The organism is Acidobacteriota bacterium (assembly GCA_034211275.1).
GTDB lineage: Bacteria > Acidobacteriota > Thermoanaerobaculia > Multivoradales > JAHZIX01 > JAGQSE01.
Map to the genome: position 1 here is coordinate 1 of JAXHTF010000032.1, position 47,692 is coordinate 47,692.

Consider the following 47,692-nt stretch of genomic DNA (forward strand, 5'->3'; position numbering starts at 1 on the left):
GTGAGCCTGGAAGGGGAGGTGACCCGCCGGTGGAGCGTGTTGGAGGACGAGGAGCCCTTCCAGCGCTTCGACGAGAGCGTCGACTATCGGCGGGTGGCCACCCCTTCCAGGCTCACCTCCACCACCAGGTCGAGACCGGTGACGGCGATGAGCAGGTGCCCGCGGCGCCCCGGGCGCACGTGGTGCAGATCGTTGAAGCAGGGCAAGGAAAGATAGCCCACCTGCTCCAGGTCAGGAAGCTGGTAGATCAGGACCTCGGTCTGGGTGCAGGCATAGAGCCGGCCGCCGGCGACGGTGGCGCTCTTGAACACGTAGGACGGCTGCTCCGCCGGCCGGGCCTCCTCCGGGCTGGTGTGGTGCACCACCACCTCCGCCTCGCCACTACGCGGATCGAGGCGCAGGATCCGGGCCTCCCGATATTGGTGCCACTCGTCGCGGAAGTGTGCGTCGGCGCGCTGCCGGCCGCCGGTGATGAGCAGCGGGCCGAGGCTCTCCAGGAGCTCCACCGCTGCGGTCGAAACGTTGTCGGTCATCGCGGCCTCCAATCCTTCGGCCTCCAGACCGTAGCGTCGATTCCGGTGAGCTCTTCGAAGGCATCGATCTCCGGCGCGAAGAGCTCCTCCAACCGCCGGCGGGTGTCCTCCGCCATCGGTGGGTAGGAACGCCGCTGGAGGTTGAGCCGGTCCACCAGGTACCCGAAGCGCGGGAAGACTTCCCGCACCGGCCGCGCCCAGCGCTGGAGCCTCGGCCACCGGGGCAGGCGGGCGGCGTTGCGGTGAGCCACGCGCCCTCCCGGCGCCGGAAAACCCTCCGCCGGCAGGTCGAGAAACTCGGCACAGCGGCCGATGAAGCGTTCGGGATCGGCCCGCAGCTCCTCTTGCAGCAGCACCAGAATCTGCCGGCGGGGAAAGAGATCGTGGTAGCGCTGGAGCTGCTCCGCATAGCGTCCCCGGGCGACATAGGAGTAGTTGCGCCGGGCGTCGAAGCCGCCCGCGAGGCGCTCCTCTTCGAGCTCCAGGGCGCGCTCGAAGCTCTCCGTCTCCCAGCCGTAGCGCACCTCCAACCAATAGTGGGAGTAGGCCCGGGCCACCGGCTGACGCAGGATGAAGATCATCCGCGCCTGGGGCAGGTGGCGGTGAATGCGCTCCGGCACCGAGGGCTCGAAGAGATAGAGGGGCGAGGTCTGCCCCACCCACGGTTCCTCCTGCCAGCCGCGGAAGAGGCGGCGGTAGTGCTCCAGCCCCCGGTCGTAGGCCCCGTCGACGTCGAAGAAGTGGATCTCCTGGGGCTTGTCCGGAAAGTAGATCTGGGGGTGCCCCGCCAGCAGATAGTGCAGACTGGTGGTGCCCGCCCGCTGAGCACCGCCGACGATGAGATTGGGCAGCGGTGGCTGAGCTCGAGAAGCTCGACGGCTCATGATCCCGAGCCTCCGGTGCCCCGTACCGGCAGCGGCAGAATCGAGGAATTGATCCCCAACACCTCCCGCACCACCACCCAGGTCCACAGATTCTTCGCCGCCACCAGGGTGCTGGTCACCACCGCCGCCCCGACGCTGCCCAGGAGCAGGATGGCGGGATAGCTGAAGAGCAGATTGGCGGCGGTGATCCAGGCCAGGATGCGGGCGTTGGCGTCCTGGTGCCCGGTCATGTTGAGGAGCTGGCCCACGGGACCGGTGGCAGCGTTCACCACCTGGCCGGCGGCGAGGATGCCGAGCACCGCGCCACCGGCGACGAAGGCCCCGCCGAAGAGCCCCAGCACCGGTCCCCGGAGCACGAAGAGAGCCACCGCCAAGCCGCCGGCGGCAACGGTGGCGCCCCAAGAGCTGAGGGTCACCAGCCGCTGCAGCCGCTGCTCTTCCCCGCGGGTGTGGCTCTCGGCGATGAGCGGTGAGGCGACGGCGTTCCCCGCCACCAGGCCAAAGGAGATGAGGTGGGTCATGCGGGCGGCGACGAAATACACCCCGGCCTCCGTCGGGCCCAGCAGCATACCCACCAGCAGCACGTCGGTTTGGTTCAGTAGCTGGCGCATGCCGGAGACCAGCAGCAGCGGCAGGGAGACCCGCAGCCAGGCGCGGGTGCGGTAGGCGGGTTCGGCTCCGGCTCCACCCTCTTCCCCGAGGGCTCGGCGTTGCCACAGCCAAGCCAGCAGCAAAGCCCCGGTCCAGGCGGCGACGGTAAGCCCCATGGCCATCACCGCCGAGCGAGCCCCGCCGAGCCACCAGGCCACCGCCACCGCGGCGCTCAGCAGCAGGGGCCGCAGAAGGGCGTCCGGCACCTGCCCCCGCACCACCCGCGAGAGCCCCTGGAGAGCGCCCTTGCGCAGCCCCAGAAGCGCCAGTACCGGAACCACCAGGGCGGCGGTCCAGCCCGCCACCAGCATTTCCCGCTCCAGCCGCGGTGCCAACACCATCAGCGCCCCTGCACCCAGGCCGCCGGCCACCACCGCCGCCAGCAAGCAGAGCTGATCCGCCCGCCGCAGCAGACCGCGGCTCAGAGACCACTCTCGCTGGGCCCGATATCCGGCCAGAAAGCGCACCAGCGCGGTCTCCAGCCCCAGACGGGAGAGCAGGGCGAGGATGCCCACCCAGGTGAGCCAGTAGGCGTAGACTCCGTAGCTCTTTTCCCCCAGCCAGCGGGCCAGGAGCACGTGACAGCCGAGATTCACCGCGGTGCCGGCGAGGGTTACCAGCAGAGCGCCGCCGCCGCCGCGCAGGAGCACCGCCCCCAAGCCCTGGCTTCGCAGCAGGGTTTCCAGAGCCTCCGAGAGACGGCGCCCCAGCCCACCGGAGCTCTCCGGGGCGGGGATCGGCGGAGAATCCTGGGGTCGGCGGTCCACGGCCGTCAGCTCACGGGGAGGAGGCCGGGCTCAGCTGCCGGTAGTAGGCGCGGGTGCGCTGGAGCCCTTCCTCCAGCACCACCTGCGGGTCGTAGCCCAGCAGTCGGCGAGAGGCGCTGAGATCCGCCAGCGAGGCGCGGACGTCGCCGGGGCGCGGCTGCTGATACTCGGGCTCCGGCCCGCCGGCGAGGTCCCGCACCAGCTCCACCAGCCGATTTACCGTCACCTCCCGGCCGCCGGAGACGTTGTAGGCCCGTCCCCAGGCTTCCTCCGGAGCGCCGGCGGCGCACAGATTGGCGGCCACGGCGTCGTCGATGAAGGTGAAGTCGCGGCTCTGCTCCCCATCGCCGTAGATCACCGGCGCCTCGCCGGCGTAGCACGCGCTGAAGAAGCGCGGGATCACCGCCGCATAGGCGCCGTGGGGATTCTGCCGCGGCCCGTAGACGTTGAAATAGCGCAGGCCGATGAAACGCAGCTCGAAGCAGCGGCCGAAGGTCTCCGCCAGCTCCTCGTTCATCACCTTGGAAAGGGCGTAGGGGGAGAGGGGCTTGCCCTCCACCCCTTCCACCTTCGGCAGCCCCGGGTGGTCGCCGTAGACGCTGGAGGAGGAGGCGTAGACGATGCGCTCGACGCCGGCATCCCGGGCCTCGGCGAAGAGGCGAGCGGTACCGGCGACGTTGACCTCCAGGGAGGTGGCGGGGTCCGCCATGGAGCGCGGCACCGAGCCCAGCGCCGCCTGGTGAAAGACCACTTGCCGGCCCGCCACCGCAGCACGGCAGTCCTCCGCCCGCCGCAAATCCCCTTCGACGAGCTCGAAGCCATCGGCCCGCAGGTTCTCCCGGCGGCCGGTGGCGAAATTGTCCAGCACCCGGACGTCGGCGCCGGCGTTGACCAGAGCATCCACCAGGTGCGAGCCGATGAAGCCGGCGCCGCCGGTGACCAGCACCGGTACCCCTTGCCAGTCCCCAGCCGCAGCGCGCCCCGAAGCTGCTTCCGTCCGTGCCGACTCCATAGGATCCTCCCCCATCGCCACCCCCTCAGGCCCGGACCAGGTTGTCCAAATGCCGGCGGTAGATGCCGCGGGTGTCCACCACCAGCGGCGCATGCTCGACCACCAGATCGTAGTCCACGTCCGAGTGGTCGGTGATCAACAGCACCGCGTCGGTGGCCGCCAGGGTCTCGGCGGTTAGGGGGCGGGATTCCATCGCCGGCAGATCCGGCCAGCTGCGCATGGACGGCGCCTTGGGGATCCTTGGATCGTGGTAGGAGACCTCCGCCCCCAGCTCCAGAAGCCGGTGGATGATCTCGAAGGCCGGGCTCTCCCGGGGATCGTCGATATCCTTCTTGTAGGCCAGCCCGAGCACCAGGACCTGACTGCCGGCGAGGGCCTTGCGGCGCTGGTTGAGGGCCTGTTGGAGCTTGTCCACCACCCAACGGGGCATCTCCACATTGACCTGCCCGGCAAGCTCGATGAAGCGCGGCGTCAGGCCGTACTCCCGAGCCTTCCAGCTCAGATAGAACGGATCCACCGGAATGCAATGGCCACCCCAGCCGGGGCCGGGGTTGAAGCGCATGAAGCCGAAGGGCTTGGTGTTGGCGGCGTCCAGCACCTCCCAGATGTCGATGTCCATGCTGTCGTAGACCACCTTGAGCTCATTCACCAGGGCGATATTCACCGCCCGGAAAATATTCTCCATCAGCTTGGTGGCCTCGGCGGCACGGGCCGAAGAAACCCGATGCACCTGCGGGAAGGCCCGGCGGTAGAAGGACTCCGCCAGGTCGCCGGACGCCTCGTCCGTTCCTCCCACCACCTTGGGAATGTCGGTGGTGCTGAAGTCCGGGTTCCCCGGGTCCTCGCGCTCCGGCGAGTAGGCGAGGAAGAAGTCCTCCCCCAGCGCCAGCCCGCTCTTTCCCAGCACCTCCGCCACCACCTCATCGGTGGTTCCGGGATAGGTGGTGGATTCGAGGATCACCAGCTGCCCCCGCCGCAGCCGCCGGGCAATGGCCTCGGTGGTGTGCACCACGTGGCTCAGATCCGGCTGGCGGTAGGCGTCCAGCGGTGTGGGAACGCAGGCCACGATGACCTCCGCTTCCGCCAGGCGGTCGAAATCCACCGTCGCCTCGAAGCGCTTCGCCTCCAAGGCGCTGGTGAGACGGCCGGCGTCGAGGTGCCGGATGTAGCACTGGCCCTGGTTCAGACTCTCCACCTTGGCGGCATCAATGTCGAAGCCGAGAACCGTCAAACCGGTCTCGGCGAAGCTCAACGCTACCGGCAGGCCGACATAGCCGAGACCGATGACCGCCACCCGGGCGCTGCCGTCTTCAATGCTGCGCTGCAACTCTTGCGCGCTGGACATGCCCTAGCTCCTTCTCATAGTTCCGGGTTCTTCACCGCGGTCCGACCTTCCCCGGAGGAAATGACTCCCCCGGGGACCGTTCCCCTCAGGGATTCCGCTGGGGACCGATGAAGCCTTCCTTCTCCAAGTGCAGAAGCACCGCCTGGGCCGCCTCCTCCGGATAGAGGTCACTGGTATCGAGTGCCAGGTCGGCGTCCTTGGGTTCCTCGTAGGGATCCGAAATTCCGGTGAACTCCTGGATGATGCCGGCCCGAGCCTTGGCGTAGAGCCCCTTGCGGTCCCGCTCCTCGCACACCTTCAGCGGCGTCGCCACGTGCACGAGGACGAAGCCGCCGCCGTTCTCTACCTCCTGGCGGACTTCCCGCCGGACCCCTTCGTAGGGCGCGATGGGAGCGCAGATGGCGATGCCGCCGTTCTTGGTGATCTCCGAGGCGACGAAGCCGATGCGCCGGATGTTGAGATCCCGATGCTCCTTGGAAAAGCCTAGCTCAGAGCTCAGATTCTTGCGCACGATATCGCCGTCCAAGAGGGTCACCGGCCGGCCGCCGGCCTCCAGCAGCTTGGTCAGCAGGACGTTGGCGATGGTCGACTTGCCGGCGCCGCTGAGGCCGGTGAAGAAGACGGTGAAGCCCTGCTGATGGCGCGGGGGATAGGTACGCCGCAGCTCCTCCGCCACCGCCGGGTAGGTGAACCACTCCGGAAGCTCGTGTCCCGCGGACAGCCGCCGCCGCAGCTCGGTGCCGGAGATATTGAGCACCCGCTGTCCTTCCTGGACCTCGTCCAGAGGCATGTAGGTATCGCGTTCCTCGACGTAGACCATCATGCGGAAAGGCACCATCTGGATACCCAGCTCTTCCTGGTGCTCCGAGAGCAGCTCTTGGGCCTCGTAGGGACCGTAGTAGGGATTGCCGTCGCGGTCATTGCCGGGACCGGCGTGGTCGCGACCGACGATGAAGTGGGTGCAGCCGTAGTTCTTGCGAATGATGGCGTGCCACAGCGCCTCCCGGGGGCCGCCCATGCGCATGGCCAGGGGCAGCAGCGAGAGCATCACCGTGTGCTGGGGATAGAACGGCAGCACCGCCTGATAGCAGCGCACCCGGGTGAAATGGTCCACGTCTCCCGGCTTGGTGGGCCCCACCACCGGGTGGATGAGCAGATTGGCCTCGACCTCCTTGGCGGCCCGCAGAGTGAGCTCCAGGTGGGCGCGGTGCATGGGGTTGCGGGTCTGGAAGGCCACCACCTTGCGCCAGCCGCGCTTGGCGAAGGCCGCCCGCAGCTCCGCCGGCGTGTGCCGCAGGATGCGGAAATCGTAGTGGGTCGGGCCGTCCATGCCCACCAGCCGGCCGGCGACGTACCAACGCCCCTTCCGGGACATGAGCTGAGCCACTCCGGGATGGTGATCGTCGGTGGTGCCGAAGACCGCCTGGGCCTCCCGCTCCAGATCCGGCTGCCAGCGCTCCTGGACCTGCAACGCCGCCACCATGGCACCCTCGACGTCGCGCAAGGCCAGCCAGCTCCCCTCTTCCAGCTGCTCCGTCAGCTCGGCGTCGAGGTCGAGCATGATAGGCATGGGCCAGAGGGTGCCGTCGGCGAGGCGCAGGGAGTCCAGGACGCTCTCGTAGTCTTGCTGACCGAGAAAGCCCTCCAGGGGCGAAAAGCCGCCCACCAGCAGCAGCTCCAGGTCCCGCAACTGGCGGTCCGTTAGGTTGTGAGACGGCCAGTCGCGGGAGAGCTGGCGCAGTTCCTGCCGCTCTCCGTCCTCCGCCATGAGCTGTACGAGACGCCCCCCATGGGGATCGATGAGATGGTTATGGGCCACGTGTTTCCTCCAAATCTACGGCGCGCGCCGATCCCGTCGACCGGGGACGCTGCCGGTTCCTTCATGCGATGAGAATCCGAGAGTTTTCGTCGAAGAGGCTCCGTTCAGGCGGTGCTCCCGGCAGCCCGGCCGGCATGGCGGGCAAGGCCCAGCACCAGCCCCAGGGCGGCGCCCAGGAGCACGCCGATCAAAGCCTTGATCAGGGTCCGACGGGGCTCCTGCCGCGCCGGTTTGACCGCCGCTGCTGCGATCTCCACGTCGCAGCCGCCGCGCTTGAGGTCGAGATTGCTGCGCCGGCGAATGAGACTGTTGACCACCGTCTCGGTGTCCCGCAGATCCCGTTCCACCGCCAGCAGCTGATCCGCTTGTTGATCGGCGGCGGCGTAGAGGGCGAGCTCGCGCTCCCGCAGCAGACCCTGGCGTTGAGTCTCCTGCCGCTCCTCGAGGGTCTGGCGCTCGATGGACCGGCGGCGTTTGAGGGTCTCCAGGAGAATCTCGTCCCGGCGCACCTTGTCGCCCTTGGTCATCAGCTTGCGGCGAATCTCCAGCAGATCGTCGCCGGAACGAACATAGGATTCCGGGAAGCTCGGCTCCTCCGCCGCTTCACTGGTGTCGTCGCCGGTTCCGTCGTCGTCGCCGGTTTCGGGGCTGCGCCAAGGATCGAAGCGGCTCTCGGCTTCCGAGGACTCCGGATCCCGGGACTCCGCCGGCTCGTCGTCCTCTTCCAGCAGCACCCGGCCCGATTCCTCGAGCATCAGCGCGCGATAGGTCTCCGCCAGGGCATCGACCTTCAGGCGGCGCATCACCAGCTCGTGACGGCCATAGAAGGCGGCCACCAGCTCCGCGGTCTCCTCGTCGAAGGTCGCCAGCTCCCGCCGTGCCGCCGCCCGCTGCTCCGCCAACCGGCGATCCCAGGCCAGCACCGCGTCCTGATAGGAGCCGTCGATAAGGCTGCTCAAGCGCTGGCGCTCGGTGGTCAACAGCGCCTCCTCCGCCTCCGCCTCCTCGAGCTTCTCGTCCAGCTCCGCGGTGCGCTCGTCGAAGCCCCGATCCGCCAGATCCGCACATTTGTCCAAAAAGACCGTCACCCAGGTCTCCGCCAGGGCGGCGGTGACGTCCGGTTCCTGCCCCCGGGCTTCCACCCGCAGCAGGCGGGCCGCCTCGGGACCGCCGCGACCGTCGCCGATACGGCGGGTCAGCAGCTCGCGGCCTATCTCCGGTTCGACGGAGCGGTCAGGAAAGGTCTCCGAGACCCGCTGGGCGGTGCGCTGGACGATCTCGTCGCTCTCCAGTAGCTGCTGATAGCCCTGGAGGCCCAGGAAGTTGGCGCCGCTGCGATTGCCCGTTCCCGGCACCAAGAGCACCGCCGCTGCCAGATACCGCGGCGGCATCAAGAATTGCACCCAAAGCCCCACCGCCAACCCCGCCACCAACGCCAACACCACCGCCGGCACCAGCACCGAACGCAAGGTCGCCCACAATCCTGCCCAGGAAAGACTGGGCATGGGCGAAGGCGAAGGGCTAGGGGAGGTCGGCTGCATAGGATGACTCGGCTCCGGCAAGCGGACTGCGGCGAACGGTGGGTTTTGACCGGAGCGGAAGACCAGAGCGGCAACGGGCCGTGGTCGCTAAAGCCTTTGCGTCCAAAGGCGGCGAGAGTCTATCTCAAATCCCAGCCGCGGGCCATGCCGGTCTCCGGGATTCGGTTTCAGCCGCTCTCCATGGACCGCTGAAGCCACGCCTCCAACCCTCGATCCAACTCTCCCCAGGATCGCCCCAGGCTCTCCCGAAGAGCTTCGGCGTCATACTCCTCCCCTGCCGCCAGCCGCTGCAGATAGGCCCGAAAGCCTGCCGCCAGAGCGTCGTCGTGGAGCAGATAGCGAACGAAGAGGGCGCTCTGCTCGTAGTCGAAGCTCACGGTGCCGCGGTCGAAGTCGCCGCGCTGAAGGGAGAGGAGACGCTCCAGGCTCGGCACCATGGCCTCTCCGTAGGCCAGATAGAGCCGCCGGGCCGGCCCTTCGACGCCGGCCAGCCCCTCCAGCGCCAGCCAGCCACCGGCAACGGCACTATCCCCCACGCCGTCCGCCAAACCCTCGGACAACCAGCGAGGCAGACCGCTGCCCAAGGTCCGGCGGTTCACCAGGTGGGTGAGCTCGTGGGTCAGGGTGCGCAGCAGCTCCGCTTGCTGGGCTCCCTCGGCGGTGAGCACCACCACGCTCTGGGAGCCGCTGGAGTAGCCGGCGTAGCCGACCCTCGGCCCGCCCTCCTGGCGGGCGAGCTCCCGGAAGGCTCCCCGCCGGGCGAAGATCACCAGCGCCCCCTCCGGCGCCCACGCCCCGTCCAGATCGAGGCCGTACCTCTCCTCATAGACCCGATCAAGGGAGCTCGCCAGGCTCTTGCAGGAACGCACCAGCTGAGGGTCCTCGACGTCCGTGAGCAAGAGGTAGGGGCCGCAAGAGTGCTCGCTAACCTCGCCCATCAAGCCCCGGGCCCGCTGCAGCAGCTGAGGGGACGGCGGTGGCGGCCTCAGGCCGGCCCGCAAGGTCTCCTCGATGCGGGGAACCGCCGCCTGTTCCGGATGCGCCGGCGGAGCTTCCAGGCGCTCCATCCACCAGGCCAGGAGCAACACCAAGACCGCCGCCAGCATGACGGCGAGGGCGCAACCAAGGGCGGTGGCGATGAAGATGCGGCGAGAACGGGTCATGGGCAAAATGATGGAAGAACGGGTCATGGGCAAAATGATGGAAGTCCGTGGCGGACGGCTCCAAGGATGCCATATTTAGGCTTCCTCCGGCGCCGGATTCCAACGGCCCCGGGAGGGGCGATAGAGTCAGCCCGATGAGAGAGCGTCTACCCCTCCGCCGCTTCTTCCTGGCCCCCATCCTCGCCGTGCCCGTCCTCGTGCTGGTGCTGGTGCTGGTGGCGCCAGCGGCTCGTGCTCAGTCCCTCGAGGCCCTGACTCGCCAACTGCCGAGCATGGAGTGGACCCTGATGGCGTCGGCCCTGGAAGATTCCACCGCCGACGCTCGCCTGATGCGCTCCACCAGCCCCCAGCGGCGACAGCGCATCGCCGAGCTGCGGCGGAGCTTCTACCGTGACCAGGACTTCCGGCCGGCTTGGTTTTCCGGCCAGCGCCCGGTCTCCCTGGCCCGCGACCTCCTCCGCCTGCTGAGCCGAGCGGACGAGCTGGGCCTGCGGCCGGAGACCTATTCCGTCACCGACCTCCAGCGTCGCCTGGCGGTGGCGGAGCGCGAGGAGCGCAAATCAGCGGACGAGCGCATCGGCCTCGATGTCGCCCTGAGCACCGTCTTCTTCGCCTTCATCCTCGACGAGCTGGAAGGCCGCATCGATCCCGCCGCCGTCGGCATGGAGGCGGCGCAGCCCCCCTCCGTCGACGCCGTCTTGCTCCTCCAGCGGTGCTTCCGGGCGGGCTCCCTCGACCCTCTGCGCCAGCAGCTCGCAGCGCCCGACCAGCGAACCCGCAAGCTACGGCACATGCTCTCCCACTATCGGGAGCTGGCCCGCCACGGCGGCTGGCCCGCGGTGCCGGCGGGGGACGACCTGGCGGTGGGGGAAAGCCTGCCGGTGGATCGCGCCCAGGCGCTGGTAGCCCGGCTGCTGGCGGAGGGCGACCTCTACGCCGAGGAGGTGGGAGCGCTGGATGTGGAATGGGAGATGCAGCTCGCTACCTCGGAAGACCGGCAGGTGATCTTCCCGGAGCTACTGGAGCAGGCGATCCAGCGCTTCCAGGCGCGCCACGGCCTGGAGCAGGACGGCAAGCTCGGTCCCAGGACCCTGGCCCAGCTCAACCGCCCGGTGATCGAGCGGATCCAGCAGATCGAGATCAACCTCGAACGCCTGCGCTTGAGCCGCCGGTCGAGTACCGACGGCGGCGAGAGGGATTCTGAACGGGGGGCGCGCATCGTCGTCAACATCCCCCACTACGAGCTAGTTGCCTATGGCCCCCTGGGCCGGCCGGCGTTGGAGATGGCGGTGGTGGTGGGGCGGGAAAGCTGGCCGACACCGGTCTTCCGCAGCGAGATGACCCACCTAGAGCTCAACCCGCCGTGGAACGTGCCGGCGTCCATCGCGGCAAAGGAGATCCTGCCGAAAGTGCAGAAGGATCCGAGCTATCTGGAGAAGAACGGCTTCGAGGTGCTGGCGAGCTGGGACGAAGGCGCGCCGGCGGTGGACCCCGCCACCGTTCCCTGGGGAGAGCTCACCGCCAAGACCCTCCCCTACCGCTTCCGCCAGCGCCCGGGGCCGGGCAACTCCCTGGGGAAGATCAAATTCCTCATCCCCAATCAATACGACGTCTACCTCCACGACACCCCGGCCCAACGCGACTTCTCCATCGCCTGCCGCTCCCTGAGCCACGGCTGTGTGCGTCTGTCCAAGCCCCTGGACCTGGCGGAGCTGGTGATGGCGGGGAGTGAGACCTGGGACCGGGAACGCCTGGAGAAGGCTCTGGAAGGCAAGCAGACCACCCGCGTCCCCCTACCCAGACCGATTCCGGTGATCCTCTATTACCAAACCGCCTTCCTGGACCTCACCGGAGCGCCCCACTTCCTCCCCGACATCTACGGCCGCGACCGCATCATCGCCGCGGCGTTGGCGGAGTTGGGGCAGTTGGCTACCAGCGCGCCCTGAAACCGCGGGTGTCGACGTGCACGAAGGGCCCGCGATGAGGCTTGGGACCGTAGAGGCCTAGGCCACCGATGAAGTCTTCGAAGGTATCGTCCCCCACCAGGTCCTCGACGATGCCGGCGAGGATTCGAGCGTCGGCCACCGTCTCGCGGCCGTCGCCGTCCAGGTCGTCCATGCGCTGATCCCCATTTTCGTCGACGAAAATGTCGGCGGCGTCGCCGTAGGCGTGGCGGCTGTAGGTGGTGGGATTGCCGATGGCGGCGTTGTATTGGGGCGTCCGAAAACCGCTCAGCACGGCGAAGGTGCGGGCGTCGATGCCCCGGCGGTTGACCTCCTCCAAGAGCCGCTCGAGCTTCAGGAGCATCTTCTCCTTGACGATGATGAACTTGGGGTAGTCGCCGGCCTGCTTGCACTGGAATTGACGCAGCTGGAAGTGCGGCGTCACCCAAATGTCCAGATCCTCCGGCCGATCCACCCGCACCATCCCCTGGGGCACGTTGTAGGCGGGATTGTTGCGCAGCGGGCGGCTCTGGTACTGCCCGATGCGGTAGCCCTCCAGGCTCCGCTCACCTTCGTAGGGCACCATGACGAAAAGATGCAGCTGCTGGGCCTCGCCGGTGGTCGGCGAAGCGACGTAGAGCCGATAGATCCCCGGCTCCTCCGGAGCGGTCCAGGACCATCGGGCCGAGTCGTGGTGCTGCAGGGTTCCACCCCAGGAGCAGGCTCGAAACTCCGGCTGACCGATGGAGGAAACCGCCTCCAGCTCGAAGGTCTCGCCGGGCATGAGAAAGGCCGACATGCGCCGGTAGGGGCTGTGGACATGCTTGAAGTGCAGGGAAAAACTGAGGGTGTCGGGCTGAAAAATATCGCTCAAACCGCTCCGCTCTTCGAAGCGGCGGTCGAGCTCCAGCAGGTCGCACACCGAGCCGGCCGCTGCGACCATCGGCACACCATCCTCCATCTCGGGAATGTCGGGCTTGGAAGGCAGCGAAGCGCCGCGGGCGGTGAAGGTCCAGGCAGCGAGGAGTAGGAAGCCGATGCCCAGCAGGGACCAGCCAACAAGGCGGTACCGCTGACGGGAAGGAAAGCTTGCAGCGAGTGCGTTGGGACGAGATTCAGCGCCGCGGACGGGCGCCGGGTAGGAGGGTGGATTCTGGCTCAAGTTCACCTCCGGATCCAAGTTCAAGCGAGGGGAGCCGGATCTCTCCAGTCTCCGAAACTACGAGTCAATTCGCTATTATCCCATATTGAAGGACGAGTCGCGACTTTCCACTGACGCTCGCTTCCCTACCGGAAACTCCGAGACCCAAACCTCCGAGGACTCTCTATGCAACCGAACCTCCACCGCCCCCTATTCCTCATCCTGATCCTCGCTCCCGCCCTCGGCCTTGCCCTCACCGCCTGGGCAGGGAGCTCTGCTTCCCCCGTGGAGACCCACGGATCCCTCCGCGCCATGATGCACGAGGGAGCGATCGGCGCTGCGGTGTCGCTGAACTCCCTGCTCCCCGATCCCCAGGTCTGCGCCGTCGGCGCTCTGGCGGAGCTGGCGGGAGAGATCACCGTCCTCGGTGGGCAGGCCTACCTGGCCTATCCCGCAGCAGGGGAACCCCGCGTCGAGGTCACCGGCCAGAGCGAAGCCGGAGCGGCTCTGTTGGTCTCCTCTCGGGTTACAGAGTGGCAGAGCCTGACCCTCGAAGAGCCAATTCCCTTCGAGAGCCTCGGAGCGGAGATCCGCCGGCTGGCGTCCGGAGCGGGCTTCGATGTCGAAGGGCCCTTCCCCTTCCTCGTCGAAGGAGCGCTCGAGGACCTGGAGTGGCACGTCATCGACGGAAGCCAGCTTCCCGAAGGCCCCAGCTCCCACCAGGCCCACCGCTCCGCCGGCGTTCGTTCGAGCCTCGCTCGGGCCGACGGCACCCTCGTCGGCTTCTACTCCACCGAGCATCAGGGCGTCTTCACCCACATGGGCTCCACCACCCACGTGCACTGCGTTCTCGAAGATCCCGTCGCCTCCGGGCACGTCGACCACGTGACCCTGCCCGCCGGTGCTCGGCTCCGCCTCCCCGCTCCACAGTCTCCCAGTCAGGCTTCAGCCTCCGACTGATCGGACGCCCCAACCCAGCTCTGCGAGTCGCTCGCAGAAAACCTCGAGAAACCTGCCAGATCCCTCACCCCCTTTGCGTCCTAGGGGGTGATGATTGCTCAAGCACAATCCGCTACCCCGTGGGGCATCGACGCCCGCGCCGTGGAAATCGAGGTGGACGTCCACCCCGGTTTGCCGCAGACGCAGATCGTCGGTCTCCCCGATGCCTCCGTCCGCGAGAGCCGCGAACGCGTACGGTCGGCGATTAAGAACTGCGGCTTCGATCTCCCGCCCCGGGCGGTGATCGTCAACCTGGCTCCAGCGGACCTGAGGAAAGAAGGAAATCACCTGGACCTGGGAATCGCCGGCGCGTTGCTGGCGGCCCACGGCCACGTGCCTCAGGAGGTGTTGGAAGGACGCCTGCTTTGCGGGGAGCTAGGGTTGGACGGTACCGTGCGGCCGGTGCGGGGAGGGTTGGCCATCGCCGACCTGGCTCACCGGCGGGGCGCCAAGGAGGTGATCCTCCCCAGCGCCAACGCGCCGGAGGCGGCGGCCCTGGACCGCATTCCGGTGGTCGCCGTGGACGCTCTAGAGGATCTAGTCCAGCACCTGCTGGGCCATCGGCCTCTGGAGCCGGTGCCGGCGCCCCACCCGGATGAGATCACCCTCGGCGACATCCCCGACCTGGCGGACGTGCGCGGTCAACGGGCCGCCCGCCGCGCCCTGGAGGTCGCCGCCGCCGGCGGCCACAACCTTCTGCTGGTGGGCCCACCGGGTTCCGGCAAGACCATGCTCGCCCGCCGCCTGCCGGGGCTGCTGCCGCCCTTGACCATGGCAGAGGCCATTTCGGTGACCAAGATTCAATCCCTGGTCGCCGAGCAGCCGCCGTCGGGCCTCATCCGCCAGCGCCCGTTCCGCAGCCCGCACCACGGCATCAGCACCCCGGGCCTGGTGGGCGGCGGCTCCATGCCCCGCCCCGGTGAGGCCAGCCAGGCCCACACCGGCGTGCTCTTCCTGGACGAGCTGCCGGAATTCCGCCGCGACACCCTGGAAGCCCTCCGCCAGCCTCTGGAGGAAGGCTCCATCACCGTGGTGCGTTCCCGTGCCCGCCTCACCTTCCCGGCCCGCTTCTCCCTGGTGGCGGCCATGAACCCCTGCCCCTGCGGCCATCTCGGCGATCAACGCTTCGACTGCCGCTGCTCGGCACCGCTGGTAGAACGCTACCGCCGCCGCATCTCCGGCCCGCTGCTGGACCGCATCGACCTCCACGTGGAGGTGCCGGCGGTGCAGCTGGACGAGCTGCGGGCGGAACCCGGCGAGCGCACCGAGCCGGTGGCGGCACGGGTGCTGGCGGCGCGGGAGATCCAACGAACCCGCTTCGGCCCCGACCATCCGGCCCCGGTAAACGCCGCCATGACCGCCAACGAGGTGCGGCGGCACTGCTCCTTGGACTCGGCCGCCACCACCCTCATCGACCGCGCCTTCGAACGCTTAGGGCTTTCCGCCCGCGCCCTCGACCGCATCCTCAAGGTCTCCCGCACGCTGGCGGATCTCGCCGGCTCGGAGACCTTGACCTCGGCCCATGTGGCGGAGGCGATTCAGTATCGGGCTTTGGATCGGCGGGTGACGGGATGAGGAGGCTGGCGAAGATGGATTCGACCTTGCACGTCTCCCCCGAAATGTGTAGCATGCACATAGTCCACATAGTCGCTCCGAGCAACCGCCACGAGGAGGTGCCTCACCACTCCACCCGAGACCAGCGAGCCGGCAACCGACAAGCCCACCACCAACACCGTCACCAACGGCAAGCTTCCCTTCCGGAAGCCGAGCCCTCGATCACCGCCGCCCAAGCCTCCGAGCCAAGCCCTGAGCCCGCGGCTGCGGCCCACCCCACGAAAGGAGGCCACCGTCATGGCCCAACTGCATTTCTACGTCCCCAGCGAAGTGGAAGACCAGCTGCGTCGCCGTGCCGAGGCGGCGGGGCTGACCCTCTCCCGATACATCGCCCAGATCGTCCGCAAGGAGATCGGCAGCGGGTGGCCGGACGGGTTCTTCGAGGAGGTCGCCGGCGGCTGGAGTGGTCCCGCCCTGGAGCGGGGCGACCAGGGCACGGCGGAGGTTCGGGACCGCCTGTGACCTACCTCCTCGACACCAACGCCTGCATCCGCTTCCTCAACGGCTCCTCCCCCCGGCTCGTGCAGCGCCTCCAGCAGCACGAGCCGGGCCACCTACGCCTCAGCACAGTGGTCCAAGCGGAGCTCCTCTACGGTGCCCGCAAGAGCCAGCGGGTAGAGGAGAATCTCCTTCTACTCCAACGCTTCTTCGAGCCCTTCCCCACCGTCCCCTTCGACGCCCTCTGCGCCGAGCACTACGGCCTGATCCGCGCCGAGCTGGAATCCGAGGGCCGCACCATCGGCCCCAACGACCTCCTCATCGCCGCCACCGCCCGCGCCCACGACCTGGTGCTGGTGACCCACAACACCCGGGAGTTCACGCGGGTGGTGGGGCTGCGAGTGGAGGATTGGGAGTGAGTGGTGACAGTTGAGCTGGAAAGCGAGGCGCGGCGATGGTCACCGCCGCGCCTCGTGATCTCAGGTCCGCCCAGTGCCGTTGCAGCGGCTACACTTCCCGTCCCGTGACAGGCACCGCAGCTCCCCGGCCCCGAACCGTTGTCTCCGGTTCCGCCGCAGGTTCCCTGACAGTTCCCGCTTCCGTTGCACAATCCACAGGTCGCCATGATGTGACTCCTTTCCTGGTCATAGTTGTCGACTATGGCTTCGTTGGTATTGACGGACCTGCTTGTGAAGTTCCCGCGCAATCTCCCGATCTCATCTCGTCGAGAGACTGCTCGATAGGAAAAGCAGCATGAAAGAAACCGAGGAACTTCCGCTCCCAGACGCTCTACTGGAACAGCTCGTTCCCCGTGCGACGGACTCCCAAGTTTGGAGGCTTGGAGGAGGCAGCTCGGCCCAGATGACCGCCCTGGAGCTACGCGAGCCCACCGGCAAGCTCCACCGCTTCATCGTCCGGCAACACCGCCACGACTCCGTCGGCCGTCCGGAGACCACCGCGGCGAAACGGGAGTTTCGGCTCCTCGAAGCCCTCCACGGCCAGGGCTTGGCAGTCCCCCGTCCCATCCACCTCGACCTCACCGGCGAGATCCTCCCCGCTCCCTACCAGGTGCTGGGCTATGTCGAGGGAGAGATGGACCTCGCGCCCCAGGATGAGGAGCCCTACGTCCATCAGCTGGCGGACCACCTCGCCGCGATCCACCGCGTCGATCTGTCCTGCCTCGACCTGGCCCGCCTCGACCCCACCTCGCTACCGCGCCGAGCACCTGCCTGCCCTGAGCTGGAAGCCCACGGGTCGAACCAAGATCTCGCCCTCGACCCCACTCGCTTCCGCGAAGCCCTCCAATCCGCCGGCCCACCGCCCCAGGTCCACCCACCGGCCCTCCTCCACGGCGACTATTGGCCCGGCAACACCCTCTGGCGCGGCGGGCGGCTGGTGGCGGTGATCGATTGGGAGGATGCGGAGGTCGGCGATCCCCTCATCGACCTGGCCAAAGCCCGGTCGGAGATCCACTGGCTCTTCGGCCCCAAGGCTCTCGCCACCTTCACCACCCGCTATCTCACCCAGCATCCCCTCGACACCAGCTTCCTCCCCCACCACGACCTCTGCGCCACCGTCCGCCAGGCCCGGCTCGCCGGTAGCGATCTCGAAGCCTTCGCAGCGTACTTTCCGCCTAGAGTGCGGGCGGATCTGACGGCGGAGGTGTTGCGGGAGCGGTGGGAGAGCTTCGGCGAACAAGCTCTTCAGCAGCTGGCATCCTGATCGCTCCCTCTCCAGGAGAGCAGCAAAGATTCCTCCGGTCGGATAGAATTTCGTCACATCCGTGATGAAGATGGGAACTAGGTGGTAGAAGACCTCCGCCCTAGGACTTGCTATGCCCCACGGCCTTGACGACAGCGAATGGAGCTCGCTGCTCCGCATGATCCACCACCGCCAGGTGATCCCGGTGGTGGGACCGTCGCTGGTCACGGTGCCGAGCTCGAACGGTGGGGATCCTGTTCCGCTGCATCGAGCGCTGGCTCCGCGCCTCGCCGAGGCATTGGGCCTGCCGAATTCGAAGAGATATGAAGCCTGGAACGATGTCGCCCGGGATCACTTGCTAGGCGGCGGCGACCGGCAGTTGGTCTACGAGAGCTTGCGGGAGATCCTCGACACCCTTCCGGCGGATCCTCCAGAAGCACTCCTGAGCCTGGCGGAGATCAGCGACTTCGATCTCTACATCAGCAGCACTCCGGATCACCTACTGGTGCAGGCCTTGGAGCAGCGGCGGCCTGGATTCCGGCAGGAGGACGGCGTCCTCGCGTTTCACCCCCAAGGTCATTCCGGTAGGCCGGAGGATCTCCCGCATCCGCTAGAGCGCCAGCGCGGCTCCGATCCTGACGCCAATCCGCTGGCCTACTACATTCTGGGGGATCTCTATACCTACCCGGACTTCGCGGTCTGGGAAGAAGACTACATGGAATTCATCTGCGGGCTCCTGGAGCGGTCCGACACGTTGGAAAATCTCTTCCGCGTCCTCAAACGCCGCCATCTCCTCTTCCTTGGAGCACCTTCACAGGATTGGATCGTTCGTTTCTTCCTCCGAGTCGCCCGCGGCCAGCGGCTTTCGACTCGGCAGGAGCGCGATTATCTGGCCGACCATCACCAAGACCTCGGCGAAGCCATGGTGCTCTTCTTCGACCAGGCCATCCGAGCGACGCGGGTCATCGACGGCTGCCCTCAGGATTTCGTTCAGGAGCTCAGCCGCGCCTGGCAGGAGAGGTACCGGGCACCGCTCTCCGACGAGGAGCTTCTCGCCCAGCTGCCCCTGACCATGCCACGGGACGCGGTTTTCCTCAGCTACGGCCGCAATGATTGGAGCTCGGCGTTGGAATTGGCCCGCGACCTGCGAGCGGCTGGCGTTCCGGTTTGGCTCGACCGGCAGCGGTTGGAGGGTGGTGAGAACTTCAGCCGCAGCATCGAGCAGGCGATCAAGAACGACTGCAGCTTCTTCCTGTCCTTGATCTCCCAGGATACGGAGAGCGATCCGAATCGCTTCGTGCACCAAGAACGGAAGTGGGCGGCTGGCCGGCACGTGGACGGCTTCGTGTTCTACCTTCCCTTGATCCTCGATCTTCCGGAAGGGACCGACCCGAAGCTCGAGCCGGAGGTATTCCGCAAGATGCACTGGCGCTGGTGGCACGAGCGCCGTGACTATGTAATTCGTGTGAGGCGGCTGATGGATGAGTATCGCCAGTCCGGGAGGCCTCGCGGATGAACTCGGGCAGCACAGCGGCACCCAAGGTCACCTTTGAGCGGCCTTGGCTAGGGTTGAGCCCCTTCACCGAGGAGACGCAGCGCTTCTTTTTCGGTAGGGATCGGGAGATCGGTGAGCTCTACGAGCGCATTCGGGGGACGCCGCTGACGGTGCTCTACGGCCAGTCCGGCCTTGGCAAGACTTCTCTCCTGGGCGCTGGGCTGATCCCCAAGCTGCGGGTCGAAGGCTACCGACCGCTCTTGCTGCGACTGAAGTATCAACCGGAGGATCCGCCGCTCTTTCAGCAGGTGGGCCACGCCCTGGATGAGCTCCTCGGCCCCCAAGCCAATCCTCTGAAGGTCCAGACGCTCTGGGAACGATTCCACCACCGGGCGAACTTCCATCCCGACCTCGACGAGGCACCGCCGGTGGTGCTCTTTGATCAGTTCGAGGAGATTTTTACCCTCACCGAAGGCTCGGAGGACCGGCAGCAAGAAGCCGAGGTGCTCTTCCACCAGCTGGCAGATCTGCTGGAGAACCGCCCACCGTCCTCCGTTCAGGAGCGGCTGCGGAAGGACCGATCTCTAGGCCGCGATCTGGATTTTGGCCCTAGCTTGCTGCGGGTGGTGGTGACGCTGCGGGAGGACTTTCTTTCCCGGCTGGAGGAATGGAAGGCGCACCTGCCGTCGCTGATGCGCAATCGCATGGCTCTCCACAAGCTCGATGGACCCTCAGCGTTCGAAGCGGTCTATCGGCCTGGGCGGCTGGGAGGAGACGAGCTTGTGGAGCGGGCGGTGGCGGAGCGCATTGTGTGCTTCGTGGCCAAGAAGAAACCCGAAACTCCGTTGGAAGAGATTCGGGCCGTCCCTCCGCTGCTCAGTCTGCTGTGCTTCGAGCTCAACGAAGCTCGCCGCCGAGATAGGACGCCGACCATCACCGCCGATCAGGTAGAGGGGCTGGGTGACGACATCTTGGAGGACTTCTTCGAGCGGAGCTTCACAGGCCTTGATCCAGCGGTGCGGCGCTTTGTGGAAGATGAGCTGGTCAGCCGCGGGGGGCATCGCAACGCGGTGGCCAGCGGCTACGCTCTGGAGAAACTGGAAGATGCTGGCGTTGAGGATGCGGCGGGCGCACTCGACCATCTCGTGCAGGCTCGTCTGCTCACCGCTGTCGAGCCCGGCAGCCGACTGGAAATCACCCACGATGTGCTGGCGCCGTATGTGGTGAGCTCCCGAGAGCAACGGCAGGAAAGAGAGCGAGCGGAAAGAGCGGAACTTGAAGCGCAGGACATGAGACGCCGAAGGAGTAGGTTCGCCTCGGCTATCATGATAGTCAGCCTGTTGGCAGTTGCGGCGTTCGCTTCAGCATTCTGGGCCTATCAAGCCGGCAAGAAGGCCGACAGGTTGCTCAGAGATGCTTCCGATAAGGCATTCGGCAGCGCTCGTATCAGTTTTGAGAAGCACCTCGATAGGCGCGCTAGTCTCGCATACTTAGCAGAGGCGATATGGCTTTGGCCCTCTAACGAGCCAGCCAGTGCCTTGGCCGCCTCAAGCTTGATTCACCAACCGACCGTCAATCCATTGCCAGTTCTTGAGCTCTCTGGACACAGCAAGCAAACGAACATGGTGAGTTTTAGCCCCGGCGGACAACGAATCGTTACTGCCAGTGACGATCACACCGCTCGGATTTGGAGTACTGAAACAGCTACGCAACTTACACCGCCACTGAAGCACTCAGAGACAGTCTTCTTTGCAAGCTTCAGCCCAGATGGCCAACTGGTTGCTACAACTAGTGAGGATCGCACGGCTCGTGTATGGAATGCAGAGACCGGAACACCGAAAACACCACCACTTCAGCATCCAAATCTAGTTTTACTTGCTGAGTTCAGCCCAGACAGCAAGATAATCGCCACTGGAGGCGTGGCGGATGAAGTTCGCCTTTGGAATATCGAGACTGGAAAAGCTCTCACTCCCCCATTAAAGCTCGAAAATTCTGTCAGTGCACTTAGCTTTAGCCTTGATGGAAACATCCTATTGTCCGGGACCTGGGGAGGCATGCTCCACGTATGGGACACTCGTACCGGAAATCAAATAGGCCCACCCCTAGAGTTCACAAACAGTGTAACTTCGATTGAGATCGCGCCAAGTGGCCAATGGGTCATTGTAGGCACACTTGGCACCGGCTCAACAAAGTGGCAACTAGGCAATAGAGGAATAGTAGGCCGCCCAATAGAGATCGACGACGAGTCTTACTCAGTTGCTTTGAGCCCTGACGGTAGATGGATCGCAACCGCAAGCCTTGATGGAAAAATTGGCATCCGGGGGACGCATGATATCAAGCTCCGCTTCCCTACCCTAGAATCTGGCGATAATATTCACTCTATAGAATTCAGCCCCGATGGGCGCTGGCTTATCATCGCAGGAGAGAATGAGAATGCTCGCATCTTAGACGCTCAGACCGGAGCCTTTACAGGCTCACCTCTTTGGCACATGAATGAAGTTCGAGCCGCAAAATTCAGCCCCAATGGCCAACTTGTTGTAACTACGAGCCGCAACGAGAATGCCAAGTTTTGGCAATCTAGCAGCGGAGCCCCATACCCTCTAAAACTTCAACATGAAGGCTCTTTAAATTCCGCAGACTTCAGCCCCGACGGCGAGGAAGTCGTCACTGCTAGTAGCGATCAGACAGCCAGAGTCTGGGACTCCAGAAACGGCGCCAGTAAATATCCACCGCTCCAACATGAGGACGTTGTTCGGTCAGCTAGCTTCAGTCCTAATGGGCTTTTGATAGCCACCGCTAGTTATGACGAGACTGGGCGTGTCTGGGATGCGCCAACCGGCTTACCCCAAACAGCTGCTCTACGGCACACTGGCTGGGTTCGGACTGTTGCATTTAGTCAAGACAGCCGCTGGGTTGTAACAGCCAGCGATGATCACACCGCAACCGTTTGGAATGCCAAATACGGCATACCCAGGTTCGCACCGCTACGTCACAAGGACCTTGTGTTGTCCGCCGACTTTAGCCCTGACGGACGCTGGATAATAACCACGGACTGGAGTAATCTTGCGCTTGTTTGGGATTCAAGAACTGGACAACAAGCTTCAGTTGAAATACCTCATGACGCGACCAACTCTTCTCCAGAAATTGGCCCAAACGAAAATCACTTACTTTCCATCGTTGAAGACACAGCTTACATCTGGACGGACTGGGAGAAAGCATACACGGGATTCCGTCTCCAGCATAAAGACTTCGTCCACGATGCAGCCTTCAGCCCCGATGGTCTTCTCGTAGCCACATGCAGCAGCGACGGCTACGCAGCGCTATGGACAGTCGGACCGGAAGTCAATTTATCCTTTAGAATCGAACACGGAGACCGCGTTAAGCTCGTAGACTTCAGTCCAGGCGGGCATAGACTCCTTACAACTACATGGAATGACCTCGTACGGATCTGGGATACTGTAGATGGGAAACCAAGAACCATCCCGCTGCTAACTGGTGGCTTCAAGTTCCGGCCCTCAATGAGCCCTGATGGGCAGCACCTACTTACAGCATCGAGCCGCCAGGACAGTGCTTATGTTTGGGAGATTTTGACTCCTAAAGTCTCACGTGAGGCTTCCTTTGACCTCAAGATGATTTCGGGGTTTCAGCTCTCTACAAGCGGATTGCTAGAGACTATTGGACTTGACCGGCGCCTTAGATGGCGAGATGCTCTTCTGGAAAGTGAGCCTGACGGTAGCGAATGGGACAGGATAGTCCGCTGGTATCTCGCGGACCCTAGAACTCGGCCACTTTCTCCCAACTCAGCAATCACAGTTTCCGAGCAGATTGAACGCCAGATCGACTGGGTCTTAGATCACAGCGGCACGAGAGCTGTTCCGCATATCCTCAACGAGGCCTACAACCTAGACCCAGGCCACCCCCTAATCCTCCTAGCCCTAACCCTCTCCGAAGACCCCCACCCCGCCACCCGCGAGCTCTACCTAGACCTCAGCATGAAACGCCTCTCCGACGAGCCCCGCCTCGCCGCCAAAGCCGCGGGGATCCTTCAAAGGCTCGACGAGCCCGAGCGCGCCCTGACCGCCGCGGAGCACACCCTGAGCCTCGAACCAGGCAACGAGACCGCCGAGGCGGTCAAGGCGTGGGCGCTGGAGCAGCTGGCTGCGGGGGAAAGCGAGGCGGGAGACGAGGTCGAAGAGCCTGCCGCTTGAGCAGCAGCCCCCACCTACGCTATCTTCACAGCACCATGACCGAAAACGAAACGCCGAGCCGCTCCGCGGACGGGGGGGAGGCTGCGGCTTCCGAACCGTCATCTTCTGCAAACGCCCAGGGTCCTGAGGGCCAGGGCAAAGAACCCGGTGGCGGCGAGCAGCCGCAGGGGATCGTCTACCGCTTCCTGAATCTGGTGGAGCGGGTGGGCAATCTCTTGCCGGATCCGGCGATGCTCTTCCTCATCGGCCTGATCCTCACCTGGGTCGCCTCCTGGCTCCTCTCCGGAGTGAGCTTCGACGTGGTGGACCCGCGCACCACCGAGCCCATCCAGGTGATGAACCTGCTCACGGGCTCTTCGCTGGCGGCCTTCCTCGCTGGGATGGTCAACACCTTCGCCAGCTTCCCGCCCCTCGGGCTGGTGCTGGTGGCGCTGCTTGGAGTGGGCGTGGCGGAGCACACGGGCTTCATCAACGCATCCCTCAAGGCGCTGCTGGGGGTGACCCACAAATCGCTGCTGACTCCGGTGCTGATTCTGGTGGCGTGCGTGAGCCATACGGCGGCAGATGCGGGGTATGTCTTGGTGATTCCGTTGGGCGGCGTGATCTTCTACGCCGCCGGCCGCCATCCGTTGGCGGGCATTGCGGCGGCCTTTGCCGGGGTTTCCGGCGGCTTCTCCGCCAACTTCGTGCCCTCGGGCATCGATCCGCTGCTCCAAAGCTTCACCCAGAGCTCGGCGCAGATCCTCAATCCCGAGCTGCTGGTCAACCCGCTGTGCAACATCTACTTCACCGCCGCCTCCACGGTGCTGGTGGTCTTCGTGGGTTGGTTCATCACCGACCGCATCGTCGAGCCTCGGCTGGCCGGGACGCCGGTGGAGCTGGAAGAGGACGACGACATGCCGGACATGTCCGACGTCAACCTCTCGAAGGAGGAAAAGCGCGGGCTCTTCCTGGCCTTCGGCTCCATCCTCGTGCTCACCGCCCTGCTGGTGCTGGCGGTGCTGCCGGAGACCTCGCCGCTGCGCTCACCGGACGGTCAGATCACCGCGTTTTCCGCGCCGCTGATGCGCTCCATCGTGCCGCTGATCTTCATCTTCTTCATCATCCCCGGCGTCCTCTACGGCTACGGGGCGCGCTCCATCGAGGGCCATCGGGACATCGTCCAGGGTATGACCAAGTCCATGCACTCCATGGGCTACTACATCGTCATGGCCTTCTTCGCCGCCCTCTTCATCGCCGAGTTCGGCCGCTCCGGCATCGGCGCCCTCATCGCTCTGGAAGGCGCAGCCTTCCTCAAGGCGCTGGGGACCCCGGGGCAGGTGACCATCGTGGGGATCATCTTCCTCACCGCCATCGTCAACCTGCTGGTGGGGTCGGCGTCGGCGAAGTGGGCGCTGCTCTCCCCCATCTTCGTGCCCATGTTGATGGAGCTGGGGCTGTCGCCGGAGCTGACCCAGGCGGCGTACCGAGTCGGTGATTCCACCACCAACATCATCACGCCGCTGATGCCCTACTTCCCGCTCATCGTGGTCTTCTGCCGCCGCTACGACCGCAAGGCCGGCATCGGCACCCTGGTCTCCACCATGTTGCCCTATTCGGTGATCTTCCTGGTGGTGTGGAGCGCCTTCCTGCTGCTCTACTGGGCCGCCGGGATCCCGCTGGGGCTCCAGGCAGCATACGTCTACCCCGCCGGCTAAGCGCCCGGCTCACCGGAGGGAGCGGGGCTCGCTCACGCCAGGGCTCCCCGCTCCTCTGGCCTCTTTCTCGAAGCCCCCAGCCTCCCCCCTGTCCTCGGGGAGGCGTATACTCGAGACATCATGGAGAGGGTGGCGAAACAGGCCGAGGAAGGCGCGGCAGCGGGCATTCTGCAGAAGTTTCTGGAAGCTTTCCCCGAGTACCCCCAGACGGAGATCCTGGACCGCCTGCGGCGGGAGGAATTCTCGCGGCTGGACGAGCAGGGGCAGGTCTATCTGGACTACACCGGCGGCGGGCTCTATGGGGAGGAGCAGATCCGCCGGCATTTCGAGCTGCTGCGCTCCACGGTCTTCGGCAACCCCCACTCCTTCAACCCCACCTCGACCCGCACCAGCGAGCTAGTGGAGCGCTGCCGGCGGCGAGTGCTGGAATTTTTCGGGGCCAATCCGCAGGAATACGTCCTGATCTTCACCGCCAACGCCAGCCAGGCCTTGAAGCTGGTGGGTGAGGCCTACCCCTTCAGCGCCGGGGATCGCTTCCTCCTCACCTTCGACAACCACAATTCGGTCAACGGCATTCGGGAGTTCGACCGCGTCCGCGGCGCCGAGACTCGCTATGTGCCGGTGGAACCGCCGGATCTGCGGGTGGATCGTCAGGTCTTGGAGGAGCAGCTGCGTGAGCCGGTGCAAGGAGAGCACAAGCTCTTCGCCTTCCCCGCCCAGAGCAACTTCTCCGGCGTTCAGCACCCGCTGGAATGGGTCGCCCTGGCTCATGAGCACGGCTGGGACGTGCTCCTCGACGCCGCCGCCTTCGTGCCCACCAACCGCCTCGATCTGAGCCGCTGGCATCCGGACTTCGTCGCCCTCTCGTTCTACAAGATGTTCGGGTACCCCACCGGCGTCGGGGCACTCATCGCCCGCCGGGAGGCCCTGGGCAAGCTCCACCGGCCATGGTTCGCCGGCGGCACCATCACCGTGGCTTCTGTGCAGGCGGATCGTCACTTCCTCGCCCCCGGCGGCGCCGCCTTCGAGGACGGCACCCTCGACTACGCCAACATCCCCGCGGTGGAGATGGGGCTGGACTTCTTGGAGCGGGCCGGCATCGAGGTGATTCACCAGCGGGTGCGCTGCCTCACCGGCTGGCTGCTGCGGCGGCTCCAGGAGCTGCGGCACTCCAACGGCGAGCCACTGCTTCGAATCTACGGACCCATCGACGAAGAAGGCCGCGGCGGCACGGTGACGGTGAATTTCCGCGATGCTCAGGGCCGCTTCATCGACCACCAGCTCATCGAGCGCCGCGCCGCCGAGGAAGGAATCTCCATCCGCACCGGCTGTTTCTGCAATCCCGGCGCCGGGGAGATGGCCATGGGGCTCTCCCGGGGTGAGCTGGACAGCTGCCTCAGCGGTCATGAAGATCGCCTCTCCTACGACGACTTCCACAACTGCATCACGGAGAAGGGCACCGGTGCGGTGCGTATCTCGGTGGGGCTGGCGAGTAACCTCAAGGACGTGGAGGCCTTCGTGGCCTTCGCAGGACGGCTCCTCGATCGAGGGCGTCTCGGCTGAAGAGGCTCAGGCTTTGCGCAGCCGCCAGCAGAGGTACGATGCCCGGCCGCTACGGAGGGCCTGATAAACCTCTCCAGTGACCTCGGCGATGCGGCGGATGAAGGGGTGGTCGGGATTCGGCACCCCCTCTTCGAGCAACGTCTGGACGGTCTCGGAGGCTTCCTCCGCGGCGGCCACAGCCTCCGTGATGTCCTCCTCCCACTCAACGGCGAAAGGCGCCGCCCGCAGGATCCGCTCCCTCGACGGCCAGTCGTGGGGGAAGTGTTCCAACGCCCACAGATCGGACCAGCACAAGATCCCACCGGGACGCAGCACGCGGTGGACCTCGGAGAGAAACGCCGCGAAATCCGGATAGCAGTGGGAAGATTCCAGATTCAACACCACGTCGAAACTCGCGTCCGCCAACGGCAGCGCTTGAGCGTCTCCAGGCTGGAAGCGCAGATCCTCGTGAGAGTGGAAACCACGGCTGAGGAAGGTGTTGGCCAGGCAGCGGTCGACCCCGAGGACTCGCCTTGGCTCGGCGTAGCAGACGAGATAGGAAGCATTGCCGCCGCGGCCGGAACCGACTTCGAGCACGCTACGGCCGCTGAGGTCGAGGTCCCGCAGCACGTGGCGCACCAAGGCCAGGTGATGGCGCCGAGGCCGGTCGCCGGGAAGCAGCCAGGAGTAGGGGGAGGAGCGCTCCGCCGGCGTGCCATACTCCTCGGCGTAGCCGTAGTTCATGAACACGAAGCCAGGGTCGCGCACCCGCTGGCCCAGGAGGTCGTAGAAGAGGGCGGCGGCGTCCTGAGTCGTCCCAGAATCTGATGGGCTCGATGCTGGTGAGCCTGATGTCGGTGAGCCCGAGGTCGGCGAGCGCGAGGTCGATAAGTCCAGCGTCGATGAGCCCAAGGAAGCCGAGCGCGCAGCGGCCGAATCTCTGTTCCCGGAAGTACCCATGATCGAATCCTCCGCACCCTACCGCGCCCTCGTCTGCGGCAGCAACTACGGCCGCGTCTACCTCGAGGCCCTGGCGGGGCAGGAGCGCGTCCGGCCGGTGGGGCTGCTGGCCAGCGGCAGCGAGCGGAGCCGGGCGCTGGCGGGGAAGCACGGCCTGCCACTCTACCGCTCCGCCAGCGAGCTGCCCGCCGGCATCGATCTGGCCCTGGCGGCGCTTCCTTCTTCGGCCAACGACGTCGTCCTGGAGCTCTTGGAGCGCGGGGTCCCGGTGCTCTGCGAGCATCCCCGCTCCCCCACTTTCGTCCAGCAGGCCTTCGAGATCGCCAAACACGTCGGCGTGGCCTTCCAGATCAACGGCCACTTCGGCGATCTGCCCGCGGCTCGAAGCTTCGCCGAGGTCTTCCGGAAGCAGGTCTCGGTCTCCCCACCCCGCTTCCTCCAAGTCACCGGCCAGGAGCGCAGCCTCTACGCCGTGCTGGACGTCCTGGACCGGGCTTGGGGCGGGCTCGAAGCTCTGAAGCTGCGGGAAGCCTCTGTGGACAACGAGAGGGAGCCCCGGTCGTCCTCCTCTACCGCCTGGGCTCATCTCGCCGGCACCCTGGGTGAGGTTCCCATCGACTTGCGCATCCAGGTTCCCCCGGTTAGCCCTCCCGACGGCAGCCCGTCCTATTGGGTGGACTTGCAGCTGGCGGTGGGTTTCGATACCGGAGTGCTCTCCCTCCTCTCCCTCGCCGGACCGGTGGTGTGGAATCGCAATCTGGCCCGGTCGGCGGCGGAAGATCGGGCGCTTTGGGAGCTGGTTGGAGGCTCGTCCCAAGGAATCCAGGGCCCCTCACCGTCCGAACTGCGAAGAGCCCGGGAAGAGGCCAACCGGGCGGCCGTCGGCCGGCTGGTGCAGGTTCTGGAAGGAGCCGATCCGGAACCGGTGGTGACACGGCACCGCTTGCTGGCCCTGGCTCGGGCCTGGGAGCTGGTAGGGAGCCGGCTGCGCTCCTGAGCGGCAAGTCCGGTCTGGAGCTCCTAGGTCTTGGCCTTCGCCTTGGAGCCCTTCACCTCCTCCCGCAGGGCTGCCAAGAGCTTGGTGCCCACCGGGCGGCCCAGGCCGGTGCAGGGATCCCAGCCAGTGGCGGTGGCCATGTAGAGGCCGTTGTCGCCCTTGCAGATGTTGATGAAGGCGTCTTCGAAGCTGGGCTCGTAGATCGTCGGCGTCAGCCACCCCACCCGATACCCCTTCTTGAGGTCCTGGTTGGCTTCGATGATCTGCATCACCAGTCCGCCCAGGAGGGGCGCCGCCGAGCTGGTCCCGCCCATGCCCACCTCGGCACCGCCGATGATCAGAGCGTAGCCGGTGGCCAAGGCGGCGAGGGCGCTGATGTCGGGGATGCCCCGTTTCAAAACCCCGAAGGGCGCCACCGCGCCATGCTGCCATTTGGGGGCAGCGAATTTCTCGCTGGCGCCGCCGCCGCTGGCGGAGAAATAGAGGTCCATGCGCCCCTCCCGCCACACGCACTCGCGCACGTCCCGGTCCGTCGGAGCGCTGAGGATGGTGGTGCCGCCGCAGGCCAACGAATAGATGCTCGACGCCGGGTAATACACCGGTCCGCCACCGAAATCACCGGAGGCGAAGCACACCGTCACCCCCAGGGACGCGGCTTTGGCCAGAGCGCTCTCCATGGCCTGCAGGCTGTCGCTGCGCATGCGATATTCGTACTGCCCCCAGCTGCAGGAAACCACCGTGGGGAGCCCGTACTTCTCCCGGAACTCGGCGCCCAAGATGTGTTCCATGGCGGCGGCCTGGTCGTCCTGGGTGTTGGGCGCGAAGACCACCACGATACGAGCGTCCGGGACCACCGCCCCCACCACCTCGATATCGGTGGTCGTCTCGATGGTCCAGGTGATGTTGTTGACGCTGTCCTCCTCGGGAGTGTCGAGGCTGTCCGAATCCACCGGCTCGGGCTCGAAGCCCTGAGCCTTGAGGAATCGCTGGACCGCTTCGTTGGAGGCGGGTTTGTTCTTCGCCCCGAAGAGCTCCAGGACCTCGATCTGGGGAGTCTTGAGACCGATCCCCGAGAAATAGTGATCTAGATCCTCCTGGTGAAAGCCGCCCCCCAAGAGCAACAGCGCCACCGTCTGGCCCTTGCCGGTGTACTGCATGGGAAAGTCGTAGAGTTCTGCCACCTGCCGCACCTCGAAATTGTCCTTCGTGCGCTCGGCGATGCGCGGGCGGCGTTTGAACAGCGCGGGTGTTTCGTCCAGGCCCTGAACCGCCTCGAGGGTTTCGCTCAGCTGATCCGGCACCAGCACCGGACTGCTGTGGGTGCGGAAGGTCTCGCCGTCCTCGTGGACGTTCTCCAGCTCCACCTTCAGGGCCTTTTGCAACTTCGCCAGCGGTCCCTCCACCACCACCGACCGCTGACCGGGACGCAGGGCCTTCACCTTCAGCCCCATACGCCGGGCGAATGTGGCCACCTTTTCCATATCCTCTTCCCGAGCCCCGAAGCGCTCCTCCCACTCCTCCACCGTCAGGTGCTGGCGCTGATGCGGCAAATGCCCCGCCAGGTTGTCGAGAATTCCCCCCAGGCGCTCGCTCATGGTGTCTTCGTCCCGAGGCCGCAATCGGAAGGTGACCTCCGCGGTCTCGTCCAGATCGACGCTGCGGGCGGGACGGAGCCGAGCCAGGCTCGGCAGCGGGCGGGACGGCAAGATCGGTTTGGCCATGCTGACTCCTCTCGATCCGGGCCCGAAGAGATCCGTTGGGAAGCTCCTCGGTCGGGATACACATTTCGGGCAAACAACTGGATGCAACGACTCTAGCAAGAGTCCGTCATGGCAGCGTCAAACTCGTGCGACGAGGTGACAGCGTCTTCGAGCTCAGAGGAGTCTTCGAGCTCAGAGGAGTCTTCGAGCTCAGAGGAAGAGATGCACCGGGTTGAGCTCCTCCTCCGACCGGGCCGCCGGCAGCCAACCCAGTCGCACCGGCACGTCGTAGAGGCGTCCCGGGGCGAAGCGGGCCCACCAGGGCCGCATCCCCGGCACCACCACTTTGACCACCTTCAACGGCGCCTCCCGGCGGGATTGGTCCAGAACCAAGACATCGAGGTCGAGGTCCCGGGCGCGCTCCACCAGCCATGCCACATCCTGGGCCAGATCCGGCCTCGAGGTGTCGGGCCAGTCATCGGCAGCTCGGGACGGCTGATCCGGTGCCGGCTCCAACCATTGGGGGTCTTGTCCCGCCGCCAGCCGCGGCCAGCGCTGGGCCAGCGGGTTGTCCCCACTGCGGCGGGGCAGAAACTGCACCAGCTCGGTGAGGGCCCGGCCCACCGCTACGTCGGGGTCCAGATGGGCGCCAAAGCCCATCATCAAATCTCCCGCCACCGTATCCCGCCGCCGGGAGAGCGCCGCCACCACCGGCACTCCGAAATCGCTGGTCAGGTCCAACGACCACAGCCGCCGGCCCTGGCTCTCCAGATGACGCAGAAGCTCCCCACTGTGGGCGTCGGCGAAGGACTCCAGATCCACCGCCGGCCGCTGTACCCGGGAGTACCACCACAATGCCGCCGCATCCCGTTCCACCAGCTCCAAGAAACCCTGAAGGACGGCTTCCTCCACGGTGTTGCCCGCGGCGTTGCCGTTGGAATCCGCGAGGCAGAGGGGGGCCTGTTCTTCGTAGTCGTAGTAGAGCAGGCCGGTGGGCAGCCAGCGGGTTGTCTCCTCGGTGAGGGACCATAGCGGCGACCACTCCACGAGCCGATCCTCCGGAAAGGCCGCCGGCACCCAATTGGCGAGGCCTTCCCGACGATTCCAATCCTCCCGCCCCTGGATCTGAGCCTGGCTGAAGAGCATGCAGCGGTTCGGGTGCACCGCCGCCTTTCCGAGCTCCTGGAAGCTGGCGCTGCGGCGGGGTTCGTCGCCGCGAAAAATCCCCGAGTAGCGCTCCACCGCCTCCGCCAATGCGCTGACCCGGGCCTGCTGAGCGTTCTTGCCCTTGCCGCTGCTGTGGCGGCCGAGGCGCCGGCGGAGAGCCCCCCAGGAATCGTAGGAACGGGGAATGGCGTGGGCAGCGGAATATACGTGCAGCCCCTGGGAGCTCGCGGCCTGGGCGGGAGTCTCCGCGGGAAGCCGCCGCAGACCGTGGACGATCCCGGTGATGGGGCTGTAGCAACGCTCCAGGCGCCGGTAGGTCTCCTCCACCGGCAGCGCCCGATGGCCGCCGTCGTCGGTTGAAGCCTTGGGTCTTGGAACGAGATGCACAGGCGCCGCCGAGAGCACCGTCTCCCTCCCGTCCTCCCTCTCCGGACCACCGCACTGCGGACAGCCACCGCCGGCAGGAACGGGATGAGGACGAACCTGGCGGGAGGCGAGATCGAAGCTCCACAACCGCCGCCGCAGGGGCGAGTGGGGGCCCAAGTCCACCGCCGCCAGCCCCTGCACCAAGGCCTTCAAGCCTTGCTTCCAGCCACCGAAAGCGGCGGTCCCGGAAGCCCCTTCACCCAACCACCGCTGCACCGGCCGGTTGGCGGCGATGGCCGCGTTCAGGCAGGCGAGGCAGAGAGCGTCCTCCGGCCCGAGGAGAGGGCCGAGCCAGGACACTTCCGGATGGGGGCGGAGCAGCAGGCCGAGCCTTCCTGCCGACCATAGAGCTCGGCGCATCTCTTCGAGACCGGGATGGTCGTAGGAGGTCGTGGGGATCAACCACAGCTCGGCCTCCCCGTCGCTCACCTCCTCCAGCGACGCATCGGGGAGCAGCTCGCGGACGTCGGCGGCCACTTCATGATCTCCGCGGCGCTCCGCCGACGGCGCGAAACAGTCCAGGGAGAGGCCCACCGGCCGTGTCTGGTCCGTGGCGGAGGCGGATTGGCTCCAGGGAGGCCGCGGTGGCTCGCGGGGAAGATCCGAAGCATCCTCGTCGGCCGCCAACAACCCCAGCTCCCTCAGCAACACCAGCGCGGCGAAGATCTCTGCGGGACCGTCATGCTCCCGCAGCCGGTGGATCAGTTGGGGAATCGTATTCCGGCCGTCCAGCAGCGGCACCAGGCGAGCGTAGAAGGATCCCGGGAACCAATGATGGCGGGTCTCTGAAACGAAGATCGCCCCCTCGCCATCCACCGCCCGCACCCGATAGTGGGGGTGCAGACGAGGTGGCTCGGGGGCCTGGGGCGCGGAAGAAGTACGAGCCTTCGGCACGGGGGTCAGGCTCGTCGTCTTCCCGGCAGGGGCCTACTCTCGGTCGGCTTACGGCGCGGGCCGTCAGCGGCCGGGAGCTTCGGAGAACGGCACCACGCAGGTGGTCGGATCCGCGCCACCGTTCTCGGCGATGTCCGGCAGATCGGTGCCCAGCTTGTCCTCCAGAGCCGCCTTGAGCTCCTTCGGGGTCACCTCATAGCCATGCTCTTGGGCCAGGGCCATGGTTTCCTGCTGCATCTGATCCCGAATCTTCGCCATCTTCTGGTAGAGCTCCGGATCCTCGTCGATGGCCTGGAGAAAACTGTCTGCGTGTTCCTTGGACATACTTCTATCCCTTCCTCTCGGTCAGAAGGCTGCGATCTCACGGTCGCAAGCGTTGGGGGAGGCCGCCCTCAAACGAGCGGGGCAGTCTCGCTCAGTGAGCCTATCCCCGACTCGGCTCGTCCTCTAGGCGCCGACGGTGGTTATGGGCAATCCGTGGTGTGGCTCAGGCGATGATTGGGGCCGCCGCAGCGGAAGATTGAACCGGAAGAGCCAGCGAGACGAAGCTCGCCCGGCTCCCTCCTCGAACATCCGCCACAGGAAAGCCGCTCGCAGCGTCCTTCGACTTCTGCCACAGACTGCTGATTTCGTAGATCGACAACGATCAGACTATAGCATCGCCCTCGGCACCACTCGCTACCCCCGAGGCTCGATGAAGTCGAGAAAGGCTGGATCGTCCCGTAGCGGGCGCCAGATGGGATCCACGTGGGGGTGCAGCTCCGGCCATTCGAAGGGGTGACCCGCCGCTACCGCCTGGCGCAGCTCCCGGAGAGCACCGTCCGAGTCTCCCCGCCAGGCCGAGATCGCCGCCATCCAATAATGCTGCTTGCCGAAGAGATAGGGCTGACCGATGCTGCGCAGCTTCTCCAGGGTGTCGCTCACCGAAGGATCCCCACGACGGGCCGCCAAGACGCCCAAGAATCCCTGCACGTCCACCCTCTCACCGGAGGTCTCGGCGAGCCGGCGAAAGGCCTGCTCCGCCTCGTCGTAGTCCTTGGCGGCGAAGAGCGCCCGCGCCAAGCCCTCCTGATAGAAGGGATCTTCCGCCTGCTCCGCCGGCCGCCGGCGATACCAATCCACCGCCATTCCGGCAGCCTGCTGCGCCGCTTCGGGCCGCCCATGAGCCTCCAGCTCCAGCGCCGCCAGCGTCATGGCACTCCCCGGCGTGCTGACGAACTCCCGGGGGAACGATTCCGCCTCTCGCAGCAGGTCGAAGAGCTCGTCCACTTTGCCCAGGGCCGCCAACGCCCGGACCTCGCCCAACACCGCGTGCACCGAGGTGGGATAGAGACGGCGGCCCCGCTGGGCATCCTCCAGCTCCCGAGCATGATCGCCGATGAGGTGCCAGGCACCGGTGAGGTAGAAGAAATGGGCGGTCCAGCCCCGGAGCAGCCCGCGGTCCGTGTCCAGCGGCGCCAGCACCCGCGCCGCCAGCGCCGGGCGGTTGGCCTGTAGCGCGTCCACCCCGAGGGTCTGCGCCCAGGAAGACTGAGGCGACAGCTCCACCGCCTGCCGCGCCACCTCCACCGCCCGGTTGCGGTCACCGCGGCAGCGGGCGTCGAGCCAGTCGAGGTAGAGGCGGTCGTGGGGCGCCAGGGACCGCCGCTGTCCTTGGAGGTTCTCGACGATGGTCTGCACCTGATCGCAGCGCCCCAAATTGAGGTGCGCGCTGGCCGCCACCAGCTGCGGGGTAGCGAACTCCGGCGCGATCTCCGCAGCAGAGGCAAAAGCTTCGATGGCACCCTCGAAGTCCAGCTGCCAATAGCGCTCCATGCCCACCACGTAGGCCTCGTAGGCCTCGTAGCTGGGCGGCCGGGTGACCAAGTTGCCGAATTGCGCCAGCTGAGGATCGAGGTGAGACGCCACACCGGTTCGAACCGCCTGCTCCAGATCCTCCAACACCCCGATGGGATCCGCCACCGGCGTGCGCAGGGGATCGAGACCGGAGAGCATCTTGCCCCCGGCCACATCGGTGATCTGAGCCCGCAGGATCAGCTCTTCCCCACTCTTGTAATAGGCCCCGGAGACGACGGTGCCGGCGCGGGTCTCCCGGGCGACGGCGAAGAGATCCGCCGGCCCCTGGGGAGCGCCCTCCTGCTCTCGTACGAAGCGGGCGGAACGCACCGCCAAGTCCATTGGCACCACGTCCACGGTCCCCGCCCGGCTCAGCCCCTGGGTCAACCAGTCGGCGATGATCACCCCCAGGGAGTCGAGCTCCGGATCCCCGGTGCGATTCTCGAACGGAATCACCATCACCCGCTCGCTCACCAGGATGTCCTGGACGGCCTCCGAACCTGCCTCTCCGGCAGTTGCCGCGGAGCCGGTTCTCTCACCGGCGGTCTCCCCGTCTCGGCCGCCTCCCGAGCCCCATCCCATCACCAGCCCCAACACCACCAGCGCCGCCACCACCAGCGCTCCGGCGATCCCCCACAGCCGTCGGGACGATCCGGCGGAAGCCACTCGGCGGGCCTTGGTGGAATCCGGCGGCGCCTGCAGCGGCCCACCGCCGGCGGCGGCCGCCTCGAAAATCTCCACCGGATCGTTGACCCCCGCTAGCCGATACAGGCCGTGGGAGGCCCAGTCCAGGTCGTCAGGAAGGTTGGTGGCGCTCACCGCGGCACGGCGGGCGAGGTCGTAGGCCCCCTGGGTGAGCAGGGTCTGCCCTCCCTGAGCGAGGTTGCCAAGCCGGGTGACGATGGGTTTGGCGAGCCCTTCCACTTCCACGGGCTTGGCGCCGCGGGCGACGTCCTCGGGCTCGTTGCGCTTGATCACCACCTCGCCGAGGTGGATCCCCACCCGTGCCGCCAGCGGAACCCCCAACTCTTCGTGCAGCGCCTCCAGCTCGCGGTGATAGCGCAGGGCGAAGCCCAAAGCCTCCACCGGCCGCTCGAAGAGCATCAAGAAGCCATCCGTGCGGTCGATCTCCAGCCCGTGGAAGGCCAGCAGCAGATCCCGCGCCAGGCGGTCATGGCGCACGAAGACCTCCGACGCCCGCTGGTCCCCCAACTCCTCCACCAGCCGTGTGCTGCCCACCAGATCGCTGTTGAGCAAGGTGACGATGGCCGCCTCCACCATCGGTCCCTCGGTGCCCAGCACCGCGGAGAGCCGAAACGACCCGGTGGTCCGGGGCCCTTCGAAGTCGCTCACCACGCCTCCACGCCCCAGCCTCTCCACCTTCCCTCGGTGGAGCAACCCCAACCCATCGTGTCGCCAGCCCGAAGCTTCCCGCCCCGGCCGGTGCTCGTCATGCCCATCGAGCTGCGATTGTACGTCGCTTTGGCCCTCAGGTCATCCGCCGGCGGCGATGGTGAGGTGATCCCTGAACCGCATCAGATTCGCTCTTGCTTATGTGACGATCTCTCTCAGCCTGTCTCCCGAACCCCCACCGCCGGCAACAGAGCTTCGACACACCGACTCAAATCACGGCTCCCATCCCGTGCTGGCGCCTCCAGGGCGAGGAGGAAGAACTTCCTCCACTCCTTCGGGGCCTAGCACGCATCGGCCCAACGGCTGCACCGGGAAGCCCTCGTTTTTCCGCGGAGGAAGACCATGACCACGACCCAAATCTTCGCCGAGCTCCTCGTCATCGGCTTCGGCGCCTTCGCCTGGCTCCTAGTCCTCGGCGCCGCCATCTTCGGATGGGAGGTCCCACGAGTGGCTGAGCGCCTCACCTCTTGGGAGCTTTTGCTGCCGATGCTGTCGCTGGTTTACGTGCTGGGAATCGTGGTGGACCGCCTCGCGGATTGGTTCTTCGACCGTTGGGACAAGCAATACCGCGACGAGGAATTCGAAAGCAAGGAGGCCTTCTATAACGCTCGCCGGCTGATGGTGTACTACGGCAAAGGGCTTTGGGAGGACTTGGAATACGGACGCAGTCGTCTGCGCATCTGCCGGGGTTCCGCCTGCAACTCAGTAGCCCTGCTCGTCAGCCTCTTCATCCTATGGATCACCCGAGCAGACGTGGGACCTGAGCACTGGTTCCAGAAACTTTCCTGCACCTTCTTTCTGCTCGCAATCACGGTGCTCTGCGTGGCCTGCTGGCGCAAGCTCGTCGTCAAGGAATACAGGAAAACAAAGAGACAGTCCAAATGGCTGAACGACCAGCTGAAGAAACGAGGCTACTGCCATGACTGAGCGCTACGATGAACGAGACCGCGGGCGCCGTGAGCGCCCTCACGGTCACTATGAGATCGATCTCTCACGGTCCCGGGCGCCGCGGGCCTTTCGAGACCGGAGCAATCTTTGGAAGGACGAGCTTCGGCGGATCTACCGGCTTCTGGGTCGGCAAGTCCATGCCATAGAGTCCTGGGAAGCGGAACAGCGCAAGTCGAGTAAAGAGCGAGTTCCATCCGAGAGTCTTCCCCACCTCTCCATCGCTATCTTCGGTCCCTCCGGTTCCGGCAAAAGCAGTCTGCTCCGTACCCTGAAAGATGACGTAGAGCGCAAGGATAAAGCTGTCCGCGAGTCAGCTCTCGACAACGATGTTGCTGCCCTTTCTCTCATGGATCCCACCACCTGGCGTTCCACGGACCAATTCCTCTACGCCTTCCTAGCAGCGGCCCTCGAACTCGAACAGTCGAGGGCCAAGGAACGGGAGCACGGTTACCCGCAGGGACTCTCCCCAGTGCAGCTGGCCTTCCAGGAAGTCAACGAATACCTTCGCGTCGTCGACGAACCCGAAGGCAAAAGCGACTATGACCCACTGGGACTGAGTCTCCAGAAGCTGGAACGTCACACGAGCGGACTCCGACTCAGAGATGCCTTGGGTACGTTCATCGACCGGTTGGCGGATGAACTCGGCGCGAAAGCGGTCTTGCTGCCGGTGGACGATCTGGACATGTCTCCGGATCACTTGCTCGAGTCACTCCAGACCTACCAGAGCTTCCTCAATCACCCACGGTTGATACCGGTCTTTGCCTTCACGGATCGGATGCCGGAAGAGCTGCTCGAGAATCATTTTCAGCGCAAGCTTCGCGAACGAGCGAGTGAACCCGAGGACGAGATCGGCCGTTTAACCATGAGCGTCAAGATGGCGGTCCAGTTCCTGGCTCGATGTTTCCCCGTACGTAACCGCATTCGGCTCGGCCCCGCGCCGGCCAGGGTGCAGCGAGCCCAATTCATCCTCGAGCCAGAGCACTGGAGAAAAACAAGGGATCCCGAGAACCCTCCTCGGATGGACGTACTCGAGCTTCTTCTCACCTCGAGTTTTCTCTTGTTCGGTCACCCTGACAATGAGGACAGCCACCAGGTGAGGGCTTCTTTGCGACCTTCGACTCTTCGCCGTCAGTTTCAAGTCGTGGATGCCATGGCAGATTGCCGTATCGATGCGCTCCGAGTCCCCCAGGTCGCACAACTGGCCGGCTTGGACTCAAGACTGGTCGAGGAAGTCGGCTCGTTCGGGCGCGACTGGAGAGTGTTCGACAGCGAAAAGAACTGCGAGAAATGGATCGAAGCCGTGCCGACCAAGCCGGAAACGGGTTACACGGACTCTGAGGGCGACTTCAAGTACATGAGAAAATTTCGTTTACCGGAGCTTTGGAATATCTTTCCGGGCGGGCCTCAGAAGGGAGCCAATAACCCCATCTGGATAGGCTTTTGGATTCCTGTCCTGCGCCTCTGGGGAAAAGAAATCGGAGCTACCTGGGCTACGCTCTTCAACGGTGCCGTCTGGTCTCTTCTCAACGTGCACCGGGACACCCTCCGAGAATTGAACCTGCATCTCGAGGATCTCTACAGCTGGACACCCAAGGAGCTTAGAGGTGTGATCGTCGCTCGTATCTTGGCGGAAGACCAGGCTACGCGCCGCACAGTGGTGGACCGCTGGTTCAACCGCACGGACTACCGGCGTAGTCAGGTTCTCTCGCTTCTAGCGGCCAACATCTTCCGTCCGTGGATGAACGGCGAGGAACCCTATGGCGACGAGGAACTGCCTGTCAGGGCTTTCCTTGAGCAAGAGCGTGAGAGCTCCAGTTCCATATCCGTCGATGCGGATTTCCCCAAAGACCGATCACCTGACAGGGATCAAATCCTGCAACGTATGACCATCCCATCTATCAAGGGGCTGCTTTGGTTCCTCAACGTGACTTTGGGCTTCTATTTGCCCCAGATCAAGGCTCGGGACTGGTCCGACGTATTTCCGTTAGGTCAGCCCGTCAAGGGACGGATGAATGGCAACGGATGGGATCTACGCCACGCACCCATCACCGCCCTCCGCATCGCCGACCAGAAACGGAACATCTTCGGTTTCGGCATGCTCTTCCTCAATCCAACCGGCTACCGCCACGCGCTCGAGATGGCGCAGATCGAGCAGTTCATTAGCGATTACGAGCAATTGGACCAAGCGATACAGGACAACCAAAACGCCCTAGGAAAGCTTGAGAGCAAGAAGCGTAGGAGCCAAAAGGACAAGGCCGAAATCGAGAAAAGAAGTGCTGCAGGACTAGCTCTCGAAGCAACAAAGGAAGAATCAGCGCAAAATGTCCAAGGCTGGAGAGAGCAGGTGCAGGTCTGGGGTGGCACTAGCAGCGGCTGGCCCAACTATCTCCTGCTTCGGGTCTGGAGCTGCACCGGCTACAGCCGAGGGCGCTACTGGGCTACTTTCTCGCTTTGGCGGGGACTGGGGTTCATCGGCGAAGTCCTCGAGCTGGCGATCAAGGAGAGTGAGAGCACCGAGGAGGCGCTCAAAGAGTTGGCAGCTCAGGACGCTGATCCGGCCCAGTTACTCCTGGGCACCCGGGGTTTCGAACTCAATGAAGAAACGCCGAAGCTGGTGCATCTGACGTCCGAGCTCAAGAGACTGATTCGCTCGCATTGCCTGGCAACCCTCGTCCCGGGATCTCTTCTCAGCCAGAACTCCACCGAAGACATGCTTCTCCACGGATCGCCGCGGTGGGAGCCTAGCTCTCCCGGAATTCAAGAGGCGGTGCAGGAATTGGCGGAGAGGTTGTTAGGGTGGTTGACCTTGAACTGGCACCATGTGATTTACCCCCTACCGGCAGGAAAGACCTGGCTCGGCTGGGCCGACTGTTTCATCCGCAGAATCCACGGAGAGGCAATCCTCGGCGGCCTCTGGCCTCGCCTCAACGCCGCCTATCTGGAAGAACAGGCACGGCCCGAAGAATGGAGGAGATTAGCCAAGTGTCGCAGCTACAAGCGTACCCAAGAGGCTCGCGAGACCTTCGAAACAGAACTCGTGAGGGACGAGACAGTATTTCGCTGGAGCGCTGCCGTGGCCGCCGGGACCTGGTCTGACATTCTTCTAGAGTACTGGCGGGGCTGCCCTCCCATCCTCGAGCTTCTCCTAACCTGTCCGGCCTTCTTCAAGAACCGGGAGCGATTTGCTGGAATCGATCAGGGAAAGTACCGGGAGGAGGTTGCCATCGACCACCCCCGACTCAGAGGTGCCACCTTGGGGAACCATTCAAATTCCGTGAGCTGGGACCTCGGTCTCGACCGTCAAGAGATCAGCCGCTACAAGTGGCTTGCCCGACTGGGCTTGCCCCTTGAACGATGGGAGCATCTTCAAGAGGCGGACGTGATCAGGCCTCTGGTTCCTGACACTCTCTGCATCGAGCGGGCAACAACAGACCAATTCTCGGCACCAACGCCGACTCATGTCGAACTCGGGCTGAAGAACTCAGACATTAGAGAGTCTCCCAAGCTGGAGGATAAGGTCTCAGAAAGAGCCTACAAGGATGATCCTGCAGGATACCGCCTCTACGAGCTCAATCCCAAGGATCCGGACCGATGAATCCACTACCTGGTCCCCTTCTTCCTTTCGAGATACTCGGCCAAGTAGCTCCGATCCTCGCTTGGGCAGAAGGGGATCACGGCAGCCGCTTGCCGGCGACCTGGAGCTCTGCATCGAGGCCATTCAAAGAACGAGAGCGAGGTTGGCTACTCAAGGAGCTCCCGACCTACAGCTATGACAACGTCGACGACATCGTTCGCGGCGCTCGGCGGCATCACAGCCGCGGCAAGCACAGGCCCGCGAACTTGCCGCTTCCTCCGGATCGGCACTACGGACGACTCTCCGCAAGTCCCAACTACGATCTGATCCAGGCTTTTCGTGAGCTCAACGAGTACTTCTTCATCTGGAACGGCCCAGAGCCTGCGGTGCGGGAAGGACGCATGGAGATGCTCCACGAGCTGGCCTTGCGCCTCCCAGCGGGGCACATCGTGCGGCACGGACATGCCCGCATGGTCTCAGAGGGGGTCCTTACCTTTGAGCAGGCCCTCGAGCTTCCCGAGCTCGTGACACTGTTACCAAGTAATTCCTTCGGAATGCGAAGTGTGGTCCGGCGGGGTCTCAGCGAAAGTCATCTTCATCTCAAGTCGGTGATGAGCGCCGAGGAGACCTGGGCGGACAACCTACTCCGGCCACTCTCGAGCACCAACATCCGCGGTAGGTCGGAGGAAGAGAGCCGGCTCCTCTTACTCAATCTCTCAGCAGGCCGCATTCTGGCCATCGCATTGTTACTATCCCTGGCTCCCCTTCCTAAACGGCGATCCCACCGCTTCGCTGCGCGCGCCGAACGCCTCTTGCGGCTCATGGACCGCATCTACTTTGCTCGTAGTGTTGCGGAAGAGCGTGAGATCGCCCGCCAATTGGACGAAGAAATACGCTACGCGGTCATGAACGGCGAGAACTCCACTGAGACTTCTCTGCTTTCTCAGAACCTAGCCCCCGAGTTTCGCTTTCTTCTCCGCTGGATTAGCCCGACCTGGTATCGACTCGTCCATCTTCAGTACCAGCGGAGCCTTCCAGGCAACATTCCCGAAGGGCCGAAGCAACGCCACCACTATGTGCATCGGCTCCACCTCGCGTCTCACTTGCGGCTCGTTCAGCTCTCCAGTCTTCTTCCCGAGGGAGTCGAGGAGGCGCCCACACCCGACCCGCGACGGCGGTTTCTGCACTCTGCTCTCTTCCGCTACATCGTCTGCCGTACCCATCATTGGCAACTGGCTACCCAGCAGGGCCAGACCACCGGGCTCCAGCACTTCCGTACTTACTATGGTTCCTCTCAGCGACGCCTGGCCGGCGTCACCGATCAACAGGAAGCCGAGCTGGTTTTCGAGCGTCTTCGTCGCTGGCGTGGACTCCGTGTACTAGAGGGAAGAGTAGGTCCTCCTGGCGCGCCGCAGGACTTGGTGCCTTGGATCCTCGCCTATGCCCGTCCAGGAGATCGCCGCATTCAACAGTTCGGCCTCGTCGTTCACTTCAAGAAAGAGAAAGAGAGCGTAGAAGATCGCAGCTTTTCAAGCGAGATAAGGCCGCCCATTCCCCGTCTGCGCTGGGGCCTACGACGCCGAAGGCTGCGAGCCGAGGCCATGAGTCTCTACCGCCTGCTCCGCAGACCGACCCCGGTGAGCCCCTTCGTCGTCGGGATCGACGCGTGCAATCTCGAGCTGGAGACCCCGCCGGAGGTCTTCGCACCGGTGTTCCGATTCCTGCGGGAATACCCCATCTCCATGACCGGCATGCGCCAGCGCTACTCGCCCTACTACGACCTGCGAGAGTCCATCCATCAGCTGGCGAACCGCCGCCAGCTGGGCATGACCTACCATGTCGGTGAGGACTTCCGGCACTTGCTCTCCGGCCTCCGCGCCATCCACGAGGTCGTGGAGTTTCTCAGTCCTCGTCCCGGCGACCGCCTCGGGCACGGCACGGCCCTTGCCCTGGATCCCGAAGCCTGGCTGAAGCACAACGGCTATCAGGCCATTCTCCCCAGCCTTGAATGGCTCGACACTCTGGTCTGGGTCCATCACTTCCTGGGACCGGGAGACAACTTGGTCGGTGAGCTGGAGCTGGAGGATCGGATCCAGCGCCTGAGCTGGGAGATCTACAGCCCCGCCCTGGCCGGTAAATACGATCCTCTCGACCTGGACCGCAGACGCACGGAAAAGAAGCAGGAAGAGCCTCCTCGACGAGGCCTGCTGGACTGGGATTGGTCTCCCCTGGCCTTGTGGGACGCCTGGATGCTTCGACAACTAGATCCCTACTCCATCGACATCAACCAGCTCCTACACGGCGAGCTCAAGATGCGTCCCTTGGGTACTTTCTGCGAAGAAAGCCGAAGGTGGCATGAGATCCAGGACAAGGTCCGCCGTCACGTTTCCCGGCAAGTCGGATCCCGCAACGCTTTCCTTCTCCTGGCCAGCTATTGGATCGATCCCCAGGTTCGCAAGCGCGGGAGGGTGCCTTTGGTCGTGGACATGAAGGCGCAAAAGAACAAATGGCTGGCCCTCTGCCAGCGAGTCGAGGAAAAGATGAAGGGCCTGATCCACGAGAGCGAGCTCGTTGTCGAGGCCAATCCCTCCTCCAACCGCATCATCGGCCCCATGGCGAGCTACGGCCAGCACCACATCTTCAACCTGACGCTGGACAAGGAAAAGCGCCTGTCTCGCGGGGTGCGGGTTTCTGTCAACACCGACAACCCGGCGGTGTGCAACACCACCCTCGCTCACGAGCACTATCTGCTGGGGGAGATCCTGATTCAGGATGGGGTGCCGGAGGCAGAGGTCGTTCAGTGGCTGGAGTGGCTGCGCAAGAACGGTGAGGAGTACAACTTCGTCCGTCGCCTGCCCTCGGCGGAAAAGAGTCCCCACATGCAGCGCCTGATGGATTGGCTGCGCAAGATCCGGCCCGGCGTGCTGGAAGCGCGGGACCGCCACAGCAAGCACGAAGCCTTCCGCCGGTGGCACTTGCAGACCCGCCTCCGCTCCCACGGCTTCCCCATCGCCAACATCGAGCAAGAACCGGAGCTCCTGGAGCGGCTACTCGGCTTGGAGGCGGAGCTGAAGAGGCTCCGGCACCTCAACGCCCAGGGAGGAGCGGAGCGAGACCGCGCACAGCAGCTCCTCGCCAAGCTCGAAGCCGAGGTCGAGCGCCTCCGTCAGAGCTGCACTCCGTAGCGCCGGCCGGAGCCCGGTTCGGGACGCCGAGACTCTTGTCCCGGCGAGAATCCCCCCACTCCTTCCCCCCCTACATCCGCGGCCTTACCGCCATCTCCACCCGCGGCCGGGGACCGCCTTCGAAGGGGTGGGAGGGGGTGTGGGTTTCGGAGTCGGAGGTGGGGTCGAGGCGTTGAATCCAGTCGAGGAGCTCTTCCACCGCGCTGTGAGCACGGGTGACGGCGGCGTCGGAGGAGAAGCCCACGTAGGGCACCGTCCTGCCTTGGGCCAGCAAGTCGAGGAGCGACTCGTCGTCGCCGAGAGGATGGCGGGCGTTGTGGTCGAAGTGTTGGAGGGCTTCCGCCAAGGCTTCGAGGCCGGTACGCAGGCGGGCCCAGCGGTGCATGCGCCAGGAGAGGTCGTCGGTGCGCTGGGGGTCGGCAAAGCGTTGGCAGAGCATCTCGGCGGCGGCGGTGCCGCGGCGGACCAGCCTTTGGACCACCTTCTCGGGCATCTTCAAGTTCAGACCTCCCTCCTCCGGCCGCAGCCAGATCTCCACTACCCGATCCTTGAAGGCCGGCAGTTTGAGGTAGCCGTTGTCGTGCCACACCTGAGCACTACGGAAGACGGCACCGAGGAAGCCCACCAGATCTTTCAAGCTCGAACCCTGGCCGTCGAAGAGATGCCACAGATCGCGGCTGCCGTCACTGCGGCGCTGGATCATGTAGAGCAAGTTCTCGCGGGCACCGGCCCGCGCCGGAACACCTTCGGCACCGGTGTATTGGAGGTTGATGCCGAGGGTGGGCCAGCGGGGGTAGAGGGCGTCAAAGCAATGGATCGGGAGGTTGCTGGTGATGCCGCCGTCGCTGAACCAGACCTTTTCCAGAGAGCGGTCCTTCTCGGGCTTTTCGTAATTCGTGGCATAGAGGGGAACCATGGAGAAGAGCACCGGAAAGCTGAGGCTCATGCGCGCCGCCACCACCACCGGCAGGTCACGGGCTCCGGGCAGGGGGAGTTTGTTGTCCTGCCGGCGGGTTTCGGTAGCCACTTCGCCGGCACGACGCTCCAGGTGATCCACGATGCGGCGCGGGAAGAGTCCGCGCCATTCCTCGATGTCGAAGGCGAAGAGACCGGTGTCGAAGGGCAGCAGGTAGGGCCGGCCGAAGGAAACGCAGGTGGTGACGGCGCGGAAGTCGATGGAGCGAAAGTCCTCGGTGACGCAGGACTGCAGCACCTCCGGCACCGGCGCGCCGTGGAGATCACCGAACGTGAGGGGGCTGCCGTCCTCCTTGCCGGCGATCTCGTCCAGCTTGTCCGCCAGCCACTCGGTGAGGGCAGGCACGTCCCCTTCCCGGCGGCGATAGCCCTGGGCCATGCCGGAACACAGTCCGAAGCCGTTGTCCCGCACGGGCCGCAAGACCCGCTTGTGCCACAAGGCCTTCCACACCAGCCGCGCCTTCCACCACAGGCGCCGCAGCCACCCGGCGTTCTTTAGCTGGGACGCCTGGGTGATGAAGCCGAAGAGGTGCTGGGTCTCCTTGTCCGGCCGGAAGAGCGCCGCGAGATTCTCACCGGAGAGCTCCTGAGGAATCTTCTCCAGCAGCTCGAAGCCCACCATCGAACCGGTGGTTCGGCGGCGATACTCCGCTGCGGCAGCCAGGCAGCCGGCGATGGCACCGGCGGAGGTCCCGCCGATCCCCACCAGATGAAAATCCCGGGCGATGCGGGCGATGGCCGGCGGGTAGAGGATGCCGCTGGTCACGCCACCCTTCATCACCAGGTCGCAGCAGCGCCCCGGGGACGAGGACGCTGGGGGAACGGATTCTTCGGTGGACATGGAGCCTCCAGTCAAGAATTCAAGAGCACTCTCCCACCGACGGAGGACGCTCCACCGCACTGGCTGAAAGGCTCAATACATCGTTTGAGACGGTCCTGAGAGCCCATTTTCCCTCGCAGCCTCTTTGAGGACTACCCCCTCACCCGAAGATCCGTCGAGGCCGTCCAGCTATCCCGAATAGCTACCCAAGGTCTCCTGGATCCTCCTGCACTGCACGGCGGTGAGCTTGCGGCCGAAAGGCTCTTTCTTGTGCATCAGGTTGGTCGGATCGTTGATGCTCGCCTAGCACCCCATCGGCCCGGAGAGACTCTGGGCCCCACACTCGTGACCTGGGCTGTCAAGGCCCCACCACCCGCGTCCACGCCGAGGTATTCCCTGCCTCGAAGTTGTCCACGAAGATGATTTGCGAGGCGGTGCTCTCGGGGCGGCCGTCGAGTTGGCGGAGGTAGGCGGCTAGGGCTTGTTGCTCGGTGGGGGTGAGGGTGAGGGCGACGCGGTGGGGGCTGGCGGCGGTGTTCTCGATGGGGGTGGTGAGGACCACGTCGTCGAGACCGAAGAGGGGGTTGGCGTCCGGGGTCGTCACCTCGAGGGTGTTGGCGCTGCCGGGGTTGAAGGTCACGTTCTCGATGCGGGCGGGATCCCAATAGGTCTGGCGCCATTGGGGGTCGTTGTCCGTCGGTGTCAGCAGGATGGAGTGCTCGACGCCGTTGAGGCGGGCCGTCAGCGTGCGCGGGGCGTACCCCAGGCTGTAACGGAACTCCAGAGCGCCGAGCCCGCCGGCACCGCCGTCGATGCCGGTGAAGGTGAGGGTGCCGCCGGCTTGGTTGAGGCTGGCGAAGGCCTGGCCGTGGACCGTGTCGTCGTTGTTGAGGTCGACGTATTGGGTGGTGGCGGACGCGCCGCCGCTGAGCTGGGCATCCTCCGCCTGGAGAATCTCGCCGCCGGCACGGTGGAAGACATCCTCCAGCTGCGGCGCCGAGCCGTCGTGGAAGTAGGGCGGGGTCGCCCAGACGCCCAGCAGGGTCGGGGTGTCGATGCCTGGCAGCGGACCGCCGAGGCGGCCACCGGAGCTGGTGCGGAGGGTGCCGACGTCGTGGAGGGTGGGCGTTCCGAGGGTGCTGTCGGTGAGCTCGGAGCCGCTGTGACAGCCGCCACAACCGAGGCTGGAGAACAGCAGGCGGCCCTGCCCCGCCTCCGGAGTCATGGTCCCGAAGCTGGTGCGGTGGGGACTCCGGGGCACGGTCTCCCGCCCCAGAGACGCGACGTAGGCAGCCAGGGCGTCGAGGTCCGGGTCGAGGCCCGCCTTGGGGCTCCCCAAAGGATCGGCGGTAGCGGCGAAATCACCGTCGTCGAGGAAGCCGGAGCCACCGAAGGCACCGCGGACGTCGTTCTCGAAGTCCTGGATCTCGTCGAAGTTGGCACTCCAATGCACATTGCCGTGGCCCATGCCGGCGCGGCCCCGAAGACTGGTGGTGTTGCGGAAGCCCTCGCCGCGGCCGGTGAAGTCCCAGACCCGGCCGTCCTGCCCGCCGTCCACGTGGCAGCTGGCGCAGGAGAGGTAGCCCTCACCGCTCATCCGCGGATCGCTGGCGTTGTAGAAGATCTGCTTGCCCAGCAGAAGCTCGGGGCTCAGCCGCTCCGCCGCCACCGTCGCCACGGTGGTCGATGGCAGCACCTTGTTGCCGTCCTCGAACAACCCCTGAGCTTCGAGCACGGTGAGGGTGCGGGAGAGGAAATCCTTGACGAAGACCCGATCCGTGGAGTCGTCGACGCACAGTCCCTGGGGTGCCGAGCCAACACCGAGGCGGGTCACCAGGCTGCCCAATCCGGTGGCCTGATCGAAGACTAGGGCGTCTAGCACCACCACTTCGTCGTTGCCCTGGAGGGTGACGAAGAGGTAGTCCCCCAGCGGTGAATAGGCCGCCGACGAGGCCGAGTCGCTGTTGTCCAGATCGATGGCCTGGGCGAGCTCCCCACTCCCCAGATCCAGCTGCGCCGCGATATTGCGCACGCTGTTGTCCTCGTCCAGATCCTCGGCGAAGAAGACGCCGCGCTCGGCGTTGGGCTTGTTGGCGGCGACCCAAAGGCTCTGGCCATCCGGAGCCGGCGCCAGCCCCGCCAGATAATTGGCCACACCGCGGCCGGAGGCAGTGGTGTCGCGATGGGCCTCGCCGCCGAATTTGGGCAGCCGCAGGGTGCGCAACAGGCTCATGGAGGAAGTATCCACCTCCCAGACTTCCCCATGCTGCCGGGGCGAGACGAAGCGGCTGGCCCAGAGCCGGG

Annotated in this window: 31 protein-coding genes; 14 read left to right on the forward strand and 17 right to left on the reverse strand. The window is 65.3% G+C overall.

Features of this window, described 5'->3' with window-relative positions:
• Positions 1-83: 83 nt before the first annotated feature.
• From SX243_07710 to SX243_07745, 8 genes are all read right to left on the reverse strand, one after another.
• The gene (locus SX243_07710; protein MDY7092841.1) at positions 84-533 is read right to left on the reverse strand and encodes a hypothetical protein; all 450 of its coding nucleotides are present in this window, start codon (positions 531-533) and stop codon (positions 84-86) included.
• Complete coding sequence (locus SX243_07715) at positions 530-1,417, reverse strand: sulfotransferase (protein MDY7092842.1); 888 nt, start codon at positions 1,415-1,417, stop codon at positions 530-532. The genes SX243_07710 and SX243_07715 overlap by 4 nt, the downstream gene beginning before the upstream one ends.
• Entirely contained in the window at positions 1,414-2,835 is a 1,422-nt protein-coding gene (locus SX243_07720; protein MDY7092843.1) for an oligosaccharide flippase family protein, read from the reverse strand. Before SX243_07720 ends, SX243_07715 begins: the two co-directional genes overlap by 4 nt.
• Positions 2,836-2,845: 10 nt before the next feature.
• Positions 2,846-3,847: an SDR family oxidoreductase gene (locus SX243_07725; GenBank protein ID MDY7092844.1), complete on the reverse strand. Its 1,002-nt coding sequence runs from the start codon at positions 3,845-3,847 to the stop codon at positions 2,846-2,848.
• 25 nt (positions 3,848-3,872) lie between these two features.
• Complete coding sequence (locus SX243_07730) at positions 3,873-5,192, reverse strand: nucleotide sugar dehydrogenase (protein MDY7092845.1); 1,320 nt, start codon at positions 5,190-5,192, stop codon at positions 3,873-3,875.
• Between the two features lie 85 nt (positions 5,193-5,277).
• Positions 5,278-6,993, reverse strand: coding sequence for a bifunctional sulfate adenylyltransferase/adenylylsulfate kinase (locus SX243_07735; protein ID MDY7092846.1), 1,716 nt, complete (start codon positions 6,991-6,993; stop codon positions 5,278-5,280).
• A 122-nt stretch (positions 6,994-7,115) separates the two neighbouring features.
• Positions 7,116-8,480, reverse strand: coding sequence for a hypothetical protein (locus tag SX243_07740; protein ID MDY7092847.1), 1,365 nt, complete (start codon positions 8,478-8,480; stop codon positions 7,116-7,118).
• A 239-nt stretch (positions 8,481-8,719) separates the two neighbouring features.
• Positions 8,720-9,742, reverse strand: coding sequence for a hypothetical protein (locus tag SX243_07745; protein ID MDY7092848.1), 1,023 nt, complete (start codon positions 9,740-9,742; stop codon positions 8,720-8,722).
• Between the two features lie 107 nt (positions 9,743-9,849).
• Between SX243_07745 and SX243_07750 the strand changes: the two genes are divergently transcribed.
• On the forward strand, positions 9,850-11,661 hold the full coding sequence (locus SX243_07750) for a L,D-transpeptidase family protein (GenBank protein ID MDY7092849.1): 1,812 nt from the start codon (positions 9,850-9,852) through the stop codon (positions 11,659-11,661).
• On the opposite strand, the gene SX243_07755 is transcribed toward SX243_07750, so the two are convergent.
• A complete protein-coding gene (locus SX243_07755; protein ID MDY7092850.1) occupies positions 11,645-12,820 on the reverse strand; it encodes a D-Ala-D-Ala carboxypeptidase family metallohydrolase in 1,176 nt (391 codons plus the stop codon). The genes SX243_07750 and SX243_07755 overlap by 17 nt on opposite strands.
• Positions 12,821-12,985: 165 nt before the next feature.
• On the opposite strand from SX243_07755, the gene SX243_07760 reads away from it, so the two are divergent.
• The 9 genes from SX243_07760 to SX243_07800 all read left to right on the forward strand — a co-directional run bounded on the left by SX243_07760 (position 12,986) and on the right by SX243_07800 (position 26,514).
• Complete coding sequence (locus tag SX243_07760; GenBank protein MDY7092851.1) at positions 12,986-13,759, forward strand: acetolactate decarboxylase; 774 nt, start codon at positions 12,986-12,988, stop codon at positions 13,757-13,759.
• Positions 13,760-13,849: 90 nt separating this feature from the next.
• The gene (locus tag SX243_07765; GenBank protein MDY7092852.1) at positions 13,850-15,373 is read left to right on the forward strand and encodes a YifB family Mg chelatase-like AAA ATPase; all 1,524 of its coding nucleotides are present in this window, start codon (positions 13,850-13,852) and stop codon (positions 15,371-15,373) included.
• Between the two features lie 276 nt (positions 15,374-15,649).
• Complete coding sequence (locus SX243_07770; protein MDY7092853.1) at positions 15,650-15,874, forward strand: hypothetical protein; 225 nt, start codon at positions 15,650-15,652, stop codon at positions 15,872-15,874.
• A complete protein-coding gene (locus tag SX243_07775) occupies positions 15,871-16,269 on the forward strand; it encodes a type II toxin-antitoxin system VapC family toxin (protein MDY7092854.1) in 399 nt (132 codons plus the stop codon). The genes SX243_07770 and SX243_07775 overlap by 4 nt, the downstream gene beginning before the upstream one ends.
• Positions 16,270-16,711: 442 nt before the next feature.
• Positions 16,712-17,572 carry a phosphotransferase gene (locus SX243_07780; protein MDY7092855.1) on the forward strand — a complete coding sequence of 287 codons (861 nt, stop codon included), beginning with the start codon at positions 16,712-16,714 and terminating at the stop codon, positions 17,570-17,572.
• Positions 17,573-17,684: 112 nt separating this feature from the next.
• On the forward strand, positions 17,685-19,067 hold the full coding sequence (locus SX243_07785; GenBank protein MDY7092856.1) for a toll/interleukin-1 receptor domain-containing protein: 1,383 nt from the start codon (positions 17,685-17,687) through the stop codon (positions 19,065-19,067).
• Positions 19,064-23,254, forward strand: coding sequence for a hypothetical protein (locus SX243_07790; GenBank protein ID MDY7092857.1), 4,191 nt, complete (start codon positions 19,064-19,066; stop codon positions 23,252-23,254). The genes SX243_07785 and SX243_07790 overlap by 4 nt, the downstream gene beginning before the upstream one ends.
• On the forward strand, positions 23,251-24,951 hold the full coding sequence (locus tag SX243_07795) for an AbgT family transporter (GenBank protein MDY7092858.1): 1,701 nt from the start codon (positions 23,251-23,253) through the stop codon (positions 24,949-24,951). Before SX243_07790 ends, SX243_07795 begins: the two co-directional genes overlap by 4 nt.
• Positions 24,952-25,080: 129 nt before the next feature.
• The gene (locus SX243_07800; GenBank protein ID MDY7092859.1) at positions 25,081-26,514 is read left to right on the forward strand and encodes an aminotransferase class V-fold PLP-dependent enzyme; all 1,434 of its coding nucleotides are present in this window, start codon (positions 25,081-25,083) and stop codon (positions 26,512-26,514) included.
• 6 nt (positions 26,515-26,520) lie between these two features.
• Here the strand turns inward: SX243_07800 and SX243_07805 are convergent, their stop codons facing one another.
• Positions 26,521-27,453, reverse strand: coding sequence for a methyltransferase domain-containing protein (locus SX243_07805; protein ID MDY7092860.1), 933 nt, complete (start codon positions 27,451-27,453; stop codon positions 26,521-26,523).
• Between SX243_07805 and SX243_07810 the strand changes: the two genes are divergently transcribed.
• Entirely contained in the window at positions 27,452-28,450 is a 999-nt protein-coding gene (locus SX243_07810; GenBank protein MDY7092861.1) for a Gfo/Idh/MocA family oxidoreductase, read from the forward strand. The two genes, SX243_07805 and SX243_07810, sit on opposite strands and share 2 nt — an antisense overlap.
• Positions 28,451-28,473: 23 nt before the next feature.
• Here SX243_07810 and SX243_07815 read toward each other — a convergent pair whose 3' ends face one another.
• From SX243_07815 to SX243_07830, 4 genes are all read right to left on the reverse strand, one after another.
• On the reverse strand, positions 28,474-30,171 hold the full coding sequence (locus tag SX243_07815) for a S53 family peptidase (protein MDY7092862.1): 1,698 nt from the start codon (positions 30,169-30,171) through the stop codon (positions 28,474-28,476).
• Positions 30,172-30,360: 189 nt separating this feature from the next.
• Positions 30,361-32,637 carry a TOMM precursor leader peptide-binding protein gene (locus tag SX243_07820; GenBank protein ID MDY7092863.1) on the reverse strand — a complete coding sequence of 759 codons (2,277 nt, stop codon included), beginning with the start codon at positions 32,635-32,637 and terminating at the stop codon, positions 30,361-30,363.
• A 63-nt stretch (positions 32,638-32,700) separates the two neighbouring features.
• A complete protein-coding gene (locus tag SX243_07825; protein MDY7092864.1) occupies positions 32,701-32,961 on the reverse strand; it encodes a Nif11-like leader peptide family natural product precursor in 261 nt (86 codons plus the stop codon).
• Between the two features lie 354 nt (positions 32,962-33,315).
• Positions 33,316-35,826, reverse strand: a complete 2,511-nt coding sequence (locus tag SX243_07830; protein MDY7092865.1) for a hypothetical protein — start codon at positions 35,824-35,826, stop codon at positions 33,316-33,318.
• Between the two features lie 402 nt (positions 35,827-36,228).
• On the opposite strand from SX243_07830, the gene SX243_07835 reads away from it, so the two are divergent.
• Together SX243_07835 and SX243_07840 are read left to right on the forward strand one after the other, a co-directional pair.
• Positions 36,229-36,813, forward strand: a complete 585-nt coding sequence (locus tag SX243_07835; GenBank protein ID MDY7092866.1) for a hypothetical protein — start codon at positions 36,229-36,231, stop codon at positions 36,811-36,813.
• The gene (locus SX243_07840; protein MDY7092867.1) at positions 36,806-40,429 is read left to right on the forward strand and encodes a hypothetical protein; all 3,624 of its coding nucleotides are present in this window, start codon (positions 36,806-36,808) and stop codon (positions 40,427-40,429) included. The genes SX243_07835 and SX243_07840 overlap by 8 nt, the downstream gene beginning before the upstream one ends.
• A 929-nt stretch (positions 40,430-41,358) precedes the next feature.
• Here the strand turns inward: SX243_07840 and SX243_07845 are convergent.
• Positions 41,359-41,733, reverse strand: a complete 375-nt coding sequence (locus SX243_07845; GenBank protein MDY7092868.1) for a hypothetical protein — start codon at positions 41,731-41,733, stop codon at positions 41,359-41,361.
• 276 nt (positions 41,734-42,009) lie between these two features.
• On the opposite strand from SX243_07845, the gene SX243_07850 reads away from it, so the two are divergent.
• Entirely contained in the window at positions 42,010-43,593 is a 1,584-nt protein-coding gene (locus tag SX243_07850; protein ID MDY7092869.1) for a hypothetical protein, read from the forward strand.
• Between the two features lie 70 nt (positions 43,594-43,663).
• Here the strand turns inward: SX243_07850 and SX243_07855 are convergent, their stop codons facing one another.
• Together SX243_07855 and SX243_07860 are read right to left on the reverse strand one after the other, a co-directional pair.
• Positions 43,664-45,409, reverse strand: a complete 1,746-nt coding sequence (locus SX243_07855; GenBank protein ID MDY7092870.1) for a patatin-like phospholipase family protein — start codon at positions 45,407-45,409, stop codon at positions 43,664-43,666.
• A gap of 337 nt (positions 45,410-45,746) precedes the next feature.
• On the reverse strand, positions 45,747-47,692 hold a 1,946-nt coding region (locus SX243_07860), incomplete at its 5' end, for a hypothetical protein (protein ID MDY7092871.1).

What these genes read in the sequence shown, in the direction of transcription:
- SX243_07710 (MDY7092841.1), bottom strand. Translation starts at nt 533, where the DNA reads ATGACCGACAACGTTTCGACCGCAGCGGTGGAGCTCCTGGAGAGCCTC.
- SX243_07715 (MDY7092842.1), bottom strand. Translation starts at nt 1,417, where the DNA reads ATGAGCCGTCGAGCTTCTCGAGCTCAGCCACCGCTGCCCAATCTCATC.
- SX243_07725 (MDY7092844.1), bottom strand. Translation starts at nt 3,847, where the DNA reads ATGGAGTCGGCACGGACGGAAGCAGCTTCGGGGCGCGCTGCGGCTGGG.
- SX243_07730 (MDY7092845.1), bottom strand. Translation starts at nt 5,192, where the DNA reads ATGTCCAGCGCGCAAGAGTTGCAGCGCAGCATTGAAGACGGCAGCGCC.
- SX243_07745 (MDY7092848.1), bottom strand. Translation starts at nt 9,742, where the DNA reads ATGACCCGTTCTTCCATCATTTTGCCCATGACCCGTTCTCGCCGCATC.
- SX243_07750 (MDY7092849.1), top strand. Translation starts at nt 9,850, where the DNA reads ATGAGAGAGCGTCTACCCCTCCGCCGCTTCTTCCTGGCCCCCATCCTC.
- SX243_07760 (MDY7092851.1), top strand. Translation starts at nt 12,986, where the DNA reads ATGCAACCGAACCTCCACCGCCCCCTATTCCTCATCCTGATCCTCGCT.
- SX243_07765 (MDY7092852.1), top strand. Translation starts at nt 13,850, where the DNA reads ATGATTGCTCAAGCACAATCCGCTACCCCGTGGGGCATCGACGCCCGC.
- SX243_07770 (MDY7092853.1), top strand. Translation starts at nt 15,650, where the DNA reads ATGGCCCAACTGCATTTCTACGTCCCCAGCGAAGTGGAAGACCAGCTG.
- SX243_07780 (MDY7092855.1), top strand. Translation starts at nt 16,712, where the DNA reads ATGACCGCCCTGGAGCTACGCGAGCCCACCGGCAAGCTCCACCGCTTC.
- SX243_07785 (MDY7092856.1), top strand. Translation starts at nt 17,685, where the DNA reads ATGCCCCACGGCCTTGACGACAGCGAATGGAGCTCGCTGCTCCGCATG.
- SX243_07790 (MDY7092857.1), top strand. Translation starts at nt 19,064, where the DNA reads ATGAACTCGGGCAGCACAGCGGCACCCAAGGTCACCTTTGAGCGGCCT.
- SX243_07810 (MDY7092861.1), top strand. Translation starts at nt 27,452, where the DNA reads ATGATCGAATCCTCCGCACCCTACCGCGCCCTCGTCTGCGGCAGCAAC.
- SX243_07805 (MDY7092860.1), bottom strand. Translation starts at nt 27,453, where the DNA reads ATGGGTACTTCCGGGAACAGAGATTCGGCCGCTGCGCGCTCGGCTTCC.
- SX243_07815 (MDY7092862.1), bottom strand. Translation starts at nt 30,171, where the DNA reads ATGGCCAAACCGATCTTGCCGTCCCGCCCGCTGCCGAGCCTGGCTCGG.
- SX243_07825 (MDY7092864.1), bottom strand. Translation starts at nt 32,961, where the DNA reads ATGTCCAAGGAACACGCAGACAGTTTTCTCCAGGCCATCGACGAGGAT.
- SX243_07835 (MDY7092866.1), top strand. Translation starts at nt 36,229, where the DNA reads ATGACCACGACCCAAATCTTCGCCGAGCTCCTCGTCATCGGCTTCGGC.
- SX243_07840 (MDY7092867.1), top strand. Translation starts at nt 36,806, where the DNA reads ATGACTGAGCGCTACGATGAACGAGACCGCGGGCGCCGTGAGCGCCCT.
- SX243_07850 (MDY7092869.1), top strand. Translation starts at nt 42,010, where the DNA reads ATGAGTCTCTACCGCCTGCTCCGCAGACCGACCCCGGTGAGCCCCTTC.
- SX243_07855 (MDY7092870.1), bottom strand. Translation starts at nt 45,409, where the DNA reads ATGTCCACCGAAGAATCCGTTCCCCCAGCGTCCTCGTCCCCGGGGCGC.